Annotated in this window: 51 protein-coding genes, 1 tRNA gene and 1 other RNA gene (1 of these 53 running past the window's edge); 27 read left to right on the top strand and 26 right to left on the bottom strand. The window is 37.4% G+C overall.

The features are described 5' to 3' along the window. Positions 1-294: 294 nt before the first annotated feature. From CXF71_RS00415 to fabB, 3 genes are all read right to left on the bottom strand, one after another. Positions 295-1,314: an aspartate-semialdehyde dehydrogenase gene (locus CXF71_RS00415; protein WP_101231024.1), complete on the bottom strand. Its 1,020-nt coding sequence runs from the start codon at positions 1,312-1,314 to the stop codon at positions 295-297. 13 nt (positions 1,315-1,327) lie between these two features. Next, positions 1,328-2,524: a 4-phosphoerythronate dehydrogenase gene (locus CXF71_RS00420; protein ID WP_101231025.1), complete on the bottom strand. Its 1,197-nt coding sequence runs from the start codon at positions 2,522-2,524 to the stop codon at positions 1,328-1,330. Between the two features lie 222 nt (positions 2,525-2,746). Next, positions 2,747-3,958, bottom strand: a complete 1,212-nt coding sequence (fabB, locus tag CXF71_RS00425; protein ID WP_101231026.1) for a beta-ketoacyl-ACP synthase I — start codon at positions 3,956-3,958, stop codon at positions 2,747-2,749. 258 nt (positions 3,959-4,216) lie between these two features. On the opposite strand from fabB, the gene mnmC reads away from it, so the two are divergent. Both mnmC and CXF71_RS00435 read left to right on the top strand, forming a co-directional pair. Further along, complete coding sequence (gene mnmC / locus CXF71_RS00430) at positions 4,217-6,265, top strand: FAD-dependent 5-carboxymethylaminomethyl-2-thiouridine(34) oxidoreductase MnmC (protein WP_101231027.1); 2,049 nt, start codon at positions 4,217-4,219, stop codon at positions 6,263-6,265. 307 nt (positions 6,266-6,572) lie between these two features. Further along, entirely contained in the window at positions 6,573-7,400 is an 828-nt protein-coding gene (locus CXF71_RS00435; RefSeq protein ID WP_198559793.1) for a type IV pili methyl-accepting chemotaxis transducer N-terminal domain-containing protein, read from the top strand. 93 nt (positions 7,401-7,493) lie between these two features. Here CXF71_RS00435 and CXF71_RS00440 read toward each other — a convergent pair whose 3' ends face one another. From CXF71_RS00440 to CXF71_RS00480, 9 genes are all read right to left on the bottom strand, one after another. Beyond that, on the bottom strand, positions 7,494-7,805 hold the full coding sequence (locus CXF71_RS00440) for a YfcL family protein (protein WP_101231029.1): 312 nt from the start codon (positions 7,803-7,805) through the stop codon (positions 7,494-7,496). Positions 7,806-7,844: 39 nt separating this feature from the next. Continuing rightward, complete coding sequence (locus tag CXF71_RS00445; RefSeq protein ID WP_101231030.1) at positions 7,845-9,008, bottom strand: ATP-NAD kinase family protein; 1,164 nt, start codon at positions 9,006-9,008, stop codon at positions 7,845-7,847. Continuing rightward, positions 8,995-9,576, bottom strand: coding sequence for an elongation factor P hydroxylase (locus tag CXF71_RS00450; RefSeq protein ID WP_101231031.1), 582 nt, complete (start codon positions 9,574-9,576; stop codon positions 8,995-8,997). The genes CXF71_RS00445 and CXF71_RS00450 overlap by 14 nt, the downstream gene beginning before the upstream one ends. A gap of 301 nt (positions 9,577-9,877) precedes the next feature. Continuing rightward, on the bottom strand, positions 9,878-10,210 hold the full coding sequence (locus tag CXF71_RS00455; protein ID WP_101231032.1) for a Na+/H+ antiporter subunit G: 333 nt from the start codon (positions 10,208-10,210) through the stop codon (positions 9,878-9,880). 10 nt (positions 10,211-10,220) lie between these two features. After that, positions 10,221-10,490 (bottom strand): K+/H+ antiporter subunit F, encoded by a 270-nt coding sequence (locus CXF71_RS00460; RefSeq protein ID WP_101231033.1) that lies wholly within the window; start codon positions 10,488-10,490, stop codon positions 10,221-10,223. Then, positions 10,484-11,020: a Na+/H+ antiporter subunit E gene (locus CXF71_RS00465; RefSeq protein ID WP_101231034.1), complete on the bottom strand. Its 537-nt coding sequence runs from the start codon at positions 11,018-11,020 to the stop codon at positions 10,484-10,486. The genes CXF71_RS00460 and CXF71_RS00465 overlap by 7 nt, the downstream gene beginning before the upstream one ends. Next, positions 11,020-12,537 carry a monovalent cation/H+ antiporter subunit D gene (locus tag CXF71_RS00470; protein ID WP_101231035.1) on the bottom strand — a complete coding sequence of 506 codons (1,518 nt, stop codon included), beginning with the start codon at positions 12,535-12,537 and terminating at the stop codon, positions 11,020-11,022. The genes CXF71_RS00465 and CXF71_RS00470 overlap by 1 nt, the downstream gene beginning before the upstream one ends. Next, positions 12,534-12,881 (bottom strand): Na+/H+ antiporter subunit C, encoded by a 348-nt coding sequence (locus CXF71_RS00475; RefSeq protein ID WP_101231036.1) that lies wholly within the window; start codon positions 12,879-12,881, stop codon positions 12,534-12,536. The genes CXF71_RS00470 and CXF71_RS00475 overlap by 4 nt, the downstream gene beginning before the upstream one ends. Next, positions 12,881-15,673 carry a monovalent cation/H+ antiporter subunit A gene (locus CXF71_RS00480; RefSeq protein WP_101231037.1) on the bottom strand — a complete coding sequence of 931 codons (2,793 nt, stop codon included), beginning with the start codon at positions 15,671-15,673 and terminating at the stop codon, positions 12,881-12,883. Before CXF71_RS00480 ends, CXF71_RS00475 begins: the two co-directional genes overlap by 1 nt. Before the next feature lie 325 nt (positions 15,674-15,998). On the opposite strand from CXF71_RS00480, the gene CXF71_RS00485 reads away from it, so the two are divergent. Next, positions 15,999-16,466 (top strand): Lrp/AsnC family transcriptional regulator, encoded by a 468-nt coding sequence (locus CXF71_RS00485; RefSeq protein WP_101231038.1) that lies wholly within the window; start codon positions 15,999-16,001, stop codon positions 16,464-16,466. A gap of 157 nt (positions 16,467-16,623) precedes the next feature. Here the strand turns inward: CXF71_RS00485 and dnaJ are convergent, their stop codons facing one another. The 4 genes from dnaJ to grpE form a co-directional block, all read right to left on the bottom strand. Beyond that, entirely contained in the window at positions 16,624-17,757 is a 1,134-nt protein-coding gene (gene dnaJ, locus CXF71_RS00490) for a molecular chaperone DnaJ (RefSeq protein ID WP_101231039.1), read from the bottom strand. Positions 17,758-18,070: 313 nt separating this feature from the next. Beyond that, positions 18,071-19,990: a molecular chaperone DnaK gene (dnaK, locus tag CXF71_RS00495; protein WP_101231040.1), complete on the bottom strand. Its 1,920-nt coding sequence runs from the start codon at positions 19,988-19,990 to the stop codon at positions 18,071-18,073. Between the two features lie 222 nt (positions 19,991-20,212). Continuing rightward, a complete protein-coding gene (locus CXF71_RS00500) occupies positions 20,213-20,704 on the bottom strand; it encodes a peroxiredoxin family protein (protein ID WP_101231041.1) in 492 nt (163 codons plus the stop codon). A 343-nt stretch (positions 20,705-21,047) separates the two neighbouring features. Then, complete coding sequence (gene grpE / locus CXF71_RS00505; RefSeq protein WP_101231042.1) at positions 21,048-21,677, bottom strand: nucleotide exchange factor GrpE; 630 nt, start codon at positions 21,675-21,677, stop codon at positions 21,048-21,050. Positions 21,678-21,834: 157 nt separating this feature from the next. Here grpE and nadK point away from each other — a divergent pair, with 157 nt between their 5' ends. The 3 genes from nadK (at position 21,835) to CXF71_RS00520 (ending at position 25,175) form a co-directional block, all read left to right on the top strand. Further along, on the top strand, positions 21,835-22,716 hold the full coding sequence (gene nadK / locus CXF71_RS00510; RefSeq protein WP_101231043.1) for an NAD(+) kinase: 882 nt from the start codon (positions 21,835-21,837) through the stop codon (positions 22,714-22,716). A gap of 148 nt (positions 22,717-22,864) precedes the next feature. Next, on the top strand, positions 22,865-24,544 hold the full coding sequence (gene recN, locus CXF71_RS00515; RefSeq protein ID WP_101231044.1) for a DNA repair protein RecN: 1,680 nt from the start codon (positions 22,865-22,867) through the stop codon (positions 24,542-24,544). Between the two features lie 196 nt (positions 24,545-24,740). Beyond that, positions 24,741-25,175, top strand: a complete 435-nt coding sequence (locus tag CXF71_RS00520; RefSeq protein WP_101231045.1) for an outer membrane protein assembly factor BamE — start codon at positions 24,741-24,743, stop codon at positions 25,173-25,175. Between the two features lie 86 nt (positions 25,176-25,261). Here the strand turns inward: CXF71_RS00520 and CXF71_RS00525 are convergent, their stop codons facing one another. Continuing rightward, positions 25,262-25,657, bottom strand: a complete 396-nt coding sequence (locus CXF71_RS00525; RefSeq protein WP_101231098.1) for an RnfH family protein — start codon at positions 25,655-25,657, stop codon at positions 25,262-25,264. Positions 25,658-25,659: 2 nt separating this feature from the next. Next, complete coding sequence (locus tag CXF71_RS00530; RefSeq protein WP_101231046.1) at positions 25,660-26,100, bottom strand: type II toxin-antitoxin system RatA family toxin; 441 nt, start codon at positions 26,098-26,100, stop codon at positions 25,660-25,662. Between the two features lie 174 nt (positions 26,101-26,274). Between CXF71_RS00530 and smpB the strand changes: the two genes are divergently transcribed. From smpB to CXF71_RS00565, 7 genes are all read left to right on the top strand, one after another. After that, a complete protein-coding gene (smpB, locus tag CXF71_RS00535) occupies positions 26,275-26,763 on the top strand; it encodes an SsrA-binding protein SmpB (RefSeq protein ID WP_011044578.1) in 489 nt (162 codons plus the stop codon). Positions 26,764-26,888: 125 nt separating this feature from the next. Beyond that, positions 26,889-27,238: a transfer-messenger RNA gene (gene ssrA, locus CXF71_RS00540) on the top strand. Between the two features lie 206 nt (positions 27,239-27,444). Then, positions 27,445-28,752 carry a tyrosine-type recombinase/integrase gene (locus tag CXF71_RS00545; RefSeq protein ID WP_101231047.1) on the top strand — a complete coding sequence of 436 codons (1,308 nt, stop codon included), beginning with the start codon at positions 27,445-27,447 and terminating at the stop codon, positions 28,750-28,752. Further along, a complete protein-coding gene (locus CXF71_RS00550; RefSeq protein WP_101231048.1) occupies positions 28,753-29,442 on the top strand; it encodes a hypothetical protein in 690 nt (229 codons plus the stop codon). Positions 29,443-29,580: 138 nt separating this feature from the next. Further along, on the top strand, positions 29,581-29,784 hold the full coding sequence (locus CXF71_RS00555) for a helix-turn-helix transcriptional regulator (RefSeq protein ID WP_101231049.1): 204 nt from the start codon (positions 29,581-29,583) through the stop codon (positions 29,782-29,784). Beyond that, entirely contained in the window at positions 29,785-30,213 is a 429-nt protein-coding gene (locus CXF71_RS00560; protein WP_101231050.1) for a hypothetical protein, read from the top strand. Positions 30,214-30,221: 8 nt separating this feature from the next. Then, positions 30,222-30,995 carry a YagK/YfjJ domain-containing protein gene (locus CXF71_RS00565; RefSeq protein ID WP_101231051.1) on the top strand — a complete coding sequence of 258 codons (774 nt, stop codon included), beginning with the start codon at positions 30,222-30,224 and terminating at the stop codon, positions 30,993-30,995. Positions 30,996-31,077: 82 nt separating this feature from the next. Here the strand turns inward: CXF71_RS00565 and CXF71_RS00570 are convergent, their stop codons facing one another. Continuing rightward, a complete protein-coding gene (locus CXF71_RS00570) occupies positions 31,078-32,868 on the bottom strand; it encodes a P-loop NTPase fold protein (RefSeq protein WP_101231052.1) in 1,791 nt (596 codons plus the stop codon). A gap of 348 nt (positions 32,869-33,216) precedes the next feature. On the opposite strand from CXF71_RS00570, the gene CXF71_RS00575 reads away from it, so the two are divergent. The 6 genes from CXF71_RS00575 to cydB all read left to right on the top strand — a co-directional run bounded on the left by CXF71_RS00575 (position 33,217) and on the right by cydB (position 40,878). Further along, positions 33,217-33,555 (top strand): hypothetical protein, encoded by a 339-nt coding sequence (locus tag CXF71_RS00575; RefSeq protein WP_101231053.1) that lies wholly within the window; start codon positions 33,217-33,219, stop codon positions 33,553-33,555. A gap of 392 nt (positions 33,556-33,947) precedes the next feature. Next, on the top strand, positions 33,948-36,173 hold the full coding sequence (locus CXF71_RS00580) for a KAP family P-loop NTPase fold protein (protein WP_101231054.1): 2,226 nt from the start codon (positions 33,948-33,950) through the stop codon (positions 36,171-36,173). A gap of 822 nt (positions 36,174-36,995) precedes the next feature. Then, positions 36,996-37,553 carry a phosphoribosyltransferase gene (locus tag CXF71_RS00585; RefSeq protein ID WP_101231055.1) on the top strand — a complete coding sequence of 186 codons (558 nt, stop codon included), beginning with the start codon at positions 36,996-36,998 and terminating at the stop codon, positions 37,551-37,553. A 320-nt stretch (positions 37,554-37,873) separates the two neighbouring features. Next, on the top strand, positions 37,874-38,419 hold the full coding sequence (locus CXF71_RS00590; RefSeq protein ID WP_101231056.1) for a GbsR/MarR family transcriptional regulator: 546 nt from the start codon (positions 37,874-37,876) through the stop codon (positions 38,417-38,419). 94 nt (positions 38,420-38,513) lie between these two features. Further along, complete coding sequence (locus CXF71_RS00595) at positions 38,514-39,887, top strand: cytochrome ubiquinol oxidase subunit I (RefSeq protein WP_101231057.1); 1,374 nt, start codon at positions 38,514-38,516, stop codon at positions 39,885-39,887. Next, positions 39,880-40,878, top strand: a complete 999-nt coding sequence (gene cydB / locus CXF71_RS00600) for a cytochrome d ubiquinol oxidase subunit II (RefSeq protein WP_101231058.1) — start codon at positions 39,880-39,882, stop codon at positions 40,876-40,878. The genes CXF71_RS00595 and cydB overlap by 8 nt, the downstream gene beginning before the upstream one ends. A gap of 185 nt (positions 40,879-41,063) precedes the next feature. Here the strand turns inward: cydB and CXF71_RS00605 are convergent, their stop codons facing one another. The 5 genes from CXF71_RS00605 to adhP all read right to left on the bottom strand — a co-directional run bounded on the left by CXF71_RS00605 (position 41,064) and on the right by adhP (position 45,487). Next, on the bottom strand, positions 41,064-41,483 hold the full coding sequence (locus tag CXF71_RS00605; protein ID WP_442871908.1) for an FKBP-type peptidyl-prolyl cis-trans isomerase: 420 nt from the start codon (positions 41,481-41,483) through the stop codon (positions 41,064-41,066). 334 nt (positions 41,484-41,817) lie between these two features. Further along, positions 41,818-42,807, bottom strand: a complete 990-nt coding sequence (locus tag CXF71_RS00610; RefSeq protein WP_101231060.1) for a hypothetical protein — start codon at positions 42,805-42,807, stop codon at positions 41,818-41,820. Positions 42,808-42,901: 94 nt separating this feature from the next. Then, positions 42,902-43,606 (bottom strand): hypothetical protein, encoded by a 705-nt coding sequence (locus tag CXF71_RS00615; RefSeq protein ID WP_101231061.1) that lies wholly within the window; start codon positions 43,604-43,606, stop codon positions 42,902-42,904. Then, entirely contained in the window at positions 43,599-44,168 is a 570-nt protein-coding gene (locus CXF71_RS00620; RefSeq protein WP_101231062.1) for an RNA polymerase sigma factor, read from the bottom strand. The genes CXF71_RS00615 and CXF71_RS00620 overlap by 8 nt, the downstream gene beginning before the upstream one ends. Positions 44,169-44,476: 308 nt before the next feature. After that, a complete protein-coding gene (gene adhP / locus CXF71_RS00625) occupies positions 44,477-45,487 on the bottom strand; it encodes an alcohol dehydrogenase AdhP (protein ID WP_101231063.1) in 1,011 nt (336 codons plus the stop codon). 240 nt (positions 45,488-45,727) lie between these two features. On the opposite strand from adhP, the gene CXF71_RS00630 reads away from it, so the two are divergent. Next, positions 45,728-45,803: transfer RNA gene (locus tag CXF71_RS00630), tRNA-Arg, on the top strand. 460 nt (positions 45,804-46,263) lie between these two features. On the opposite strand, the gene CXF71_RS00635 is transcribed toward CXF71_RS00630, so the two are convergent. Further along, complete coding sequence (locus tag CXF71_RS00635) at positions 46,264-48,612, bottom strand: CHASE domain-containing protein (RefSeq protein ID WP_101231064.1); 2,349 nt, start codon at positions 48,610-48,612, stop codon at positions 46,264-46,266. 212 nt (positions 48,613-48,824) lie between these two features. Between CXF71_RS00635 and tkt the strand changes: the two genes are divergently transcribed. The 5 genes from tkt to CXF71_RS00660 all read left to right on the top strand — a co-directional run bounded on the left by tkt (position 48,825) and on the right by CXF71_RS00660 (position 55,748). Beyond that, positions 48,825-50,813, top strand: a complete 1,989-nt coding sequence (gene tkt / locus CXF71_RS00640; RefSeq protein ID WP_101231065.1) for a transketolase — start codon at positions 48,825-48,827, stop codon at positions 50,811-50,813. Positions 50,814-50,926: 113 nt separating this feature from the next. Beyond that, the gene (gene epd, locus CXF71_RS00645) at positions 50,927-51,946 is read left to right on the top strand and encodes an erythrose-4-phosphate dehydrogenase (RefSeq protein WP_101231066.1); all 1,020 of its coding nucleotides are present in this window, start codon (positions 50,927-50,929) and stop codon (positions 51,944-51,946) included. Positions 51,947-52,054: 108 nt separating this feature from the next. Further along, positions 52,055-53,230: a phosphoglycerate kinase gene (locus CXF71_RS00650; protein WP_101231067.1), complete on the top strand. Its 1,176-nt coding sequence runs from the start codon at positions 52,055-52,057 to the stop codon at positions 53,228-53,230. Between the two features lie 436 nt (positions 53,231-53,666). Next, complete coding sequence (gene fba / locus CXF71_RS00655; protein ID WP_101231068.1) at positions 53,667-54,731, top strand: class II fructose-bisphosphate aldolase; 1,065 nt, start codon at positions 53,667-53,669, stop codon at positions 54,729-54,731. A gap of 138 nt (positions 54,732-54,869) precedes the next feature. Next, positions 54,870-55,748, top strand: coding sequence for a DUF481 domain-containing protein (locus CXF71_RS00660; protein WP_101231069.1), 879 nt, complete (start codon positions 54,870-54,872; stop codon positions 55,746-55,748). A gap of 44 nt (positions 55,749-55,792) precedes the next feature. On the opposite strand, the gene CXF71_RS00665 is transcribed toward CXF71_RS00660, so the two are convergent. Then, complete coding sequence (locus CXF71_RS00665) at positions 55,793-56,008, bottom strand: hypothetical protein (RefSeq protein ID WP_198559794.1); 216 nt, start codon at positions 56,006-56,008, stop codon at positions 55,793-55,795. Positions 56,009-56,689: 681 nt separating this feature from the next. Here CXF71_RS00665 and CXF71_RS21390 point away from each other — a divergent pair. Together CXF71_RS21390 and CXF71_RS00670 are read left to right on the top strand one after the other, a co-directional pair. Beyond that, the gene (locus CXF71_RS21390; protein WP_157826671.1) at positions 56,690-56,860 is read left to right on the top strand and encodes a hypothetical protein; all 171 of its coding nucleotides are present in this window, start codon (positions 56,690-56,692) and stop codon (positions 56,858-56,860) included. 259 nt (positions 56,861-57,119) lie between these two features. Then, on the top strand, positions 57,120-57,671 hold the start of the coding sequence (locus CXF71_RS00670; RefSeq protein ID WP_101231070.1) for a GAF domain-containing hybrid sensor histidine kinase/response regulator. 1,056 nt of this gene lie beyond the right edge of the window; only the first 552 of its 1,608 coding nucleotides appear in the window; it begins with the start codon at positions 57,120-57,122; its stop codon lies off the right edge, out of view.

Consider the following 57,671-nt stretch of genomic DNA (forward strand, 5'->3'; position numbering starts at 1 on the left):
GGTTATTTATATTCTTTCATATCGTCTTAGTTTAATACCAATGACATTAACGTTGTGATCTTGGTGTGCACAGGGAGAATAAATGAGCGCAAGGGAATCGATAGAGCAATAGCGGGCGATTGGGATTGAGAGCAGTATTTTAGCCAGCAAAAGTGAACAATAACTTCATGCCCTTGGTAATAAAGAGCATCCAAGATTCGGGCGCATAGAAGGTTGAGAAACGAAAAACCCCGTTGATAACAATATTGCTATTATGATCAACGGGGTTTTGTTTACTATTTATTGTAATAAAAGTTAGCTTAAATGCTCTTTTACCAATAATTCAGCAATTTGCACGCTATTCGTTGCCGCACCCTTGCGGACATTATCAGCAACAATCCACATATTAATGCCACAATTATGGCTAATATCTTCTCGAATACGGCCAACATAAGTGTCATCTTTGCCGCTAGCGTCACCAATTTGAGTCGGGAAGTCTTCATCATTACGACAAACAACCACACCAGGAGCTTTCTCTAATAAGTCTTTAACTTCTTCAGCTGAAATAGGTGAGTTTGTTTCAATGTGCAAAGACTCACCGTGGCCATAGAAGACAGGAACACGCACAGCCGTTGGGTTAACAAGAACATTTTCATCACCCAAAATCTTCTTAGTTTCCCACACCATTTTCATTTCTTCTTTGGTGTAACCGTTTTCTAAGAAAACATCAATTTGTGGAATAACATTGAAAGCGATTTGACGTGAAAAATTCTTACTTTCTACTGGCTTCCCACTTAATAAATCAGCTGTTTGCTTTGCTAATTCGTCCATAGCTTCTTTACCACCACCAGAAACTGATTGGTAAGTACAAACATTTACACGGCTAATACCAACAGCATCATAAATAGGTTTTAACGCTACCATCATTTGAATAGTTGAACAATTAGGGTTAGCAATGATATTTCGATTACGATATTCAGCTAGCGCTTCAGGGTTAACTTCAGGCACAACAAGAGGGATATCAGCTTCATAACGAAACTCAGAGGTATTATCGATAACGATACAACCTGCCTCACCCGCTATAGGAGCAAACTTGGCTGAGGTAGCACCACCGGCTGAAAAGAAACCAATTTGTGCTTGGCTCCAATCAAAGTGTTCAGCATCAAGTACTTCGATACTTTCGCCTTTAAACTCAATGATCTCACCAGCAGAGCGAGCACTCGCTAATGGATAGAGTTTATTAATGGGGAAATCTCTTTCTTCTAAGATTTCCATAATTGTTTTGCCAACTAATCCAGTTGCGCCAAGTATACATACATCAAATTTCTGTGCCATGATCCTCTCTCTTCTAATTGAACGTTTTACTAAAACCTAAACGATGTGGCACATCACTTAGGGTCTTGGATGATAGGGTGACAGTAACAGCTGAGAACTCTCGGCGAACGGGATAATTTTTCCGTAAACTGTCAAAACCGTGTGAAAATAATTGTTGACGAAATATTGCATCGTCTCGTCTGACATCGTAAACCATTTTAACTAACTGGCTTAGTAGTATTTGGCTAAAATCTTGATTAATTTCAACTACAGGGATACTTGCCGACGGTAAAAAGTTTTTCAGCTGATATTTAGGCTTAATGTCTAACTGTTGACATAATGCCTGATAGAGCATTTCACTACCACGAGCTTTTCCTTCTAAGCTATAACCCGCAATGTGTGCAGTAGCTATTTCTGCATAAGGAATTAAGGCTTCAAGCACATCAGGCTCGCCTTGCCACACATCAAGCACAACCTTTACGCCATGACCTGCCTCTTTAAGCGCTAATAAGGCGTGGTTATCTATAACATCACCACGACAAGCACTGATCAATATTTGATCGTCGCGCAGCAAGGCAAGATTATCGGCATTGATTAACTTATCGGTAGGATGTTCACCGCCTACTATTTTAGGCACATGCAAAGAAATAACGTCACAAGCTAATACGTCTGATAGTGATACATAGTTTCTTTTATCCGTTGGCTTACTAGTGCTATCTTGTTTTTGCTTTTCTGCTTGTTTTCTTTCGAGTAAAGGATCACATATTTTATGCTTAATACCCAATGCAGTTAATTTTTCACTTAACCGAGTACCGGTATTACCACCACCAACAATACCCACAGTTAATGAGGACAAATTGAGCAAGTAACGTTCAGCTAAAACGACTAACGCACTTAATACGTATTCAGCCACTGAAATTGCGTTACAACCAGGAGCTGAATGGAAGCTAATATTTCGTTTGGCAAGGTAACTTAAGTCTATATGATCAGTACCGATGGTAGCACTACCAACAAAAGAAATTTTATCGTTAAGGTGAAGTAACTGTTGGTTAACTTGAGTAATTGAACGAACTAAGAGTACATCAGCATCAGCAACTTGTTCAGCGGTTAATGTCCGCCCAGAAAAAGGAACTAACTCCCCTTGAAAATCATTAATACCGTCATTAAAGTGACAGAGTTCGGTAAAAAACTCTTGGGCAAATGGCATGTTTTCATCAAAATATATTTTCATTAATTCTAACTAGTTAACTGAAGGCATTAAAGCAATCGATTATACGCTCATTTAGCTATCAAACGCTATATTAAGCCTGTACGTATGATATAAATTTATCAAACATGTAGGTACAAAAAAACCACGTTAACTATTAATTAACGTGGTTTTATTTATTTATTAATTAAACTTATTACTTAGATGATGTGCCTAAGTTAGGAACAAATCGTCAAGAGTATAAGTTTATTTATATTTTTGCATTACCAGTGTGGCATTAGTACCACCAAAACCGAAGCTATTAGACATAACAAGGTTTAGCTCAACATCACGTTTTTCAGTAACAATATCTAAGCCTTGTGCTTTCTCATCTAAGTTATCAATGTTAATTGATGGTGCAACAAAGTTGTTTTCCATCATTAAGATTGAATAAATAGCTTCGTGAACGCCAGCAGCACCAAGTGCGTGACCTGTCATTGCTTTAGTAGCACTAATTGCTGGTGAATCTTCACCAAATAATTCTTGAATTGCGCCTAATTCTTTTACATCGCCAACCGGTGTAGAAGTTCCATGCGTATTTAAGTAATCAACTTTACCTTCAACACCTTGCATTGCTTGTTGCATACAACGAACTGCGCCTTCACCACTTGGAGCTACCATGTCATAACCATCAGAGGTTGCGCCATAACCAACCAGTTCAGCGTAAATATGTGCGCCACGAGCCAGAGCATGTTCTAATTCTTCAACAACAACCATACCGCCGCCGCCAGAAATAACAAAACCGTCACGGTCTGCATCATAAGTACGTGAAGCCAATTCAGGCGTATCATTACGACCGGCTGATAAAGCTCCCATACCATCAAACATCATCGCAAGTGACCAATGAACTTCTTCACCACCACCAGCAAAAACAATATCTTGTTTGCCTAATTGGATAAGCTCCATCGCATTACCGATACAATGAGCACTAGTTGCACAAGCAGAGCTAATTGAATAGTTAACACCTTTAATTTTAAAAGGTGTTGCTAAACAAGCAGATACTGTACTACCCATCGTTTTTGGTACGGCATAAGGGCCTACACGTCGAATACCACGGTTACGAAGCGTATCTGTTGAAGAAACAATATTCTCTGATGATGCGCCACCTGAGCCGGCAACAATACCTGTACGTACATTTGATACTTGGTCTTCAGTTAATTTTGCATCTTTAACAGCTTGATCCATAGCGATATATGCATAACCTGCAGCATCACCCATAAAGCGGATGGCTTTACGATCAATAAAATCTTTAGTGTCAATATCAGGTTTACCCCAAACTTGACTACGTAGACCTTGCTCTGCAAAACTTTCAGAATGAGAAATACCTGATTTACCAGCTTTTAATGAGGCTAATACTTCATCAGCATTGTTACCAATGCTTGAGACTATACCTAAGCCTGTTATTACGACACGTTTCATTTAACTAACCATCTATAATTGTAAAATTTTGCGCTATTATACAGGTAATAGCCATTGAACTGGTATTACTTGTTGCTTATCACAACGAAAACCAGCGTACACTTGTACACTATAATATGACATCCATTCATATATATCTATGACATTTTTATTAATCTATTGTTATTTTCTGATCAAAATCAATATTTCGGGTAAAATAGCTAAGGTAAACTATCCAAGCTATTCACTAGCACTGTCATTCCACTTAAAGAATTTTTCATGAAAAAACCAGATAAAACAGATGATAGCAGTAAAGTATCCAAGCAAGAAGAGCGTACTTTAGATCGCCAACCTTTTGATGAATTATATTTGGATAGCCAGTCAAGCTACCAGCAGAATGATTTAGTATTTATACACAATAATCAAATAAAACGTCGATTACAAGAGGCTAAGCAAACATTTACTGTGGCTGAAATTGCTTTTGGAACAGGAGTAAATTTTTTATTAACCTTACAGGCGTACCAAAATGCGCAACAAGCTTCATCGACTCAGTTAGCGCCATTACATTTCATCAGTGTTGAAAAAACCCCGCTGACGAAAGCACAGTTAGTTCAATCGTTGTCATTATTGCCGCCACTACAAGAATTGGCCTTAACATTAACGAATAGCTATCCCGAATCTCCTGCTGAACAGTTTGGTAAAGATTTTCAGACAACATTCTTAAATGACCAAGTCCGTTTAACGCTTCTATTTGATGATGCCGATCAAGCCTTATCTTCAATGAACTGTTCAAAGCACGGTTTAGTTGATGCTTGGTACTTAAATGATTTTTCGAAGGGAAATAATGCTGAACTGTGTAGTAAGAATTTATTATCTCAAATTAATAGGCTTTCAAAAGAACAAACAACACTAACCACCTTCACCGTTGATGACTTGCTTAAAACGCAGATGCGCGATATTGGCTTTCGACTTGAACAGCGATCAATGCAAGGCGACGAAAAGGAATTTGTTTATGCGGTAATGCAAAGTAATCCTTTCACAACTAAGGGCTATCGCTTAAAACCTGCCATTATAAAGCCCCAGCACGTCAGTATTATTGGTGGTGGAATAGCTTCGGCTTGTGCAGTTTATGCATTAACTAAGCAAGGAGTTGATGTGACCTTGTATTGTAAGGACAATTCTCTTGCCCAGGGTGGTTCTAGTAATGCTATTGGCGCTTTATATCCTTTATTACATCAACAAAAAGATGATATGAGTTCTTTTTATCAGCAAGCTTTTTGGCGTGCTAGAGAGCTATATACAGAAATTTCACAACAGGGTTTTTCATTTGGGCATGAGTGGTGTGGTTTGTTAGAAGTCTCCTATAAGGAAGCATTAGTTAATAGACAACAAGCATTTGAACAGCTTAATACATGGCCTAAAGATCTCATACATGGAGTCAATGCTAAGCAGGCCAGTGACCATGCAAATATAGACTTACCTTACGGCGGACTTTTCATGCCAAATGCTGGCTGGATATCACCGCAAGAGTTAGTAAAAAGTATTTTTGCAGCAGCCCAAACGACTAAGCGCTTAAAGATAATAACCGATACTCACATTACAAAAATACAACAAATCCCAAATGCTAGCACAACTCAAAACAGTAAATCATGGCGTTTATATAGTAACCAAGGTGAATTTAAGGCGGACGTATTGGTTATCTGTGGTGGTGCTGATGCTATTGAAATTGAACAACTAAAACCTCTACCGCTTACCGCTACACGTGGACAAATAACAAGCATGACGAGTAATAAGCAAATAAATAAGCTATCTACCGTTATTTGCCATAAGGGGTATTTAACGCCTGAAAATAAAGGTATTCATTGTATTGGCGCAACCTTCCAAAAAAATGACACTAATTTAAAAACTGACATAGCGGATGATCACTATAACTTAACGATGTTAAATAAATGTTTACCCGCGTTGTCGTCTACCATTAATTGGCAAGAAGAAGATATTTCCTCGAGTAAAGCGAGACTTCGCTGTATGTCGCAAGACCATCTCCCTCTAGTAGGCGCAGTACCCAACATTAATGCCCATATCCAAACTTACCCTCATTTAGCCAAAGATAAGAATTGGAAATATAGCCAAGCAGCACCGTGTATAGATAACCTCTATATATTGCTAGGACTTGGTGCCAGAGGTTTATGTTCCGCGCCTTTAGCTGCTGATATTTTAACCGCTGAGCTATGTAATATCCCTTATCCCATGGATAACCAAATGTTATTTAACTTAAGCCCGAATCGTTTTATCATCCGAGATATTATCAAACGAAAAATACCTGAATAAATATCCTCTATGACAGAGTAATACTTCACAGTATAAACACCTCGACAACTATGAAATATGGACTATGAGCTATGGACTATGGACTATGGACTATGGGCTATGGGCTATGATTACCAATTAAAAGAATGTTTACCAATCGGGCGCCTCTATGAACCCCATTGGTATTAATCAAGCTAATGTTTAACTGAAAACCCCAATTATTAATCTAATTACACTCAAAATAAGCATGAAAACTTGAGCTAAATCAACGTTCATTTGTCATTATTTCTCTATGGTACTCCTACATCATCCTAAAGGAATCATTGACATGAAAGTCACTTTTTTGACCAGTATTTTAATCGCCTCAACATTACTATTTATTAGTAGTTCAAAAGTAGTAATAGCCCAACAACTAAATATCTCTCAATCGATAAACCAAGCTGGCTTACAGCGTATGTTATCTCAGCGTATGGCTAAAAACTATATCTTACTCAGTCAGGATATTGATGCGCAAGCCGCTGCCGAAGAGCTTGATGAAAGCTCGGCATTATTTGAAGAAAATTTATTTCAACTGAACAATTCAATTACTAATGATGAATCAAAACTAGCATTAAAGAAACTAAAAAATAATTGGTATGCCTTCCGTCAATTTGTCTTAAGTGAGGCAAATAAAGATCAAACAGCACAAGTAGTTGATCGGAGTACTTTGTTATTAACTTCTGCACATGCTTTAGTGTTAAGCCTAGAAAAGGACTCTCGCTCTCATAGTGATCACCTAATTAATATATCTGGTCGACAGCGTATGCTTTCTCAACGCTTAGCCATGCTCTACTATGCGAGTAATTCCGGTGTACAAGAAAAGGTATTCCAACAAGAAATGCACAAGACTTCAAGACAATTTGGCCAAGCATTAACCGAATTGATATCAGCGAAAGAAAACAATGACGAAATTGATGAAGCCTTGCAAGAAGTGAATAATCAATGGAGTTTTTATAAAACTAAATTTAATGGCGTTAACAAGGGTCGATTCTCCCCTAAAACAATTAAAGTAGTCAGCGAGTCATTGCTCAAAGAAATGAATAGTATAACGTCGTTATATGAAGTGCAGAGTATAGCGCAAACTAAATATTCTACTTGGATAAAACCGGCAAATTAAATGAAAAAATAGTGCACTCGCTAAGTTTACTTAGCAGAGTGCTATTGCGCTAACGTATTGATATTAAAATCAACCTAAACAATTACCCTACGGTTAAAGCACAAATTTCTTTTGAATGTCCAGCCAAAAGTTAGTTACTATAGCGTAATCTTGCGGTGATAATTCCACTTTAGCTTGCATGGATTTTTGGGTAACAGCCTTAATTAAATCAGCAGAAACAAGCTGATTCTCATCACCAAATTCAGTCGCAACTAAAGAAAGAAATCCTCGCATGTAGCCGCTGGCAAATAGAGTGTCACTGTCAGTATCATCTAGCTCAAATAAGCCATCTAGATATTGATAAAAATCAGCGACAGTAGTCAGATTTTTGTTGGAATTTTTTGTATTACTTGTGTTAGTCGGCATGTAAATCACTTTAAAAAGGTTAAGTTATAAATTTCGATATTATTGAGGGCTAGCCAATGGATAAAGCACATGGTCTTTATACCCTGTCGTTATGGTCATAAAGCCCGATAGCTGCTGATCAAGCTCACTGTCACCCGTATCACTAATTAATGGTTTATTGGCTAATGCCTCTAATTTAGCCTTAGTCGCCAAAATAATAATATTATCACTGCCACCGGGCTGCGCTAAGATTTTACGTATAATGCGAGGACTTAATTGTTGATTGCCACGACCAAAAACGTGTCCTTGGCCACCTATTAAGGTAATGACGAGCTTACTAATACCCTGATAGTCAATTATTGCGTTATAGAGGTCAGCCTCGGTAACATCTGCAGCAGTCAGTGATTGGTCGCTGACAATATCGACGCCAAGTAAGGTATTATCTAAGGCTAACTCACTCATTAAAAATGCGGTAGTAGAGCCAGAGCCAATAATAAATTGTCTATCTTCATGGTCGTTCATTTCTTCGATAACATTGGCTGCGATATCTTGCAGTACAAGTTCATCACTTTCTTTTCCGCCTGATTTAACCGCTTGCACATAGCGCAATTCACTCGGAATTTTCATCTCGCTATAGCGCTTTGCTTTGACGATACCTTGTCTAAATAAACTTTCGTCTATATCCATGACATCACCCGTAGTTAAGGTTACTAACTCTTTAGTGATCATCAATTCAATAATGCGACCAGCAGCTTTTGGCGTAATAGCATAAACACCAGAGTGAATCTTACAGCCTGCAGGTATACCTAACACAGGTAAAGGTTGATAATCATCGTCACGGGCAACAACATTGGCAATATCTCGAGCAGTACCATCACCACCAGCAAATAAAATAATATCCACGCCATGTGCTAATAAAGCTTCTGCTGCTAACTGACTATCATCACTTTGGGTGTGCTTATTTTTTGCTTGATAAAGTACTTCGACAGTAAAACCTAGTTCACGGGCACATTGCTCTCCCATAAGCGCATTCGCGGTATAGATAACTATGTCATCTTGGTAAGGTAGTAATACCTCCAGGGCCAATTTCGCCCTAGTATTTGCCTGTGGTTTCGCACCTAATGCTAATGCATGCATTACCATGCCATCACTACCTTTGAGCGCAACACTGCCGCCTATACCCGCAATAGGATTAATGATAAAACCGAGTTTAAAGTGCTGCATATTCGTGTTCCTTTTCGTTTTCTTCAATGCTGTATTCATCACTACAACTAAACTGCTCCGCAATTAAAGGAGAATTGGTCTGATAAAACTTGGTCAATGCTTCAATAAACTGTTGCGCGCGAGGTGGGAATCCGTTTTCAATAAATACTAATACTTGCTGATGAACCTTTACTTTGAAGTCGATAATATCACCATCATAACCGTTGAGATTATCTGCAGAAGTATGAAACTTTCGTTGTGCTGCAACATTAAAGGCCCACTCAATAGCTTGCGGGATCACTTCAACTTGCTCAAATTTCTTTTGCTGTTTCTCATTACGACCATCTGGAATATACCAATAACCAAAATCTTCTAACAGACGTCTTTCTTTACCAGCTTGGCACCAATGGGCAATTTCATGAAAAGCACTGGCATAATAACCATGGGCAAAGATGACTTGATGGTAAGGACATTTTTCCCCCGCTGGAGAGTACAATGGCTCATCGTCACCTTTGATTAAGCGTGTATTATATTGCAGGAAAAACACTTGCTCGAATAGAGCAATAAGATCTTGATAAGTATGTTGCATGAACAAAGCAAATTAGCTGAAATTATTAGCTGGTATTGTAACGAAAAATAGCGATTGTTACATCGCCATTTTAAATTATTTACTGGGAATAATATCGATAGCGATAACGTTGTCGCAGCAATATTAATCACGAAGTAACCTAAGTTACCTGAGATAAGTCAGCTAATAACAATATCTAGTCTATCTTTGGAATCAAATATAGCGGTAATTCATACTAAGGCGAGCAAGCTAATAAATAAACTCATAGTAAAAGCAACAACAAATAATTGTTGACTCATTACAATAAATTGGGACGAAAGCATTAAACATCATCTTCAATATTATCTTTGCCTTTAGTGCGCTCTATACTATCAAGCTTATGATGAATGGCCGATTTAATCATCATATACGCGCTGACCGGTGCCGTTAGTAATAAAAATAGCGAGATAAGTATCTCTTTAACGCTCAGCCCTGCTTGTGTGGTGCTAAAAAAGACCATGGCAGCAGTTAACAACGATGCCATTCCTAGTGTTGTTGCTTTAGTTGGTCCATGAAGCCGCATATAAAAATCAGGCATTTTCACTAAACCGATAGAGCCAACGAGTACAAAAGCACCGCCAATTAATAATAGTATTGAAATAATCCATTCAGTCATGATCTAAACCCTATTCTATAATATCGCCACGTAGCAAGTATTTACATACTGCAACAGTACTTACAAAGCCTAACATCGCTATTAACAGTGCTGCTTCAAAATACAATTCGGTCCCTAGACTCATCCCATACAAAATGATCAATGCAATGGTATTGATATACATAGTATCGAGCGCGAGTATCCTATCGGGTACTGAAGGCCCGATTAATAAGCGCCATACATTTAATAATAATGACAAACCTATCATAGCAAAGACAATTAAAATTACCGTTTCTAGCATTGAAATATCTCCTTAAGAGGCGCTTCATAACGCTGCTTAATTGTGTTTATTAAGGCCTGTTCATCTTTCAGATTTAACACATGTATCAGTAAAAATCGTTGTTCCGGCTCTGCACCTTCAGTTAAAGACTCCGCCCAAGGATATACTTCAGCACTCACGGTTCCAGGTGTTAAGGACACCGTACTGGCCAAGATAGTAATTGGCAGACTTTGCGTTAAATCAAGCGGTACCTTAACGAAGCCTGGGGTTAGTTTTTTATTCGGTCCTAATATCAAAATAGCCACCTGAACATTCGCCGTAATGATGTCATATAAAACCAACATTAAATGACGTAACGCTAAACCCGGCTTTAAAATTAATGGCTGCTTAGTTCTAAAGGGGCTAGTCGCTAAAGGGATCACGATAGCTAAAATAACCGCCAAAACAATATGCCCAGCTGATACGCTGTTATTTAACAACAACCATACTAGGAATAATAAAAGGCTTCTTAAAGGCGTCGGTAGCCATTTAAATTTTGCTTCTATGCGCATTAGTTGCCTCCTAACAGGATAATTTTAATAGTGTTATTAAAATCATGTAGCTGGGTCGCTGCACCAATAGCATATTCACTTAATGGTCCGGCAAAAATAGTCATCAATGGCGCACCAGAAACAAGAATAATCAATGCAGTTAACTGCGCCGGATGAACACGTGTTTGCTCAACACTTTCTATGACCTTATCTTGATGATGCCAAAAAATAGTGCTACCGGCTTTAGTCACACCAATCATTATCGCTAGACTTGCCAATAAATAGAGTGGCCAAAACACCATGGTATATTCAGCATTTAATGTAGCTTTAAGCAGCCACACTTTACCTATAAAGCCAGACAGTGGCGGCATACCTATTACAGCTATACCTGCAATCAAAAAACAAACCCCAAGTAATCTCGGCTGAGAGACTGGAGGACCTGCAGTAATACCGTCAGCAACATTACCGCGTTGACGGCCAATTAAATCAGCTAAGATGAATAGTGCCGCTGTGACCAAGGTTGAGTGAACTAAGTAATATATAGCCGCAGAGCTTGCTTCGACGCTCTGTACCGCAACAAGCGCAACTAAAGTCCCGACCGATACAATCACCAAATTAGCCGTTAATTTCCTTAAATCTTTACTTGCTAAAACACCCATTACGCCCAAAGTAATAGTGGCCAGAGCTAACCACCACAACCAACTTTGCGCCATATGACTCAATTCACCCGCTTTATCGCCAAAAATTAGCGTATAAACACGCATCATTGAGTACACGCCTACTTTTGTCATAATCGCAAACAATGCAGCGACAACAGGCATCGCTGACGAATAGGTATTAGGTAACCATAAATGTAACGGTAACAAGGCGCCCTTTAAAGCAAACACGACCAGCAACAATAGCCCACCAATTTTAGCGAGGTAAACATCATCACCTTGTAGAAGTGTTACTTTTTGCGCCATATCAGCCATATTCAGTGTACCTAGCACACCGTATAAAACGCCTAAAGCAATCAAGAAAACAGCTGATCCAACAAGGTTCAAAATCACATAGTGTAAGGCTGCACGGGTATTTTTTTTGTCTCCACCGTGCATTAACAATGAATACGAGGCAATCAACAATACTTCGAAAAATACAAATAGATTAAAAGCATCACCGGTTAAAAATGCGCCGTTGACCCCTAAAATTAAAAAGTGGACCAGTGGGTGAAAAAAGCTACCTTTTTCATCATCTCCCGCACTTGCATATAAAGTACAGACAAAACCAAGTAACGTGGTTAAACAAACCAGTAAAGTTGATAATTGATCGGCGACTAAAACAATACCAAAGGGCGCGCTCCAATCACCAATAGCATAAACTTGAATACCGTCGGCTTGCACTTTCAGTAATAAAACCACTGAAGCTAAAAAGGTAATGGCACTAAGTGCAACAGAAGTAATTCTTCTGCTCGTTATTTTACTGCCTAAAGGTGGCATTAATAAAATAACACCGGCCAACATAGGTAATAAAACAGGTAAAAACGTCAAATTCTGAATCATACTTTGACCTTTTTATTTTCGTCTGGAAGCTCGCCATCTACATGGTCACTGCCTAAATCTGATCGCCCTCTAATAGCTAAAATAACCACAAAAGCAGTCATAGCAAAGCCGATAACAATCGCGGTTAACACCAAAGCTTGCGGCAGTGGATCAGCATATTCTGAACTGTAACCAAGTACTGCTGCCTGATTTAGGCTAAGTCGGCCGGAAGAGAACAAAAATAAATTAACCGCATAAGAAAGCATAGTTAAGCCTAATACCACGGTGAACGTTCTAGCGCGTAGTATTAAAAATACGCCACAAGACACCAAAAGCCCAACGCAGGATGCGTAAAGTAATTCCATTAAACATTCACCTCTTCTTTCTGCGCATTAACGGTTAATCGACCAAGACTTGCCAAAATCATTAATGTCGCACCAACCACTGTAATATAAACACCTACATCAAATATCAAGGCACTGGCGAGTTCAATTTCACCAATAAAAGGAATATCAAAGTAATCAAACCAAGTTGTCATGAAAGGCCTGTCAAAGAACCAACTACCTACCCCAGTAAATAACGCGATAGCAATACCTGAGGCTATAATTTTGCGGTAGTTAATGGTTAATCGCTCAGCAATCCAGTTTGAACCATGGGCTATATACTGCAAAATAAAGGCAACAGCAGTCACTAAACCTGCGATAAATCCGCCGCCGGGCAAGTTATGTCCACGTAAGAAAATATAAAACGACACCATTAATGCCAACGGCAGTAACGACTGAGAAATACTGGCTAATAAGAGAGGATAGCGCTCTTTAGCCCACGGACGCCCGTCACTATCACTAGTAGGCATCAACAATGGCAAGTTGACTAATAACTTATAAATACCTAACGCGGCAATACCCAGTACACAAATTTCACCTAAGGTATCAAAGCCACGAAAATCGACCAAAATAACATTAACAACGTTAGTACCACCACCACCTGTTTTAGCATTAGCTAAGAAAAAGTCTGAGATAGACTCAAGTGGGCGGGTAATTAATGCATAGCAAATACTGGCAACAACAATACCCAAAGCAGCAGAAATTCCTACATCGCGTACCACACGGACAGAGCTCGACTCTTTTGGTGAGTGTTGTGGTAAGAAAAATAATGCCAGCATCAGTAAAATGATGGTGACTACTTCAACGGTTAATTGCGTTAAGGCTAGATCGGGTGCAGAGAATCGAGTAAAGGCAACTGACACCATTAAACCCACAACTGATAGCATCAATAATGATACCACGCGTGAGCGATACCAAATCACAGTACTAATTGCACCAACCATTAACAACGCCGCCCCCATAGCATTATGAACATCAATTGGCGTGAGTTGTTTTTGTCCGCTCAATTGGTTCATTTCAAATAAGGGCCAACCAGCAAAAAGTAGCACAACTACAAATATCAGCATTAAATAGCGTTGTAATGAGCCATTCTCTATAACATTTACTTTAACTTGGCACCACTTTGTAATCGCATCAATGGAGCCATCAAATATTTTTTTCGCGTCCATAGCAGGCAGTGAAGCTTGAAATTGAAATAAATAACGGCGCTGTGTATACAGCAATAAACCACCGGCTACCGCTATACCACTCATCAATAGAGGTAAGTTAAAACCATGCCAAAGGGCAACTTCAAACTCAGGAACATAACCACCAAGCACAGCAAATGAAGCGGATCTTAAAATATCGTCAATAACAAGGCCTGGGAATATCCCCACGGCCAGGCATAAAGCCACAAGTATTTCAATTGGCACTCTCATATAACGAGGCGCCTCACTGGGTTGCTTGGGTAAATCAACCGGCTCACCATTAAAGAAAACGTCATGAATAAAGCGGGCTGAATACGCTACCGCTAAAGCACCTGCAACGGTTGCCAATATAGGAATTAGCCAAGACATTGAGCCAAGCAGTTGTTGATGTAGCGTCTCAGTAAAAAACATTTCTTTGGACAAGAAACCATTTAATAGTGGCACACCTGCCATAGCCGCTGCAGCAACCATTGCAAGCGTTGCCGTATAAGGCATAAATTTCCACATACCATTAAGCTTTCTCATATCACGGGTACCCGTTTCATGGTCGATAATACCCGTCGCCATAAATAAAGACGCTTTAAAGGTTGCATGATTAATAATATGGAAAATAGCAGCTACTGCCGCAAGCTTAGTATCCAAACCGAATAATAAAGTGATCAAACCTAAATGACTGATTGTGGAATAGGCTAATAAACCTTTTAAATCATGTTTAAATAACGCGACGTAAGCGCCGAACAATAAGGTCGATAATCCGGTTAAACTAACAATAATAAACCATATATCAGTACCTGCTAAGGCGGGGTAAAAACGTGCTAATAAGAAGATACCCGCCTTTACCATAGTGGCAGAATGCAAATAAGCACTTACCGGTGTTGGCGCTGCCATTGCATGAGGTAACCAAAAATGAAAAGGAAATTGTGCTGACTTAGTAAACGCACCAAGTAGAATTAATATTAAGGTGACTTCGTACCAATCATGCGCCTGAATAATATCTTTGCTAGCTAAAATAATATCTAAATTATAACTACCAACAATATTACCCAATAACAGCAAACCAGCGAGTAATGCTAAACCACCGCCACCTGTTACGGCTAAGGCCATTATTGCGCCTTTACGTGCTTCAGGTTTATGCCACCAATAGCTAATTAACAAAAACGAGCTAATGCTGGTTAGCTCCCAAAAGAACCACAGCTGGATGATATTGTTTGACATAACAAGACCAAGCATCGCGGTCATAAATAACATCAAATAAGCATAAAGCTTTGGCATAGAGTCATTACTACTGAGGTAATAACGGGCATAAAAGATAACTAATAACCCTATGCCTAAGATCATAAAAACAAACAACAGCGCTAAGCCATCTAAACGAAAGGCGATATCTATACCGAGTAAAGGGATCCAAGAAAAGGTATCACGAATAACGTCGCCAGAGAATACCGCTGGCGCTAAGCTAATCGTCATTAATAATGCGATGATCGGCATTAACATCGTCAAACCAGTCGATTGATTGCGTGATAATTTACCTGTCATTGAAGAAATAATACTGCCTAGTAAGGATAACAAGGGTATCCAAAGCAAAGTCATAGCGTAAACCTTTTTTATTTTTATAAGGAGAAGTAAAGATATTGAGAGATATATTCTCAAGCCACTTCAAACAGATTTTTTAAGTGACGTGGATATAGCCATAATATGTCAAACTAGATAATACTAGCAAACAATATCATTGTGAATATTTGTAACGCTTTTTTAACGATATATCACCGAAACATGAACCAAAATCTAAAAATAATTCGGTTAATCTAGATTTTTACGTCAAAAATTCAAAATAAACGCTATAACACTAGTCTCACTACCTACATTAAGTGTAGTATTTAGCTTAATTAAGCGGTAATTAGTTTACAGGTGACCAATGAAGAAGCTCGATAGCATCGATTTACAAGTATTAACCATACTTTATGATGATGCAGATATTACGAATAAAGAACTGGCAGCCAAAATAGGTATTGCCCCTTCTACCTGTTTAGAGCGTGTAAAACGATTAAAGCAAAGCGGTGTTATTAAAGGGGCCTTTATCGATGTAAACTTAAAAACTATCGGTGGTAATATAGAAGCAATTGCCGCGATCCGTTTACAGCCCTATTCAGAGGAAATTGTAAACAATCTACGCGATGATTTACTGATGTTCCCTGAAATATTAAATTTATACCACATGGGTGGTAGCTATGATTATTATATTCATATGTCAGTAAGAGACAGTGAGCATCTACGTCAATTTGTTTTCAAAAACATCACCTCTCGCGACGAAGTAACCACGGTAGAAACATCACTTATTTTCGAACACAGTCGTAGTGGTATTTTACCCAATTTCGACGAGTAATAATTCACACTGATTACTTTAATGCTAAAGCGTTAAAGTTTCGATAATAAGACATAAAAAATCCCGCATGATTTGTTAATAAAAAAATTAACATAACGCGGGATTTTTTATGACAGCTAATACCTAAAGTATTAGCTAATTTTTCTTGGTAAAGCTATTAGCTTTTAAGGTCATCAAAAAACTTCTTAACACCATCAAAGAAACCTGTTTCTTTTGGGCTATGCTTTTTACTACTACTCGCCATTTTCTCTTCTAATTGACGTAATAGATCAGCTTGATCGCCTGATAAATTTACTGGCGTTTCGATAACGACTTTACACATTAAATCACCCGTAGTAGAACTACGTACTGACTTAACACCTTTACCACGTAAACGGAACATTTTACCTGTTTGAGTTTCTTTAGGCACCTTCAGCTTAACTTTACCACTTAGCGTTGGTACTTCAATATCTCCACCTAAGGCTGCAGTAACAAAGCTGATAGGCACTTCACAATATAAGTGGTTTTCATCACGAACAAAAATTTCGTGATCACGTACGTTTACTTGTACATACAAATCGCCTGCTGGTGCGCCATGTTCACCGGCTTCACCTTCACCTGATAAACGAATTCTATCGCCAGTATCAACGCCCGCAGGAATTTTAACTGATAACGTTTTAGTTTTCTCAACACGTCCTTGACCACGACATGAAGTACACTTATCGCTAATAACTTTGCCTTTACCACTACAGGTAGGACAAGTTTGTTGTACTGCAAATAAACCTTGACGCATTTGAACTTGGCCATGGCCATGACAAGTGCTACAGGTTTTAGCCGAAGTGCCTGGTTTAGCACCTGAGCCGTCACAAGGATCACAGCTTACATAGGTAGGAACTTTAATTTCTAAGCTTTTACCCTTAACCGCATCTTCAAGTGATAACTCTACGTTATAACGTAAATCGCTGCCTCGTTGCTGACGCTGACGTCCTCGACCACCACCGCCGCCACCAAAAATGTCACCAAAAATGTCGCCAAAGTCTTGGCCAAAGCCGCCAGCTCGACCGCCACCACCGCCGTGACCACCTTGTTCAAAAGCAGCATGACCATACTGGTCGTAAGCAGCACGCTTTTGGTCGTCATTAAGGATCTCGTAAGCCTCTTTAACTTCTTTAAACGTTTCTTCTTTAGATTTATCACCTTGAGTACGATCTGGGTGATACTTCATTGCTAACTTTTTATAGGCTTTTTTTACTTCTTTCTCAGAGGCATCTTGGCTAACACCTAAGGTTTCATAATAATCACGTTTTGACATAAATCGGTTTCTTTACTTCAAGTTGATTGAGACTAATTTTCTTCATATTTTGCTAATATACATAGTAAAAAATCAAGAAAATTAGCACCAAATTAAAATTATTTTCAAATGCTTTACACACAAAAAGCGTCGATAAATATCGACGCTTTATATTATGTATCTGCTAAGGATGACATAGTTTAACTCTTTTGAGTGCTAAGATTAAGTTAAATCGCTTTAGTTCAAGAAGAAGGCACGGAGCGTATGACTATACGTGAGTACCTTCGCCACTGAAATTAAGCGATATAACGACAGCTTAACGATTCAAAAACATTTATTTGTCGTCTTTAACTTCTTCAAACTCAGCGTCAACAACATCGTCTGCAGAAGCTGCATCAGCTTCTTGAGCAGCGCCTTCAGGAGCACTTTGTGCTTGTTGTTTAGCTTGAGCAATTTCCATTAACTTAGCAGATGCTTCCATAAGCGCTTGAGTCTTCGTATCAATTGCTTCTTTATCAACACCTTTAACCGCGTCTTCAAGTTCAGTTAATGCTGCTTCAATTTTCTCTTTATCTTCACTAGGTAACTCTTCGCCAGCTTCTTCAACTTGCTTGCGAGTAGCATGAAGCATGCCATCAGCTTGGTTACGCGCAGTGACCAGCTCTTCAAACTTAGCATCTTCATCTGCGTTAGCTTCTGCATCACGTACCATTTTTTCTACTTCTTCATCAGATAAACCAGATGAGGCTTTGATAGTGATTTTTTGTTCTTTACCTGTGTTTTTATCTTTAGCCGTCACGTGCAAGATACCATCAGCATCGATATCGAAAGTCACTTCGATTTGTGGTGTTCCACGTGGCGCAGCATCAATGCCTTCAAGGTTAAATTGACCTAAAGATTTGTTTGCAGAAGCTTGCTTACGCTCACCTTGACAAACATGAACAGTTACCGCTGATTGGTTATCGTCAGCTGTAGAGAACGTTTGAGATTGCTTAGTCGGGATAGTAGTGTTTTTGTCGATAACCTTAGTCATCACACCGCCCATCGTCTCAATACCTAATGATAATGGCGTAACGTCTAATAAAAGAACGTCAGTTACATCACCAGAAAGAACACCCGCTTGAATCGCCGCACCTGCAGCTACTGCTTCATCAGGGTTAACATCTTTACGTGGTTCTTTACCGAAGAAATCAGTAACGGCTTTTTGAACCATTGGCATACGCGATTGACCGCCAACTAAGATAACATCATCAATTTGACTTACTGTTAAGTCTGCATCTTTAAGCGCTTGTTTAAGTGGCTCTAATGTTGCTTTAACCATATCTTCAACTAATGACTCTAATTTGGCACGAGTCACTTTAATGTTCATGTGCTTAGGACCAGAACCATCAGCAGTGATGTAAGGTAAGTTAACATCTGTTTGTTGTGCTGAAGAAAGCTCACATTTAGCTTTTTCTGCTGCTTCTTTTAAACGCTGCATTGCTAAAGGATCAGACGTTAAGTCCATGCCTTGATCTTTTTTGAATTCAGCTACAAGATAGTTGATTAGACGGTTATCAAAATCTTCACCACCTAAGTGAGTATCACCGTTGGTCGCTAGTACTTCAAATGTATGCTCGCCATCCATTTCATCAATTTCAATGATTGAAATATCGAATGTACCACCACCTAAATCGTATACCGCAACAACTTTATCGCCTTCTTGCTTGTCCATGCCGTAAGCAAGTGCTGCAGCAGTCGGTTCGTTGATTATACGTTTAACTTCAAGACCAGCAATACGACCAGCATCTTTCGTTGCTTGACGTTGTGAATCGTTAAAGTAAGCAGGAACAGTAATAACAGCTTCAGTTACTGGTTCACCTAAGAAGTCTTCAGCAGTCTTCTTCATTTTCTTAAGTACTTCAGCTGAAACTTGTGGTGGAGCAATATTTTTATCACGCGCCGTTACCCAAGCATCACCGTTCTCAGCTTTAACAATACCAAATGGCATTATTTTAAGATCGCGTTGAACTTCTTCATCTTCAAAGCGACGACCAATTAAACGCTTGATTGCGTATAACGTGTTTTTAGGGTTTGTTACAGATTGACGTTTAGCAGGTTGACCTACTAATGTTTCGCCTTCTTCTGTATATGCAATAATTGAAGGAGTTGTACGATCGCCTTCTGCATTTTCAATAACACGTGCTTTACCGCCATCTAGTACAGCAACACATGAGTTAGTTGTTCCTAGGTCAATACCAATAATTTTGCCCATCTTGGGAGCTCCTATTCATAAGTCTTTATCTAAGTAGATAAAGTAATTTTGATTAAATTGTTTGTTGAATAATAAGTGGGGTCAGCAAAATGCTTTTCAATAGATAAATTTAAAAAAAATTACCTTTTTGTAAAGAATAAGCAAAAAACACGGGGAAAAGGTAATGTTATTAGGGAACATTACCTTTTGTAAAATTTTGACCTAAGAATAATACATTATAATTTATTTTTTAATCATTTCTTCTAGTGCTAATTCAAAACGAGGATCTGTGTTGTCTGAACTAGATGTTTTCCAAACAATCTCATTTTTTCTATTAATAAAAAATGTTGTTGGCGTGCCTCGAACATCATAAAGCTTAGCAACCTCTTCTCCCATTACCGCCGTGATAAATGAGTAACCTCTTCGGTTGATTTCGTCTTGAGGCAATGTACCTTCATCTTCATTAAAACTAATTGAGATGAGTTCTACCCCTTGGCCTTGATATTTTTTCTGCAGTGCAACTAAGCTCGGTTGTAATTTTTTACAATACGGACACCAAGTCGCCCAAAAATGTAGAATAACAGGCTTGTTTTTATACTGAGCTAAACTAATAACGCCACCGCTTTGAGTTTTTAATTGCCACGGCTTTGCCGTTTCCTTCGCATGAGTGCTAAAACTTACCGCGGTAAAGAAAGTTACAAAAACAAAGAGTATTGTTCTTAAGGTATAATTCATAGGTGATATGGCTTTTAAAAAAAGAGTGATATTGTAAAAGACCTAGTTTCCTCAAATACATTTCATTTATAATAAATTACAGCTAATAAAAAATAAAGTTACAAATAAAAAGCAAAAAAAAAGCAAAGAGATAATCTCTTTGCTTTTTTTCAAACGATAACAATTTTAATTGACTATGCAGTGTACTCAGGCGTTAATCAATAACGTCATCTTCGAAGCATTATATCGAAGAACCATTGAATTTTGTCTTGGATTACAACTCAAAATACAACGGTAATAACGATTTTGACTATTTGAAGCTGTTCCTAAATATGTATAGGCAGCTAATTATGTAAGCTGAGTATTACGCCGTAGCATCAACACTAGGTGCAGCTTTAGATACCATCACCATAGCAGGTCTAATCAAACGACCATTTAATTCATAACCTTTTTGCATTACGGCAATAACTGTATTTGGCGCTACATCAGGAACTTCTTGCATAGACATTGCTTGATGAAGTTCAGGGTTAAAAGGTTGATCTTGTGGGTCGATTGATTTGACACCAAACTTTTCTAATGAAGCAATTAAACCTTGTAAGGTTAATTCGACCCCTTCAATAATACTTTGATTACTTTCATCGTCTTTATCGATATTTTGAAGCGCTCGCTCCAAGTTATCTAAGCTTGTTAGCATTTCACCCGCAAATTTTTCTAACGCAAATTTACGTGCTTTCTCTACATCTTGAGCTGCGCGGCGACGAATATTATCTACTTCTGCTTTAGCACGGATAACAGAGTCTTTTTGATCAACAACAGTAGATTGTGCAGCAACTAAAGCTAACTCTAACTCATTAATTTTTTCTTGCTCTGGACTAATCACTTCATGAGCATGCTCATGTTGTTCCTCTACTTGCTCTTCAGCCTGTTTTACTATGTCATCTGCTAATTGCTCAGCAGTTAACTCTTCTTTGTTATTTGTTGATTCTGTTGTCATGGAAAAACCCTAATTTTATAACTATTGATGACATTATGGGGACTCTCTAAAATGATTCAAGCTTCATTTTAAAACATTTTGTAAAAATGTGAACTTTACAAGTGAACAAAATCCAGCGAAACTGCCCCTAACCCTAGCAAACTAAGTAAATTATCGTATGGCTCAACACTATAAAACTATTGGTCTTATCGGCAAACCTAATCATGATGGCGCCTCTGACACAATACAAACGTTGCATGACTATTTATTAGCGAATGAGTATCAAGTAATTGTTGAACTCTCGGTAGCCCAATCACTCAATGTAAAAAATATGAAAACCGGCTCCCTAACGAATATTGGCGAGCAAGCCGATCTCGCCATTGTTGTGGGCGGTGATGGTTACATGCTCGGCGCTGCTCGGGTACTTGCTTGTTTTGATATTGGCGTCATTGGTGTCAACCGAGGCAACTTAGGTTTTCTAACAGATCTTTCTCCGGCTGAGGTTATCGAGCCTTTAAAGCAAATATTGGCAGGTGAGTCTCGCAGTGAACAGCGCTTTATTATTGAAGCTGAAGTGTATCGTCACGGCAAACTTAAAAGTTCTAATAGTGCGGTTAATGAAGCGGTACTTCATGCGGGTAAAGTTGCTAGCATGATCGAATTTGAAGTCTATATTGATGGTAGTTTTATGTTTAGCCAGCGCTCTGATGGTTTAATTGTTTCAACACCTACCGGCTCAACTGCTTATTCAATGTCTGCTGGTGGACCTATTTTAACGCCTAATTTAAATGCACTAACACTAGTCCCGATGTTTCCGCACACTTTAACGAGTCGACCGATTGTTGTTGATGGCAATAGTGAAATTAAACTGATATTAGCTAATGATAATCAAGAAAACCTGCAAGTGAGCTGTGATGGTCACGTTATTTTATCGGTAATGCCTGGTGATGAAGTTATTATCAAAAAAAGTGAATGCAGCATACGTTTGGTCCACCCGTTAAATCATGATTACTTTAACGTATTACGAAATAAACTGAGTTGGGGTAATAAACTTTATTAACGCCTTCATAGCGCTTTGGGATAACAATGGATAACTTTTCTGACAAAAAATAAGCAAATAGTTTCAAATAAGCTTGAATAAAACCCGGTTACTGTATAAATTAACAGTTACTGGTTTTTTATTCATGCTCATTTCTTAAGGGTTAACTATGCTGCTGCAACTAAACATTCAAAATTTTGCCATCGTCCGTTCATTAGATATTGATTGGCAACCTGGCATGACGACAATTACCGGTGAAACTGGCGCAGGAAAATCAATTGCTATTGATGCGCTAGGCTTATGTTTAGGTGATAGAGCAACAACCAATGTTGTTAGACCAAATTGCAAAAAGGCCGATCTAGCCGCTACTTTTGAAACAAAAAAAAATAAAATGGCACGCGCTTGGTTAAAGCAACATGAACTTGTCTCTGAACATGACAGTGAATGTATACTACGCCGTGTTATCTCTGCTGAAGGGCGCTCTAAGTCCTATATCAATGGCAGCCAAGTTCCGTTAGTACAATTAAAAGAAATTGGTCAGCTATTAATTAATATACATGGACAACATGATCACCAGCTTATTGTTAAGGCCAACCAACAATGTCGCTTACTCGATAACTATGCTAATCACCTGCCACTACTAAGTGCAGTTAAACATTATGCGCAACAATGGAATAAGCTCAACAAAGAGTTAGAAATATTGCAGAAAAGCAAACAACAGCGAGAAGCAGAGCAACAACTCATTCAATACCAAGTCACTGAGCTCGATGAGTTTTCGTTACAACCTGATGAATTTGATACCTTAGAACAAGATTATAAACGACATAGTAATGCCCAAGATTTACTTGATTCTACGCTCAGCTCATTACAAATATTATCGGAAAATGAAAATTTTAATATTTTAGATTCATTAAGAGAGTGTAGCGAAAACATCAATTCAATTGCGCGCGTTGATAACCAATTAAACGATGTTGCGGCTATTTTATCAAATTCACTAATTCAATTAGATGAAGCAAATAACGACCTACAACACTATTACCAGCAATTAGAGTTAGACCCACAAAATTACGCTATTATCGAAGAGCGGTATTCCACCGCGTTACAACTAGCAAAGAAACACCAGCTTTCACCTGAAAACTTAGTTGATTTTCATAGCGAATTAAAACAGAAACTCGCATCAATATCTGGTGATGAAACACGAATTAATACCATTATTGAAGAATTAGAGCAGACTAAACTTCACTATAATGAAAGCGCTGCAGCATTATCAAATTCAAGACAAAAATCAGGAAAAATCCTAAGTAAACTAATCAGTAAAAGCATGCAAGAGTTAAATATGCCTCATGGTCAATTCTTTATTGCCTTTGACAATAGTAAAAAACAAGACAATGACATTATTAATACCCACGGTACAGACACTATCATGTTTCAAGTGAGTATTAACCCAGGTCAAGCCCTCGAGGCAATGCATAAGGTTGCTTCCGGTGGTGAATTATCTCGCATCAGCTTAGCTATGCAGGTTATATTAGCTGATAAAGTCGTTACACCAACGCTGATATTTGATGAGGTCGATGTAGGTATTAGTGGGCCGACAGCGGCAATGGTGGGTAAAAAACTGCAACAGCTGTCTAAAAATACCCAAGTAATTTGTGTTACCCATTTGCCACAAGTGGCTTGTAAGGGACATCAACAGCTGTTTGTTAGTAAAATCACTGATGGCGAACTCACCGAAACGAAAGTAACGGAACTAAGTGAATCGAATCGTGTCAAAGAAATTGCCCGTTTGTTAGCTGGTGATAAAATATCACAGCACAGTTTAGCCAATGCGCAAGAGCTATTAGCCAGCTAAATTAATCTATTTATAGTAAATTTAAGTAAAATTTAGTGCCTAACAACAGGTTAGCTACATACTTTAATTCGAGTGATGTAAATAGAATTTGTTGACTGAAAAAATAAATAGCTTTGAATCCATGCTGGGCTTGGGTATTATCCCTGCTCACACTTTTAGCCTGTTTTTTTGAGCTACTTAAAGGTAAATAAATTTTATGTATTTTCGTGTTGCCATTATTATTACTGCCCTAACCTTATCTGCCTGTTCTAGTTGGGTTTTCCGCTACGATGTTCCCCAAGGAAATTATCTTGAACAGAAGAGTATTGACAAATTACAAGTCGGTATGACCAAAGAACAAGTTAAATTTATTTTGGGTAGTCCTGTAGTTGTAGACGCTTTTAATGATGATACTTGGAGCTATGTCTACAAACTAAAGTCTGGTAGAAGTAAAGATTTTGATATTAAAAAACAATTTATCATTAACTTTTCTGATGATAAGTTAATTTCAGCTGCAGGTAATTTTAAGCTATCAGATAAATTTAATACCCCGTTCAATACAACTGCTGTAACTGAAGAGCTAGACAATACCAATAAGGCCAATCTAGATCAAAACACTTCAGTGAAACATAAAGTGACTAGTGGTAAATAGTTAGTAAATAGACACTGAGATGCAAATAAAAAAACGGCAATTATGCCGTTTTTTTGTATCTGCTTTTTGTCTACACTTTGTAGCGACTATTTTTTCGCATCAACTCTCAAAGGATTTACTCGCCCGCCTGTTGTTTTATCAGCACGACCTTCTAACTTTGCTTTTTCTGCTCGACGCTTTCTAACATCTTTAGGATCCGCAATTAGTGGACGATACACCTCAATTCTATCGAGATCATTTACTTCTTCAGATAGTTTAACTGCACGGTTCCACACACCGACTTTATTAATACTTAGATCAATTTCAGGGAATAAATCGATTATCCCTGAATCCAGAATGGCTTGCTCTACTGAAGTGCCCATAGCAACCAACAAAGTTAATATTTTTTGCTTGTGTGGCACGCCATAAACTACTTCTATGGTTACTTTACTCTCATTCACTGAACTCACAGAGCTATTCAACTCAATATTATCTAAAGTCATCATTAAACATTAACTCCGTAAATTTCTTTTGCTCGCTGGGTAAACACTTGCACTAAGCTATTACTAAAGTGACCAAACACTTTACCAAAAGCTAAAGAAACGAGTTTATTTGAAAATTCATACTCCAGCTCTAAACTAACCTTACAGGCATCATCTGATAATGCCGTGAGTAACCAATAGCCTTCTAATTTTTTAAAAGGACCATCAACCAGCGACAAATGAATTTTTTCATTCGATATTAGCGTGTTCTTAGTAGTGAACCACTTACTTAACCCGCCTTTAGATACCAGTAACGCTGCCGTAACCGATTGTTCATCTTGGCTAATCACCTTACTGTCATTACAATCCGGCAAAAATTTAGGGTACGCTGGAATATCATTTATTAATTGATACATCTGATCAACACTATACATAACTAAAGCACTACGACTTATGGTTGGCATTTTAACTCCGCATGTAGCCCCCATTCAATGGCCGACATCATAACAAAACAACACAAAAAGCGCATCAGTCTGTTAATTTTTATCCAAAAATTGAATTTTTCATGTAAAAGCAATTTATTCTCAGTATAATCACCACGTTTGCTGCTCATTGCGGCAAAGGAATGGATGATAAAGATGGCTAAGAAAAAATCAAAAAGCTCTAACAGTAATACTATCGCTTTAAACAAAAAAGCGAGACACAACTATAGCTTAACAGACAAGTTTGAAGGCGGAATGAGCTTACAAGGTTGGGAAATTAAGAGTATTAGAAGTGGCAAAGTAAATATTTCTGACTGTTACGTACATATTAAAGACCGTGAAGCATATTTATTGGGAGCTGAGATATCACCTCTTAATGCAGCCTCTAGTCACGTTGTATGTGATCCAAACCGTGATAGAAAGTTATTACTTAACCGTAGAGAGTTAGATAAAATTATTGCCGCTGTTGAACGTGACGGTTACTCTTTGATTGCAACAGCTATGTACTGGAAAGCCTGTTGGGTAAAACTCGAATTCTATCTGGGTAAAGGTAAGAAAGATCACGACAAACGTTCCGATATCAAAGACAGAGAGTGGGCTGTTGATAAAGGCCGTTTGATGAAAAATAAAAACTTAGATCGATAATTGTTTGGATAAGTGGTCAAAAAATACCACGTTGTCTATTCGAGCTAAGCGTTGTATAATGCGATTTATAGGTAGATCGAACCTATACTTGAAAAGAGAATAGAAAAAGTAATAAAGTAAACTTTGGGGCGGATCTAGGATTCGACAAGATTCATGAAACCCAAGGTGCATGCCCAGGGGCGGTTTGCCTGGTAAAAAGCCGCAAAACTATAATTGCTAACGACGATACGTTCGCACTAGCCGCTTAGGCTAGCCATCGCCTTGAAATCTCACCTATTGGTTAGAGGATCGATGGTCACCCCAAATAGGTTAGCGAGGGAAGCACGCTTGAGGCTGAACCGCGAAATAGTATCAAGCTCACCATGACGAAGCCTGTCGCTTGGCGTCCAATTGGTTAAATAAATAAGCGACTAAGCATGTAGTACCGAGGATGTAGGCTTTTTGGACGGGGGTTCGATTCCCCCCCGCTCCACCAATTACAAAGATCAAGACGCGTCCTAGCGTCTTTTTTTATGCCTAAAATTCAGTGCAACCCCACATTATCAGGGGCATTCAGTTCCCCCCCCTATACAAACCTAAACAACCCTGTACAATAATAGACCAACTCGACTGTGGGTAAACCTGCGGGTAAAAAGTATTTTACCGCTTTGTTATGTGGGTAAAATTTTATAGGGGCTCAATATGGCTATTACTTTAGAAAAAATAAAGGACGCGAAGCTGGAAGCTAAAAACCTTGGCACGCCCATTAAAATTACTGTCGGCAATGGAATCAGGTTAAATATCACCAAATCTAGTGCTGTATTTCAGTTACGTTACAGAATAAAAGAAGCGGGTAAAAATAAAGAGCGTATTTTAACCTTAGATAAACTTACCGCTAGAACAGATATAACCTTGGCTAAAGCACTCAACAAAGCGATTGATGATGCCGAACAGGCTAAAGCTCTCGTCAAACAAGGTATAGACCCTACGAAAGAAAAACATATAACTAAAAGTCAAAGCACCGAAAAACAATCTTTAACATTAAATAGTTATTTTTCATTGTGGGTAAAAAGAATTTCTATCGCTACACAATGGAGCGACAAACATTATACGGATATGTCTGCAAAATTTAGAATTCATATATCACCTGTTATTGGTGAACTTCCTCTCGATAGAATCACCCGCCAGCATATAGGTAATATTTTAGATAAATTATCTGATAAGCCAGCTACCTATAAAAAAGTACGTATATTAATAAATATGATTCTTGAGGATGCAGTTACCTCGAATAAAATAGAAGTTAACCCAACACCAAGAAAATCTATTGGTGCGGTAACTAAGTACGTAGCAAAAAAATTACCTGCGGTAACTTCACTCCCTGTATTACAAAATATAATTGCCGGTATTAACACTATAAACATTACACCGACTATCCGTACCGCCTCATTGTTACAAGCACAAACCGTTTTACGCTCACAAACAGTAATTAAGGCAAAATGGGATGAATTCGATCTTACTAACCAAATATGGCGTATACCCCGTATTCAAGGCCGTATAAAGCTATCAGACGCAGCTAAATATGGCGATTACTTCAATATCCCCCTATCAGACGAAACGACCAATTTATTAATTCAGTGGCGTGAATCTTTACGCTGGCAACAAAGTGATTACTTATTTCCTAGTACTTCGAAGTCTGGCCATATAACCGTTGAAGCTTTAACTAAAGTTTATAAAGTCAGGCTAAAGCTGGATAACCATTGTGCACATGGTTGGCGTTCTAGTTTTTCAACTCTTGCACATGAAGCTATAGACGATAATGGCAAAGCTTTATTTAGGGATGATGTAATTGAACGCTGTCTTGATCATGTCGTAGGTACTGCTGTTACACAGGCTTATAACCGAGGTGAGTTGTTAGAGCTTAGAAAAACGTTAATGCAATGGTGGGGGAATCAGCTTTGCAACTCCAACGTTATAGACCTTACCCATAATAAAAAAAACAATGGTAACTAAATGCTAAAACTTGATAAAAAAAAATATGTGAAGCAAGTGGTATCAATACCTGATTTTATCCTACTTATAAGTGGCCATGCTCTTTATGAGGATTTATCTAACTCGGATCATATCGGTCATTTAAGCTCGTATATCAAAAATATGCTCACCGAACAGCAATTAAAAGAGTATATGGATATTTTTGAGCAAATAAAAAGCGAAGTTCAATCATTTGCAAACCGTGGTGTAAGTGACTTTCCTGATCAACTGGATACTATCACCATCAAGGATATTAACGTCGAAAAAATAAATCGTTATTGTGTAGGAGATCTACTTGTTTGGTGTAATGAACGTTGGAGTAGCTTTTGTGAGTTGGATTTACCTGTTTGGGTAAAAGAGCATATAACAAGTGAAAAAGAAATCCCCTCAAAAAGTAACGATTCCTATAACATCTCTGACCTCCCCCTTTTGTTGCAATTAGCTATTAATATTCACTTAAAAGTCGATTGGACATCTGAACAACAAAATAATGACATTAAAAGGGTATATGCCGAAGAGGCGACCAGACTTAACCTGAAAGGGGCACCAAAAGTTAATCCAGATAAATACGGAAAAACTCACCTTGAATACCCCCCACAAAACGACAAAACAGTAGGATTGAGTCAAAAACTCGAAAATTCTATATTAAAAATGGTTAAACCTAATACTTAAATCATTACTTTACCGCCCCTAGGCTTACTGAGCCTTTAAATAATAAGGGGGCGGTAAATTATGAACCGCCCCCCTCTATCCGCCCCTTAATATTCATAGTTAACCTGATTGTGCAAATAACAACTATTAGGAAAATTCATGAACAACTCAAACGTAATCGAACAACAAGATTTTTTGATTCAAGCACAAGAAGCCGAACAAGCAACTAATGTACATCGGATTACATTACTTCGTTGGGCTGCTAGAGGTATAGCACCAAATCCACAAAAAATTGGTGGCCGTTGGTTCTGGCGTAACTCTGAAATTCAGCAATTAATTGCTGGTGAATGGGAGGGTAAGTAAATGAACAAACAAACCACTAATCATTTAATGATGTTAAAGCTGTTAATTACCACTCTTGAAAAACAGGGAGTTACTTCAAATATTCATGATGATATTCACTACATTCAATTGCCTAAATACCGCGGGTATTGTCATATAAAGCTAATAGGTGTGACACCGTGCCCTATATTCATAAAAACAGCTTATGCAGAGGACTTTAGTAATAATCAAGCTATTCGCTATTTAGGACAGTTAGATCTAATCCATGATGACGTACTGTTTGTTTATGCTGGTAACGGTTGGAAGAAACAAACACACCGAGAAGTTCTTACAGCTATCAGAAAGCGGCTAGGTAATGAACATGTAATCAATTTAACTGAAGTTGAACACTGGTTGCATCATAGGCTTAGCGGGACAAAGATGGCTAACTTCAATAATACTAATAAATAGGCGGTATTATGGGTTTAACTAAAAAAGGTCGGTTACTCGGCCATTTTTCTTCACGTGCTTTGGGCACTTCACAACATGCTTTTAACACCGAGGTTTTGTCACCTGACAATTCAAGCCAGCAGGCATTAAGTAACGAGAGTTCAGGTAATGAATTATCACAAAAAGAGCGGATATTAATATTAGCTAATGGGAGTAAAGAACCACCTATTAATTCAAAGAGAAGCTGCAAGACTATAACGACAAAAGAATACTATGAATTTGGAGAGTATACATTTGCGATCAACTCGAAAAAGTCAGGATGCTACACACAAATCCTAAAGGCATTAATTGCTCAAACATTAGTTATGCAGTCTATTTATAAACGGGTTTTGTTTATGCGGTTTGACTTGCACCTAGGAGCATCTATGCCTGACAACAAATGCATTACGAAGATGTTAAAGCGACTGCGCAAAAGGTTAATATATCGTTACGGGCAAACTAGTTTTGGTTATGTATGGGTGCGAGAAGAATCTAACAACGAAAACCTGCATTATCACTTTGTTTTTATGATGGATGGTGATGTCATTCGCTACCCTATCAACGTGCATGAGCAAGTAAAAAAAATATGGACTGATATGGGCGGCACATTTCATTTTGCTAACCATCACTTTATTGATAGTGAAGAAAAGCTACATGAGGCGATCCTACATGGTTCGTACTTAGCTAAAACACGTAGTAAGGGTAACCGACCTGCTCAAACAAAAGACTATGGGGCAAGCCGCTTAAAAATAGATGTGCTGTAATAATGAGCTACTAATTATAAAAATTGGCAGAGAACCTTGGAGTAATACAATTCACTGTTGGCTTACTCCAAGTTAGCTAATTTTAGTTATTATTAATACTTTTGTTATTAATAGATACTAAGGCAGCTTTAAATTGTTTTAAGTGATAATGACTTAATGAAGGGGAGCTGTTTTTTAATTTAGTATCAATAAGATCGCTTAACTTCTTTAATGGTTCAACCTCATCTCCAAGGAAATCCATTATATTTGTTGATTGATACCTATTTCTAAAATAACTCATAAAACTAGACTTCATATTATTATCTGCACATATATAGCTTTCAAATAAAATATCTACAAATGGTTCTGTAATAAATGGAAATATTGAATTGTTGTATAAATTTTTAAATGAGTTATCCCCATCTGTACCCTCCAGCCCTTTTATTAAAATATGTTGGCATTCTTCAACGAGATTAATATTGGTTGCATGGGTTGTTTTAGCAGTTATTATCTCTGAGATTTTATTTAGAAAGGGTTCACTATCTCGGGAATTTATAAAGGGGTCATACTCATTTGTACACCCATAATTTTCAATAGAATAATTAACATATTCCGTCACCTCATTTTCAAACATTTCTAACTCATAATTAAATGCACCTGTTTTAATAAAGTAATGAAAATACGAAACTAATTTATATAATTCTCCCGAATTACCTACGATAAATTCTTTATTTATTATTTTATTAAGGGTATTTTCAAGTCCTTCCTGAAATACCTGGTCACGAACATTGATAGGGAAACTTAAGACAAAATTTTCCAGAATTACATCACTTTTATCCCACCGCGTTAAATCTTTTTTAAAAACACTATAATCAAGATGACCTAAACAAACCAGTTTATACACAACTAAAAAATCTATTTGGTTATGCTCTTTAGTAACAACCGTTTCATAAAATATTTTGGCATTAATTGTTTGCTCATCAAGCTCCTCTTTATCTTTTTTACTATACTTCATGTAAAGAGATGTTGTGTCTGTAGTAAACGCCTCAAGCGTGCTTGAGTCTAATCCCATGTCTTTATAACCAATAGCATAAGCAAAGCATGGAAAGATTAAATTAATTAAACACTCTTCCCCTTTTAACTCATGCTTATTTTCTTCAAGGATACGTACTAATCTGGAGTAACAATTAATTGCATAATTAATTGTTCTGAGGTTACTACAGGGAATATTTTTAAGAAGTCTAATCAATTCAATTTTAGATCCTTCTAAAATATCTACCGGTAAATTAAGTTCGTCACTAAAGGCTATTTCAACAATGGACTCTTCTTTTCTAATAAAGTTATTCGTAAATAAAACTGTTTTCTCTTTTTCTTTCTTATATTTAGGTTCGTCAAAAGTATCTTCGGCACAGAGTATTACAACGTTTAGTTTTTGCTGTTCAATAAAACTATTAATATATGCAAGTACATCACTTTTACTGAGTGTAGAACGCTCCAAGTCATCAAATATCAAACAATAATCTTTACTAATACCATTGATAAACCTTGATTTTATTGTCCCGCCTAGAGTCGTAGCAATAGCACCAACAGAGCCGCCATTAGTATCACTTAAAAGGTTCGTAATTCCACCTATAAACTTTCCAACACTAGAAACTTCATCATTAGAAACACCGTCAATAGAGCTTATCGAAGTAAAAACTTTATTTTCAATGTCACTGGTAGAGCTAACGCCATATAAAGAAATATATAAATATTTTTGTTTTTCCTCTTCTAATAACTCTTTAATGAATGTTGTTTTCCCACAGCCCCATGGGCCATTAATCATGGTTGCATACATGGGTTTGGTTATTGAGAGGTAACCTTTTATAACTGTTTTTAACTCATCAGTATTCATATATTCCTTCAGTAATACAGAGCATTATCGATAACTAATTTAAAATGAGAGCATACAATACTATTATTAAAAATAATAAGATAAAGATCCCCCCCCTACTAAGATTTAAAAACACCAGCTCTATTACGTAGGTAAGCCCCCCCTAAAATTTTGCTAATCTATGCTTTTTCGTTGAAAGGCGTATAATTATATTTCGATATTCATTGATATAATTTAGCCAAAAGAAAGGGTTAAGCTTAGTAGTGTATTTAACGAAACAGGGCTACCTTGTGACATTTATTAAGTAAGTCTCTGCATGGTATTAGTCATCATAGGTACATATAAATGTATATTTAGGAATATGAAATTATGGCTGCAGTTAAAAACAATAACGGTTCTTTTAAATCAGGCTATGACTCAAGAAGGTTTACTCAAGATTGTACAGTAATGAGTTACCATCAAAAATTAGGGGAGTTATTTCGCGAACAATCTTTTGAAGCTGTTAAGTTTATTGTATCTGTCATGAGAGATAACCATGCACCAGATAAACTAAGGTTGATAGCCGCAAAAGAAATTTTAGACCGTGGTTGTGGGAAGCCGGTTGACCGCTTAGTCATGGCAACACTAGATAAAGATCGAACACAAGAAGTGGATGTACGCGAATTAAGTACTGCTGAGTTATATGCACTCCTTGATGAATACAGCTGAGTATATGCTTACTTAATCAGTATTTACTCTTATGTGCAGCAACCTGCAGTGTACTGCAGTTAATTAAACATTTGTTTGCCGTAATGCCATACAATTTAACTCTTTGACAAGTAAATTTTTGGTCTATCATCGAGATGTGTTAAAGAATATTTCCGATGTTAAATCTGAAATTAGTATAAATATTATTTCGACTTCATGGTGTATGCTTTGCCTATAATATCTAATTTAGCTAGATATTGGTTTAGTAATGAAAACACAGTCGTAAAATTATCGTTAACTATTGAATAGATTAAAAATATATTTTTTATCGATTACCCTAGTTTAAAAACAATAATTGATGTCTAATAATCAAATTATCTGCCGTAAATAAAACTGTAAATGGATTTAACCTAATGATAGAACAGCGTAATTCAAACCCAGAATCATCAATATCACATCCTAAAGAGTCTAATTTACCCCCTAAGAGCTATCAAAAACCTCATAAAGAAAATAGTATAAAACGCCCTCCAGAGCCAAAAGAATTAGTTGGATCTAGTCCGGTGGGGGTTAATAAAGTTGGGGGGTATGGTAAAACTGGGGGATATAATACAGCTGGTGGGTATAATAAGGTTGGCTATATTCCTGTGGGTGATGAAAATAGTTCAGCGGAGCCAAAAGAGTCCGTAGGAACTATTCTGGGTGACCCAAATAATCCAACAGAACCTAAAGAATCAGTAGGTACTAGTTCGGGGGGGCCTAATCAGTGGGGGAAGATTAATCAGTGGTCTGGAGTACAAAAAATAGATTTAACTTCAACACCTCATACAATAAAGAAAAATATTAAACAGGAAAAATCAATCATTTACTTACCATCTGATTTTCCTGGTATGAGGGATAGCGGCTCTGTTACAAATGGTAGTAGATATTCAATTGCAGAATATGAATATAAGGCTTTTAGATTAAATGAAATAGCAGAAAAAATTTCTAATCTAATTCCCCAGCACTTTGTATTATACGATTACAAAGGGGGTATTTTATCAAATGATCAGGATGTACTAAATATCTTAGAGGGGATTTATGGCTCTGATGTAGAAGTAGACGGGGATGTTTTATACATTAACGACACCATAACAGCTATTACTCCTACTGGTTCAGAGTCAGATTTATTAACGAATGAGCTTAAAGATACTCCTGAATCCATTAAGGCTGAATCAATACCGTTTCCTAAAACTATTAATTACAAAACGTCAAATCCATCATTAAATGTTAATATCATATCAGAAACTCTTTCTTCAATAATTCAAAAAATCCCTGATAAAAGTGGGATGATGATAGGTATATTTGGGAAATGGGGTCGTGGAAAAACTTATTTTGTAAATAAAGTTTGGGAACATATCAGCAAAAACTCTAAGTTTAAACGGGTAAATTTTTCTGCATGGAAGTATCAAGATACAAAAGAATCATGGGCTTATTTATATGAATCTATGATGGCTCAATACCTTTCGGAAAAAACATATAAAGGTCCTGATTTTTGGAATAAATATATAAAACTATTTAGATTAAATATCCAAAAAAACACATGTTACCCGTTAATTTTATACTCAGTAATTTTGATAGCTTCTATCGTTTGGAACTTCGGTGCAGATAAATTAGCTTGGATAATAGCTATTATTGAAACATTCGGGCTTATTTTACTCATCAAATTATTTTTATTTTATGTGAACCAAAAGTCATCCGCTGTTGGGATTTTGAATAAGTATTTCTCTAAAAAAGAGTTTACTGATTATTTAGGGTTACAATCGGAGATCGAGAACGAAATTGAAATATTGCTAAAAACCTGGATCCCTACTGTAAGTGAAGATGAAAAAATCCTGTTGTTTGTTGATGATATTGATAGATGCCATATTGAAAAAATCACGGGGATTATTGATGGGCTTAGAGTTATCTTAGATAACCCTGAAATACATAATAGGCTATTAATAATTACAGCTATTGATGACAATTTACTAAGGGCTTCATTAGATTATAAATATCAGACATGGGAAACAAAAAATATTGATCAGATGTACACAGAGTATTTAGAGAAGATATTTGTCATCGGAATCAAATTAGATCAAATTGAATCAACTGAAATTTCTGAAGTTTTGGAAAATACTATCCCTCCTGCAGATAGTTCAAAAATTAGTAAAAAGATAATATTAGATGAAATAACACCTGTGGAGTCTATTTCACCAGAAGTAGAAGAGGGAAATAAAAAGATAAACCCACAAGCTGAACCACAAGACAGGAAGGCAAATAAAGGTGATAGCACATCATCAAAAAATGAAAATGATTTTGAATTAAGTATGGCAGAACGAGCGTATTTAATTAATTCTATTAAACATTTAAAACAAGCCACACCTAGAAAAATAAAAATATTTTATTATAAGTACTTAATTTTGAAGAAAGTGATTCACGCATTAATTTCGGACAAGGGATTACTTGATAGTTGGAACTCAAGCATTGATGAATTTGTCATTATGGACCTTTTGCTACATATTAGTAATGGTGGCGATATAGAACAATTCAATTTTGAACAAAAATACGCATCAATGGTTAAGACACTAAAATATTCAACTAAATTAGTATCTGGAATATGAGATGCACCTTCATTTTGACTCAACTTACACACTGAGTTAATAATCAAGGAGAATAGCTTTTACGGGTAAAAAAGAGGGTAAAACAAGGATGCAAAATTAAATTTTCAATTTTATATCCTTTAAATAAAGAGACTTAGCACACCAATACATCTCCCCCCCGCTCCACCAAATAAAGACCTTTTTAGTCTTTTAGTTATGCCTAGTAACTTTTAGATTTGGCCATAGACAAGTAATTGTTTATGTTAAAAAAACCGCTTGATTGCGGTTTTTTTATGTCTGAAATTCGTCATCTATTACAACAATTCAATTTTCTCAGACATAAAAAAACAGTTAATAACTTTCAGACTTTAATAAAAGCCTTCAATTATTAACTGCAAAAATAACCAGTGAACTTGAGCTGGTTACACACTAAAAACAAATACAACAGAGGGAGTTTACATTTTATTAACAAAGAACAACATTACAGAGCATTACGTTCGGATGAACATAGGAATTTAATTCTGATGAATACAATTATCCCATTCTATTTATTGTCTTTTTAATAATAAACTGCACCTATTCAGAATCCATGCTTATCTTATTATATTATATTATATTATTACGATTGATAAGCTAGTGTGTTCGTTAACATCAATAAAGTGCTGTCATAGATATCGGGTTTGAATTCTAATGAATGTAAAATCAGCTATTAACTCTGCTTAATAGTGCGTTTCATAATAAACTTAATGCTCGAGCACACAACATTGTAAACAACCAGTACACTATTTTGATTGGTCAGGTTATAATTACCGCTTATCATTTTTTGAAAAGGTTTCCTCGGCAATGGAAAAACGTTTTATTACCGCGCAAGAATTATTAGAAGATTCTTTTCGTGTAGCCGCTAAAGTATTTGAAGATGGCTTCCGCCCTCAGTTTATCGTGGGTATCTGGCGTGGTGGTGCACCTATTGGTATCGCTGTTCAAGAGTACTTCGACTTTAAAAAAGTAGAAACAGATCACATTGCTGTTCGTACGTCGTCTTACTACGGTATTAACCAGCAAAGTAAAGAAATTAAAGTTCACGGTTTACATTACATTATTGAAAATGCTAACTCAGGTGATGGCTTATTAATTGTTGATGATGTTTTTGACTCTGGACGTAGCATTCAAGCATTAATTAAGCAGTTAAAAGAAAACATGCGTAATAATATGCCTGAAGATGTACGTGTAGCTTGTCCTTGGTATAAGCCTCAAAACTCAAAAGTAGATTTTGCACCAGACTACTTTATTCATACTTCTGATGAGTGGTTAGTATTCCCGCATGAATTATCTGGTTTAACACCTGATGAAATCATCAATGGCAAAAAAGATTTAGCAAACATTCAAGACTTATTAGTCTAGCTACTTTGCTTTACCGCTGAAGAGTTATAAAAGGGCATGTTCTTTGGATATGCCTTTTTTTTGCCTGATAATAAAAAATTACTTTCATATTCTGGGTTTAGTGAGGTTATTAATAACGTTATTTTCCTTTCATTTATCTACAACCACGCTACGCTCTTTCTTAATGATTAATTAGTCGCAACTTCAATTCCCTGTGATTCTCCTATGAATGACTCTTACACCCTGAATCGATTTAAAAACCAGTTAAATTTAAATAAAACTTGATCTATATCAATATAGGTTTAAACTTTCAGAAATTACTGAAACATCAGAACACTCATATGATACTTACTACAAAAATAGAATCCTTCGTAATGCATTGCGGCGAAATGGGCAGTCGTTGGGGCTTTAATCGTACTGTTGGTCAAATGTATGGCTTGCTGATTATTCATGAAGATGCTTTAACTGCGATAGAAATTTCTGAAGCTCTTAATATCTCTCGCGGTAATGTCAGCATGGGCATTAAAGAACTACAGTCTTGGCGTTTAGTGCAGGTTCAGCATAAACCAAAAGACAGAAAAGAGTATTACTCGCCAGCGGGATCAATTTGGGAAATGGCTACGCGCGTATTTGAAGAGCGTCGTAAACGCGAAGTAGATCCAACCCTGTCACTGTTACGCGATAATTTATTAGATGAACCGGCTAATCAAAAGGAAGTGTATGCTCAAGAGAAAATGCACGAGATTCATGACTTACTAGAGACAGGCACTCACTGGGCAAGTGAACTACAAAGCATGAGTCCAGACAAACTTAAGACCCTAATGAAATTGGGTTCTGGGGTAAGTAAAGTTATCAATTTTAAAGATAAATTCATTAACAAAAACTAAGTTAACAATTCATTTTTTTTATAAATCACTGAACATTCTCAATTTACAGCCAAGCATTTAACCAATTGTAAGTAGTAGGCTAACGGAGTCCATTATGTTTGAAACACTCATGCTGTCACGCATGCAGTTTGCAGCCAATATCAGTTTTCATATTCTTTTTCCGACAATAACCATAGCGCTAAGTTGGTTTTTGTTTTATTTCAAATTACGTTTTGTTCAAACTGGCGAGCCGGTTTGGATGCGCGCCTATCGATTTTGGGTCAAGATATTCGCTATCACTTTTGCCATCGGCGTAGTTACTGGCATTACCATGTCATTTCAATTTGGCACTAACTGGCCTAAGTTCATGGAAACAGTTGGTAATATTGCTGGGCCGTTATTAGGTTATGAAGTACTTACGGCCTTTTTTCTTGAAGCGGGCTTTCTCGGTATTATGTTATTTGGTATGAACCGGGTTTCAGCAAGAGTACATACTTTAGCTACCCTTATCGTTGCTATTGGCACTACCTTATCTGCCTTTTGGATTCTAGCGCTTAACTCTTGGATGCAAACGCCACAAGGTCATGAAATGCGCGATGGTGTTGCTTTTCCTGTTGATTGGTTAGCGATTATTTTTAACCCATCATTCCCCTATCGTTTATCGCATATGGTTGTTGCATCGGGCTTAACCGCTGCCTTTTTAATCGCAGGCATCAGTGCTTATAGATTACTAAAGGGTGATGATAAAAAAGCGCCTAAATTGACCTTAAAAATAGCCTTAACGGTAGCAATGGTTTTAGCACCACTGCAAATTTTTATTGGTGATATGCATGGCCTAAATACCCTTGAACATCAACCACAAAAAATTGCCGCCATGGAAGGTGTTTGGCATACCGAAAAAGGCGCTCCGCTATTACTTTTTGCCATTCCTGATGAGCAGAACAAAACTAATCATTTTGAATTGGCTATTCCTAAGATGGCAAGTTTCATTTTAACTCATGATCTTGAAGGTGAAATTAAAGGCTTGAATGAATTTGAGGGGAATCACCCTCCGGTAGCACCATTGTTTTTCGCCTTTCGAATTATGGTCGGTGTGGGTATGTTAATGCTCATTATTTCTTGGCTGAGTCGAATACAACTTTGGCGTAATAAGCCTTTGCCAACATGGTTATTAAAAGTATTAGTTGCTATGTCTTTCTCTGGCTGGTTAGCAACGTTAGCTGGCTGGTATGTTACTGAAATTGGCAGGCAGCCTTGGCTAGTTACCGGTATTTTAACCGTTAAAGACGCTGCCACTGATATAGCACCGGGTAATGTGGCTTTATCACTGTCTCTTTATCTTATTTTGTATGTGGTGTTAATGACCGCTTACTTACATACGATATTTACTATGGCAAACCGTGCTGTTGAAATTGAAGAAATCACCGATGATGAAAAAGTTAAACCTGTGGTTCATTCAACGCCAATAAAGGAGAGTAATTATGTTTGAAGCTGATTCACTGGCGGTAATTTTTGTTTCCCTAATGGGCTTTTCATTATTGTTATACGCCATTTTAGATGGTTATGATTTAGGTGTGGGTATTTTACTCCCCCTAAAACAAAAAGATGATAGCGATACTATGATTGCCTCCATTGGCCCTTTTTGGGATGCCAATGAAACCTGGCTTGTCTTAGCGATTGGTTTACTATTAATTGCTTTTCCAGCAGCCCATAGTCATATTTTTAAAGAGCTCTATTTACCCACTGCCGTGTTATTAATTAGTTTGGTATTACGCGGCGTAGCTTTTGACTTTAGAGCAAAAGCCGCATTTAGCCACAAACCTACTTGGAATAAAGTATTTAAAGTGGGTTCGTTACTCGCAGCAATGAGCCAAGGTTATATGTTAGGCATGTATGTAATGGGCTTTGAAGAGACCTTAGCCGCTTATACCTTTAGTCTACTCAGTGCTTTTGGTGTAGCGGCTGCTTATGCGTACATTGGCGCGTGTTGGTTAATTATGAAAACCGAAGGAGCATTGCAAGTACAAGCGGTTAACTGGGCTAAAAAGACCGGTCTTATTTGTTTTGTTGGGGTTATAGCTGTTTCTGCGGTAAACCCCTTAATAAACCCTGATGTTTACGCTAAATGGTTTGCTTGGCCAACGACCTTATATATATTACCTTTACCGGTATTATGCTTTGCCTTATTTGTTTATAGCCAAATTCAGTTGAAACAGTTGCCAGCCATGGATGATAAGGGCTGTTGGCGACCATTTGTTGCTGCTGTCGTTATTTTTGCCTTGTGCTTTTTTGGTTTGGCTTTTAGTTTCTTTCCCTATATTGTGCCAGGAAAATTAACTATTTGGGAATCAGCTGCTGCGCCTGAGTCACTTAGCTTTATTCTATGGGGAGCAATAGTCGTTGTGCCTGTGATTATTAGTTACACCATTTTTTCCTATCGTGTATTTTGGGGCAAGGTACAAGAATTGAGATACCATTAACGGTTATATCTAAGTATATTTTTTAATTATCTTCTCAATTAGCTTTTTCATTAGATAATAAAAAAGCACATTTAGTGATACTAAATGTGCTTTTTTAATTACCACTCTACGGTGACCCGCGCGTTGGGCTATAGTTTATGCCTTATGCCTTATGCTTAAACTTAGACTTAAACTTAAACTTAAACTTAGTTTATCGCCAGTAATTCAACATCAAATATCAATAATGCACCAGGGCCTATTTTTCCTGCAGGCTTATTGCCGTAACCTAACTTTGACGGAATATAAAAACGCGTTTTTTCGCCCACAACCATCAACTGAACACCTTCGGTCCAACCTTTGATAACTTGATTCAAACCAAAGCTAATAGGCTCACCTCTGTCTACTGAACTATCAAAAACAGAGCCATCAAGTAAAGTGCCATGGTAATGTACTTTAACTTTAGAGGAAGCACTTGGGTGCTCAGTGCCATCACCTTGAGTGAGTACTTTATATTGCAAGCCTGAAGCCGTTTCAATAACCCCTTCCTCACTTTTATTAGTCGCTAAAAATTCAAGACCTAATTTAACATTCAACATGGCCGCTTCTTTGTTGCCACTTTGGCGCATGATAAAAAAGATAAAAACAGCTATTATTATGCCTAGTATTAAAATTTTACTCATTCAATCATTACCTTATACTGTTGTTTAACTAGAATACATGCTACTTAATTTCTCACTAATTTACTAGTTCAAAGACCTTCATTTCTATTATTAACTTCGTTGTAAATGGCTATTTTCCATCTATTAGTTCACGAAAATAAACGTTGCTGTATTTATAAATAAGTAACAAAAAAGCCAAACATAACAGATTTAGTATCTGTTATGTTTGGCTTTTAAAGTAACAGTAATTAAATAAATCTAACTAGGCAGGCCTAATTTACCTAAAGATTAACTTATTAAGTTAAAACTGATATTGCTCGGCTTTGGCTAGCAATTTTTTAGCCGTCAATTTACTATTGGCGCAAGCGTTAATATCTTTTTTATTAAATACCAAAATTTGGTCTTTGAATCCTCGGCTTTGCTGGCTGCCTGCACCTTTAATGATTAAGCTAACATATTCCTCACTTGGAACTTCTCGTAAACCATTCCCGTATAAACAGAGGGTTTCCACTAAAGCGCTACTCAGTGCAAAAAAATGTTCCTTTCTTGCTTTGCTTTGAGCAATTTGTTGCGTTTCTCTCACCTTATTTAACTCAGTAACTTTTTGCTCAAGCTTGGTTTTATTATTATTCAAAGCTACTCGTTCTACTTCAAGCTTTTTAAGCTCTGTAGTTAGCTCTTCTTTTACCTTTTTCTCTGCACGTTGTATCTGGTACTCAATATCTTTACGTTGTCGGTCAATATCACGCATTTCATAGGCAATATCACGTTGCTCACTACGCAACTCTCTAGCACCTTCTCGTTGTTGCTCAAATACTTCAATAACGTGTTCAAATTCATCTTCATGCTCTTCAAAATCTATAACAAAATCTTCATTATCTGAAATAACTATTCTTTCATTACCATGAACACGAGCAACAGGAGCTAACGGTGCTACTCGAGCCTGAGGCGATACTGGAGGTAATGGTGCGACCATTTGAAAAAATTGTCGATGCGAGGAGCCACCGTGAGCAGAGTTGATAGTAAAAATGGCTCCCTGCCCTTGCAAATAGACACTATCAATTGAACGAATCAATGACTGACGTGAGTTTTGCGATACTTTAGCCGATGACAACATAATGTCATTCATAATAGTTAATTGCTTGTGCAAATCATCATAGTTTTTATCCGCGCCATGAGCACTAAATGCGAGTAATAATGCAGAGCTTATTAGTGCTATTTTTGCTTTTACTTTTACTTGAGTAATATTACTGCTCGAATTTTGTTTTTTTATTAAGTTTGTTACTTTCATTATAAATTCCCTTGTGTGGATAGTACTAATATTTGTTTTATTTGCTTAAATTGGCCAAGGCTTACTTAGCAGTATTAAGTGGTAACCACCCAACCTAACCTTTATAGTTCAATAACTTAGTTGAGTTAGTGTCGCTGCTTTGCTCTAGCCCAATTTTTTGAAAACTAATCTCTCGTTCAAGTTGCTGGAATTTAATTTTCTGTGTTAATTGTTCATCTTGTCGTTGTGCATTAAAGAAACTAATAAAGTCACTCATATCTTCTTTACGCTCTTTTCTCGAAGCACCAATAACATAGCCTGCTAAGGCAAGGTTATTGCTCTGCTGCTGTGTACTCATATCTACGCGGTAATTGGCTAAAATAACTTGTTGCTCCGCGGCAAATTCACGTAATTTTAAATCCACCAAGGTTTCGATATCTTTATTGTCCTGGTTTGCTAATGAGCTAGTTAATTGGGCAGCTACCTTCTGCTGAACTTGTTGTTCAATTAAGGCTGCTACTTGCTGATCAAATAATTGTTTATCAAAGGGTTTACCCTGCATAAATGTCATTGTTATGGTGATAGCAAAGGCTGAGCACGCCATTGATAATGCGGGAACACCCAACCACACTCTCCAATTAATTGAATGACCTTGAGTTGTGCTTTTTTCAGTTTTAAAATGCTGTTCAAAAGCTTGCGCTCTATGCCAATCAGGCACCTCTTGTTCTATTTCAACGCTAACTTGATGAGCAAGGCTTTCGCTAAATAATGCTCTGTCGTGTTCACTCATTCGAGCATCAACTGATTTTTGTTCAGACATACTCCACCTCTACTTTACTAATTGAATCATCTGTTAATTGCATTTTTAATTTATCGAGTGCGCTATAAAGTTGCGATTTTGCCGTATTAGTAGATATGCCTAACTGCTGACTAATATCTTCAAAAGTACATTGTTGGAAAAACTTGAGCTCCACCACTAACTTTTGTTTTACCGGTAAACTCTGCATTGCTTCTAATAAGGCACTGCTTTGTTGCTGAATGTGTAAATCTTTCTCTAGACACACGGTGTCTGCATCTTCTTGCTCAGGCACATCATCAAGTGATTGCATCGGTCGTTTTCGTCGGTAAAATTCTAGACAACGATAATGAGCAATTTTAAATAACCAATTTTTAAAAGGACATTCTCCTCTAAATTTGTCTAAATTTTTAAATAACGCGATAAAAATTTCTTGCATCAAATCCATGGCATCTGTCGGGTTATTCACCATACGTAATGCGTAGTTATAGAGATTTTTCTCATAACGCTTTACCAGGGTTAACCAGGCAGATTTTTTCCCTTTTAGCGCTTGGGCTATGAGCGTTTCATCGCTTTTTTCAAACACAAAGGCTCCTATTTATAGTTATTATTAGCATTGTGATTATGTCATCATCGTTAACATAAACTTCATTCTTACTTAGGTTCTACTATAAAGTAGTGTTGGTTAGCAAAATAGTTTGGAAATTTTATTTTTATTTTTATATTATTTTCATTGGATATCTACAACATCACTTTACCTGCGCTTTATAACTAAACTATGTACATAAAAAAAGCCCTTTACCGAATAATACGGTAAAGGGCTTTTTCATAACTATGCGTTATACCTGATGCACATAGCTAACAGTGATAACTAACAAACAGAGTGTTCGGGAATTAAAACTTCATCACCACACGACCCGTTATGTCGCCATTAATCATGTCCTCAAAAATGTCATTAATATCTTCGAGTTTCTTTTCAATGGTAATCGCTTTTACTTTCCCCCGAGCGGCAAAGTCCAAACACTCGATTAAGTCTTTACGTGTACCAACAATAGAGCCAATAACACTAACGCCATTAAGCACAGTATCAAAAATAGGTAATGGCATATCTTCAGCAGGTAAACCAACTAAAACAAACTTACCGCCGCGACGAATGACCTTATAACTTTGCTCAAAACCGCTTTTACTCACCGCTGTACATATGCTGGCATGCACACCACCCGTTTCAGCAAGAACCCTCGCGACAACATCATCCTGCTTAAAGTCTAAACAAAGGCTTGCACCAAGTTTTTTGGCAAGCTGTAATTTTTCAGTGCCTGTATCAACGGCAATTACATTTAATCCCATGGCAACGGCATATTGCACTGCCAAATGCCCTAATCCACCAATACCAAAAATTGCGACCCATTGGCCTGGTTTTGCGGTAGAGACTTTAAGTGCTTTATAGGTAGTAACGCCTGCGCAAAACAAAGGTGCGGCATCAACATAGCTAATGCCATCAGGTATTTTAACCACATAATCGCCATCGGCTTTACAGTACTCGGCATAACTGCCATCTACTGAGTAGCCCGCGTTTTGTTGGGATAAGCATAAATTTTCATCTCCCGACAAGCAGTAATCACAATAACCACAAGCACTATACAGCCAAGGAATACCGACACGGTCACCTAGCTTTAAATGTTTAACCTGTTCACCTATTTCAACTATTTCACCAACCCCTTCATGACCCGGCACCAATGGCATTTTCGGTTTAACGGGCCAATCACCGTGGCACGCATGTAAATCGGTATGGCAAACGCCACAAGCATGGACCTTAACTAAAACTTCTTGATTAGTAATGGTCGGCTTATCAAGTTGCTGAATTTCTAGTTTGCCCTTAAATTTATGATTAACTGCTGCTTTCATAGTTGAACTCCTTTTTCATTAATGATTGGGTATAGCAAATAATTCATTGTAAAACCTCTGCTCAATGAAATAACGACATAGATCAATGATTGACTAATAAAAGACCAAGAAAATAACAATTTTTAGCATGTAAGGTGCTTAAATAGAAATAAGAAGAAGTTAAGGTGGGAAAAACACAAAAATATAATAAAAACTTAGTAAATGGTAAAAAGTATGTTTAAAATAGGGGGTTAGTACTATGTCTCCATAGTTTAACTGGATAAAACTGCGGCCTCCTAAGCCGCTGCTCTGGGTTCGAGTCCCGGTGGAGACGCCAACAACAACAACAACAACAACAACAACAACAACAACAACAACAACGCTCTAATAGCCAATATATTTTTTCTTTAAACGCCTAAAAAGAAAAAGCCCCAGTACCGAATATTAATTCAGTAGTGGAGCTTAAAATTTCCATGGCAATTAAATCAACAGCTATTTAGCTATTCCTCTGATTGCGTTATTTCTACATCCATGTCATCTGCGACTGAGTTACCACTCAGCATCGCGCTCACAGCCATGATAATTACTGCAAATATCACGCTTGTTAATTTGAACCCTCGCGAGGATGAATTATTCATTGTTTTACCTATGTCACGCCTGTTTGATTTATTATTAATTTGTACTATTTGTGAACAGGCACAGCGACACTAAACTATTAACTTTATTTTTACAAGTTTTTTATATAAGTTTTTCTTATAAGCTTTGTTAACAATATTTTTAATTCCTTTAAAACTAAATTAACTCATTAAATCAAATGTTAATCCTTGCTGAGCCTCTTGCTGATCGCTGGATGATACTGTCACTCGAATAGAAGAATTTAATACTCCAATCCCTGAGCTCAAAACACCTAAGTTAGTGTCACCATGTAACAATTGACTATATTTAATAGCCATAGCCAATGCGGTACTGTCAGCAGTCAACTTATCATGACTCTGCTGGCTGAACGCTGGAATATTGGGTTCTGTGCTAACAGGACTTTGTGATACAAGGGTAAAAAATAAACTAGCCTCTGCTAACTTGTGTTTATGAAGCTTTATCGTTAAACGCAGCGCATCGGCTTGCAATAAGTGATGAGCACTTTCAATCAAGGTGTTAAGTAACTTTTGTATGTACAATTCATCGCTGTTTATATAGTGAGGTACACTTTCGTCAATAAGAAAGACAATGGATTTACCTTCATAGACATTACTTGCTTTAAGTATCGATTCACTACGCTGTAAAAAACCATAAAAATCAAAGCAATCTTCTTTAGCGGTAATTTTACCTGATTCGATATCAGATAAATCCATCATAGTATCTAACAGCAAAGCAACATTGTTTCCCGCATGGCTTATGCCGGTGACTTCTTTATTGTTAATGCCTTTTTTCTTTAATTGCTCAACAAACGCTTTGACTGCTAATAAAGGCACACGTAACTCTTTATTTAGCGTTTGTAAAAAATTACTTTTAGCGAGACTTTTTTGCTCTGAACTTTCTTTAGCTAAAATAAGGGCTCTAGTTTTAATATTCACTTGCTGGCTAAGTTCACTTGAGTAGGCTGCCATCATCAGGACCAACATTTGAAAGAGTACAGCACCAAATGTCCCACCAATAAGTACTGCCCATGCTTGCCAACTTTTAGCCTGACTAAACCAAGGTTGATTCTCTACTATATTAATCTGCCAAAGTCGAGAAAACACCTCTATGGTTAGGGTATCAGCATGTCTATTTTTGGTAGGTAGCGTCTGTCCAAACAGAATGTAGGGCTCGCCACTTGAAACATCCTGAATAAAAAAACTAACCTCTTGCTCTTTTTGCTGTGCAAGGCGCAGAAAGAAACGGTCAAGTTGCACTACTGCAACAACAAACCCTAATAACTTACCTTTTTTAATTAACGATAACTTCTGTTGCCCTGACCCATTAGATGATGCTCGTTCCGTATGCGGTGAAAAAATAGCCTTACCAAAGAGCATGCCTGGCATGGCTAACTCGTCTTGTACTAAAGTAATTGGGGCACTGGCAATCACCTCTTCGCTATCAACAATGTCTTGCATAGACAAAATATGCTTAGGGTTGCTATAAACATCTAAACCTAAAGCAGCCTGATTACCGTATTGTGGATAGATATAATGCAACGGAGCATATTGATTACGAGGCTGAGCTAGCCCCATATGCCCATCAGATAAAATCTCTTTAATTTGAAAGTTTTTCTGCAGGCCCTCTGAACTTTTTTTCTCAAATATTTCTCTCTGGTCAAAAGGAACAATCGGTGCCCACTCTAATGCTCTTAAGCTTGAATCATGATTAAAGATACTTTGACTAAATAAGTTAAACTCAACTAATGACACATATTCACTGGCTTTAAACAACGCTGAAAGGCTATTTACGTTATTAACTACAGAGTCCACTTCAGCAAGAATTAATCGCTCTATTTCTACTTTCGACTGGTTGAATAAGACTTGTCTATACTGTTGCTGCTCGTATTGGGACGTTTTCAGTAATAAAAAAATAGCCAAGCCACCTAATAGGGAAGTAAAGCCAACAAAAAGTCGCTTAGCTAATTTAAGTTGTTCGGCATTTTTAACTAACAAGAATAGCGGAATAAAAAATACCGCCACCAACATACTGGTCGACCAAGTATGAATAAAAGTATAGAAAAATGTACCTTGTATTACCTGATTATCCAGCATGGAAATAATTAACACTGAGCTGGCAGACACTAAACTTGCAACCGGGCCAATTCTCAATAAAAAGAAGAAAAGGTGCTTTCTTGAGGTTAACCATTTTTTATATTCGATAAATCGAAAAACTAGCTGCTTAGTCCAATACCCTTGTAAAATTATCGCCAACACGGCAATAGTCATCACCGCCAAATTCGCATCTAGGTGAAAGTAATGCCTGAGACTAACTGCGAGTATGGGGCTAATCAGCAAGACCGCAATAAGTGGTGTAACGCCCCAGATAAGCAGTAAACCACTCATCAGTGCCGCCGAAGGCCCGACAAAATTAACCAGTGATTGTGGGTTTATCAGCCATATTGAGCTGTAACACATGGCAATATATAAAATGGCAGAAATAAAAAATCGTACTACATGCAGTTTTTTCATAGGTATTATTTAAGATCGGCAGAGTGATACTGTTAATTTATTGTAAAAACCTACGTAAGGTTTTAATCGATACTAGCATTATATTATCTGAATAATTAACCACCATACAAAATAATATAAGAAATTGTACAATTTAGTTTGCGCTACGTGCTTTGGTAAGCGAAAATACGCGCAATTTTTATTCTTTCAAGACTATCAGATCTGGAGCTATTATGTCATCGCGTCAAGAGCTAGCAAATGCTATCCGTGTATTAAGTATGGATGCCGTACAAAAAGCAAAATCAGGACACCCTGGTGCCCCTATGGGCATGGCAGATATTGCCGAAGTATTATGGCGTGACTTTTTAAAACATAATCCAACCGACCCTAACTGGGCTGACCGCGATCGCTTTGTTTTATCAAACGGCCATGGCTCAATGCTTATTTATTCTTTATTGCATTTATCCGGTTACGATTTATCTATCGAAGATTTGAAAGAATTTCGACAATTGCATTCAAAAACACCAGGTCACCCTGAATACGGTTACACGCCGGGTGTTGAAACAACGACTGGCCCACTAGGCGCTGGTATTGCTAATGCTGTTGGTATGGCAATTGCTGAAAAAACATTAGCAGCACAGTTTAACCGTGAAGATCACGCAATTGTTGACCATTTCACTTATTGCTTCTTAGGCGATGGCTGTTTAATGGAAGGTCTCTCTCATGAGTCTTGTTCACTTGCGGGTACTTTAGAGTTAGGTAAACTTATTGCCTTTTGGGATGACAATGGCATTTCAATCGATGGTCACGTTGAAGGTTGGTTTACTGATAACACGCCAGCGCGTTTCGAGTCTTATGGTTGGCATGTTATTTGTGTTGATGGTCACGACTCTCAAGCAATTACCCACGCAATTGAAGCGGCTAAGTTAGTGACTGATAAGCCTAGCATGATTTGTTGTAAAACTATCATTGGTTTTGGCTCACCAAATAAGTCAGGTACTCATAACTGTCACGGCGCACCGTTAGGTGATGACGAAATTGCAGCAACACGTGAATTCTTAAACTGGCCACATGCACCTTTTGAAATTCCAAGTGACGTTTATGCACAATGGGATAGAAAAGAAAAAGGCCAAGCGAGCCAAGTTAGCTGGAATGAAAAATTTGCCGCATACCAAGTCGCACATCCAGCACTTGCCAGCGAATATGAACGTCGTGTAATCAAAGGTGAGTTACCTAGCGATTTTGAAGAAAAAGCTAACGCCTTTATTCAACAGTGTCACGAAAGCAGTGAAAATATTGCCTCACGTAAAGCATCACAAAATACTATTGAAGCTTTTGGTGCTGTATTACCAGAAATGTTAGGTGGCTCTGCCGATTTAGCCGGTTCAAACTTAACGTTATGGTCTGGCTCTAAAGGTATTGAAACTGATCCTGCAGGAAACTATATATTCTACGGCGTGCGTGAATTTGGCATGAGCAGTATTATGAACGGTATTTCTTTGCACGGCGGTTTTGTAAACTACGGCGCTACTTTCATGATGTTTATGGAATATGCACGTAATGCAATTCGTATGTCTGCCTTAATGGGTATTCAAAATATCTTTGTTTACACCCATGACTCTATTGGTCAAGGTGAAGATGGTCCAACGCATCAACCTATTGAGCAGTTAACCAACTTAAGAACAACACCAAACTTAACAACATGGCGTCCATGTGATGCAACTGAGTCTGCTGTTGCATGGAAAGCTGCAGTGCAAAGTCAAAAAGCACCTACTGCTTTAGTCTTTTCTCGCCAAGGTTTACCGGCTATGGCTCGTACTCAAACGCAAGTAAGCGACATTGAAAAAGGTGCTTATACCTTAGTTGATTGTGCTGGTACACCTGATGTTATTTTAATGGCTACAGGCTCTGAAGTGGCATTAGCTGTTGATGCAGCAAAAGCATTAACAGAGCAAGGTAAACTGGTACGTGTAGTTTCTATGCCTTCAACGAATGTTTTCGATAAGCAAAGCAGTGACTATAAAGAAGCGGTATTACCGCTAAGCGTAACTAAGCGTGTCGCGATTGAAGCAGCACATGTTGATTTCTGGGCTAAGTATGTTGGTCTAGGTGGTGCGGTTGTTGGTATGACAACATTTGGTGAGTCGGCTCCGGGTAATGTTTTACTTGAGCACTTTGGCTTCACTGTAGACAATGTTGTAAACACAGTAAACAAGCTATAAGTAAATGAATTAAGCGGACTACAACGTCTAATAAATAGTCGTTATAGTCCGCATTGTTTTTATAAGTTAGCACTAACTTATCGATTAAAACCATCCGTAAATGCAGTAGAATTATGACAATTAGAATTGCCATTAATGGCTTTGGCCGTATCGGTCGCAGCGTTGTTAGAGCGCTATATGAAAGTGGCAAGACAGATTTATTCACCTTAGTTTCAATCAATGAGTTAGCGCCAGCTTCAGGCATCGCTCATCTATTAAAATATGATAGTACTCATGGCCGATTTCCTTTCAGTGTTAGCCAAAAAGAAGATCAATTAGTTATCAATGGTGACGAAATAGCGTTAACGCATATTGGCAACTTAAATAGCCTACCTTGGCAACAACAAAATATTGATATTGTACTTGATTGTACCGGTAAATATGGCAATCGAGCTGATGGTTTAAGCCATATTAATCGAGGTGCTAAGAAAGTATTATTCTCGCATCCTGGTAGCCAAGACATTGATGCAACCATCATCTATGGCATTAATCATCACATATTAACGCCAGAAGATCGTATTGTCTCAAATGGCTCTTGTACAACGAACTGCATAGTACCTGTGATCAAAGTAATCGATGAAGCATTCGACGTAGAAAGTGGTAGTATCACCACCATTCATTCATCAATGCATGACCAACAAGTCATTGATGCTTATCATAAAGATCTACGTCTATCTCGTGCAGCTAGCCAATCAATCATTCCAGTAGATACTAAACTTGCTGCGGGTATTGAACGAATATTACCTAAGTTTAAAGGTCGCTTTGAAGCGATAGCAGTCCGTGTACCGACAATTAATGTTACCGCAATGGATTTAAGCCTGACGGTAAATAATGATGTCTGCATTTGCGACATCAATCAAGCGATACAAGCCGCGACCAGTAACCATGACTTGTATGGCGTATTAGGCTATACCGAAGAGCCTTTAGTTTCGGTCGATTTTAATCATGACCCTCACTCTTGTATCGTCGACGGTAACCAAACCCGTGTCAGCCATAAGCGCTTAATTAAAATGCTTATTTGGTGTGACAATGAATGGGGCTTTGCCAACCGCATGTTAGATACTGCCATGGCAATGCATCAAGCTGAACGTTAAAACAATTAGTAATGTACTTTTAAAGACGAATATTTATTAAGTAATCTTCTTAATAGATATTTAAAAATATTGCACATAATTCACCAACAGTGAAAATAGGAGACAACAATGTCTATTATCAAAATGGCTGATTTAACATTAGCTAACCAACGCGTGTTAATTCGTGAAGATTTAAATGTACCTGTAGCCGATGGTAAAATCACCTCAGATGCCCGTTTACGCGCTGCATTACCGACCTTAAAACTTGCGTTAGAAGCTGGCGCAAAAGTAATGGTTATGTCTCACTTAGGCCGCCCAACAGAAGGCAAGCCGGAAGAGGAATTTTCACTTAAGCCTGTTACCGATTATCTCAGTGCCGCATTAAACTACCCTGTGCGCTTGGTAACTGATTACCTAAACGGTGTTGACGTTGCTGCTGGTGAATTAGTGGTATTTGAAAATATTCGTTTTAATGTTGGTGAAAAGAAAAACGATGATGCTTTAGCTAAAAAATTAGCCGCGCTGTGTGATGTATTTGTTATGGATGCTTTTGGCACCGCTCATCGTGCCCATGCAAGTACCCATGGCGTAGCAAAATTTGCTGCTACAGCCTGTGCTGGTCCATTATTAACAGGTGAACTTGATGCATTAGCTAAAGCAATTGAAAACCCTGCTCGTCCATTAGTTGCTATTGTTGGTGGTTCTAAAGTATCGACTAAATTAACGGTATTAGATTCTCTTGCTAAAATTGCCGACACCATTGTTGTTGGTGGTGGTATTTCAAATACTTTTGTTGCTGCTGCAGGTAATGAGGTAGGAAAATCATTATATGAAGCGGACTTAATTCCAGAAGCACAACGTTTATGTGCACAAACTGACATTATTTTTGCTGATGACGTTACCGTTACTCGTGATGGTTTTAGTGATTGGAAGCATGACTCAGTGACTGAAATTAAAGCAGCTGCTGATGTTGATCCTCAAGATGACATCATAGATTACGGCCCTGAAACTTCAGCGAAAGTAGCAGAAATAATTAAAACTGCCGGTACTATTTTGTGGAATGGCCCTGTCGGCGTTTTTGAAATGGATGCCTTTGCTAAAGGTACAGAAATTATCTCACACGCTATTGCCGATAGTTCAGCTTTCTCAATTGCTGGTGGCGGCGATACGCTAGCTGCGGTTGATAAATATAATATCGCCGATAAAATATCTTATATTTCTACCGGCGGCGGTGCTTTCTTAGAGTTCTTAGAAGGTAAGAAATTACCTGCTGTAGAAATATTAGAGCTACGCGCTAAGTTATAATATAACTCATACTAAATTCGCTCACTAGCCGATAACCGCTGTGAGCGGTAAAAAAAACGAGTGCCTTACTAAAGTCACTCGTTTTTTAATGCTTAAAATATCAAAAACCAAAGAAACTGAACGTTAAAGAAAGAATAACGAAACCACAAAGCCAACAACAACCATCACAACGAAACAAAGTCGAAATAAAAACGAAACATCTTGCAATGTTATTGTAGTAAACTTACAATCACAATCTCAAATAATGTACTGAAACAACCTGTAAAACATAATTATCTTGTAATATTCGTACAAAATTCAGTATTTATTAATTTTTCTGTTTTAAAGGCAACTTTAATCAAATTAACCTGTCAGACAAGGGTGCTATTTGCTATAATTTTGTTGTCTAAATAAAAACTTCCAACCTCAGCAACAAAACTTATCTAGGAGTAAGTAAATGGCTTTAATTTCAATGCGCCAAATGCTCGACCATGCGGCAGAATTTGAATACGGTATTCCAGCATTTAATGTAAATAACTTAGAGCAAGTACGCGCAATTATGCTCGCTGCTAGTGATACTGATAGCCCTGTCATCATGCAAGCATCTGCAGGTGCCAGAAAATACGCCGGCGCACCTTTTTTACGCCATTTAATTTTAGCCGCGATTGAAGAGTTTCCACATATCCCAGTGGTTATGCATCAAGACCACGGTACTTCTCCTACAGTTTGTCAACGCTCAATCCAATTAGGTTTTTCATCAGTAATGATGGATGGCTCTTTAATGGATGATGGTAAAACACCAAGCAGTTATGAATACAATGTAGATGTAACGCGTCGTACTGTTGAAATGGCACACGCTTGTGGTGTTTCTGTTGAAGGTGAGTTGGGTTGTTTAGGCTCTCTTGAAACTGGTATGGCTGGTGAAGAAGACGGCGTTGGCGCTGAAGGTATATTAACAAAAGAACAAATGTTAACAGACCCTGAAGAAGCGGCTGACTTTGTTAATAAAACTCAAGTAGATGCACTAGCAATTGCGTGTGGTACTTCTCACGGTGCATACAAATTTACCCGTCCACCTACTGGCGATATTTTAGCGATAGATCGTATTAAAGCAATTCATCAACGTATTCCACAAACTCACTTAGTAATGCATGGCTCTTCATCTGTACCACAAGATTGGTTAGCGGTTATCAATGAATTTGGTGGAAAAATCCCTGAAACTTATGGTGTACCTGTTGAGCAGATTCAGCAAGGTATTAAACATGGCGTACGTAAAATCAATATAGATACAGATTTACGTTTAGCGGCTACCGGTTCTATTCGTCGCTTTTTAGCTGAAAATCCAAGTGAGTTTGATCCGCGTAAATTTTTACAAGTATCAACTAACGCTATGTACGATATTTGTAAAGCACGCTATGAAGCATTCAACACTGTTGGTAATGCGAGTAAAATCAAACCTATAAGTCTTGATAATATGTTTGACCGTTACCAAAGTGGTCAGTTAAAAGCTATCATCAAGTAAAATTATTGTACAAAGTAGTTACAATGACTATTCATTAAAAGGGCTTCGGCCCTTTTTTTATGCTCGAAAAAAATAAAGTAGTTAGGTATAATCACCTTAATATAATAACCGTTCATTTCTATTAAGTAATTTCCCAAAATGTTTTCTCGCTTTATCCTACTCCCTATTCTTGCAATTTATTGCGCTTTACCTCAATTGTCTTATGCCCAAGAAACAGAAAATAGCTCTGCTGATGCATCAGACATATTATTTAGCCTTAAAAAAGCTGATAAATCACAACAGCCAGCATCTGGCACCTTGTTTACCGCCTCAGCACAATTTGGCTTTCTTTATTTAACAGGTAATACTCGTAGTGCCGATATTAAAACTGGCTTAGATCTACGTTTTGAAAGAGGTCTTTGGCGCAGTTTCTTTGTTTTTGATTTATTAATAAAAAAGACAGAAACAGAAAACGAAATTAGCACCGATGAAATTCGCAAAGATTTTGAGACTACCGATAACAAATGGAGCATTGCTTCGCAAACTAACTACACGCTTAATGCAGCTAAAAAAAACTATATTTATGGTAGTTTATTCTATGAAGAAAACCGCTTTTCTGGTTTTGATTCGCAAGCTTCAATGTCAGCTGGGTGGGGTCGTCGTTGGTTTGAAACGAAAGAAGCCAGTTTTGATGCGGATGTTGGTCCCGGTTTTAAAAGAGACGTTACTCAAGTTACCCCTGAACAAATAGCAACAGGTATGATAAGTAAAACGCAAGACACCCTTATTTTACAGGCACAAGCGCTTTATATTAGAAAAATGAATGAACACATTGAGTTTAAACAACTCTTCGTTGTAAAACACGCAATAGAAAAAGGGCAAAACAGTATTTACAAAGCTGAAAGCTCAATCACCAGTAAATTAATTGATTCGCTGCAACTGAAACTTAACTTTATTATCGATTACAACTCGAAAGTCGATGATGATAAAGAAAATTTAAATACCGAAACATCTGCGGTACTTATTTATAGTTTTTAGTTTTTAGTTTTTAGTTATATTAGAGCTAAGCAGCAAACATCAAGTTAGCTGCCTAGCTCAAACGAATGCCGTTTAAACTTATTTAAATCTTCAGCCAAAAGCTCAACGCTCTGTTCATCAATCAAATAAGTGCAAGTACCTGATGCGTTAAATTCATAACAAACACTCATAAATTGCTTACCTTGCTCCGTACTATACAAACCAAACTTAAACGTAACACCATTCATCCACTCTGATACATACTCATTAATATGCTGCACTGTTAAGTGTTTTCTAGGAATAACTGCTGCACGCCAGTGACGATATTTATTCTAATACCAAGTTGAGTAAGTTCTTTCCCACTCAGCCAGAATTAAAAGGTTTAGAGGCAAGGCATTGATTGAAGAGAATGGTTATTCAGGAGAATATGCTCCTGCATTCTCTAAGAAGCTACATATATGTAGCGTCCTTATCAAAATCAATAACGCTGTATGTAAACCTTTTAAACTCGCCCTCTGGGAGCTTTCTCGATGTTCGCTAACATCGTTAAGTTTATTTGATTTAGAATGACTAAACCGAAACAAATTTGCCTTGTTAATGAACATCGAGCAGATCTCTGAGTTGGGAAGAAATTTAATCAAATTGGTATAAGTAACGCTTAACAAACAGCCCTTGGTGTTTTTATATATTATAAAAGCCTCCATTTACTGTGGTTAATAATCCCAATATCAGTACATTTACACCCTAAATTGGGATTTAATTAACACTGAATTACGACGAAACTGATTAAAACCCACTAACAAGCTGTTATTTAACATAAAAAACATAACTAAAAAGATGGCATAGAATTGGCATTACATAAAGTAGAACGGGATGATTAGAAAGTTAGCTTAATAAATAAGTTCTTAATTAAATTAAAAATCCTAAACAACAATGAATGATGAAACAATAAAGGAATTATTATGAAATCGATCACTACACCTTTTAGTAAAATGGCACTAGCATTATTTCTTTCGGTAAGTGGCATGTTACTTAGTTTATCAGCGCTAGCCATTGCAACTGATAGTGTTAAACATGAAGTACATACTGTGGAAGTAGAAACAAAAGCCCAATCAGTGCTCATATCACAATAAGTATTGGTGTCTATTGAATGAGCATTACGGTATCAACTGTTGCGCTAAATAACTTACAATAATTTTCAGCCATAGCGTGGTATAAAAGTAAGAGCAGGTCAGATATTTTTTATAATATGGGAGGCACTATTTTCTTCCTCCCTATAAATATGATATTAGTTTGCAAATAAATGAATCCAATAACTAAAGGCATTGCAGGTTTATATGATTATTACTATTCTTACGTCTAAACAACAAATTGAATTAAATTAAATTAATCATGATGATTTCACCTGTAACGATTGATGAAAAAAAACGAATTAAAGCACTTTATGACTATGCAATCCTTGATACTGAGGCTGAAAAAGCATTTGATGACTTAACGTTACTTGCCTCTGAAATTTGTGAAACACCTATTGCCTTAATTAGTTTAGTCGACCCTACACGTCAGTGGTTTAAATCAACCGTAGGACTTGATGCATTTGAAACTGAACGAGATATTGCTTTTTGTGCCCATGCGATACACGAACATAATATTTTCGAAATCCCCAATGCTTTAGAAGACGAAAGATTTGCAGATAATCCTCTAGTAACTGGAGCCCCCAATATTAGATTTTACGCAGGAGCACCTCTAGTCACTCCTGATGGTTTTGCCATTGGCACTTTGTGCGCGATTAGTGATAAACCTAAAAAACTTAATAGTCACCAATTAAAATCACTCGAAATTCTAAGCCGAGAAGTTATCACTCAAATGGAACTTAGAAAAAAAGTGTCTGAACTTAAAAAAGCGAATGACTTTACTAACGACTTTTTATCAAATATGAGTCACGAA

This window comes from Colwellia sp. 12G3 (assembly GCF_002836775.1).
Classification (GTDB): Bacteria; Pseudomonadota; Gammaproteobacteria; order Enterobacterales; family Alteromonadaceae; genus Colwellia.

Excerpts from the sequence above, each read along its gene's own strand:
- CXF71_RS00650 (WP_101231067.1), top strand. The coding sequence starts at position 52,055 with ATGTCTATTATCAAAATGGCTGATTTAACATTAGCTAACCAACGCGTG.
- CXF71_RS00575 (WP_101231053.1), top strand. The coding sequence starts at position 33,217 with ATGGCTGCAGTTAAAAACAATAACGGTTCTTTTAAATCAGGCTATGAC.
- CXF71_RS00480 (WP_101231037.1), bottom strand. The coding sequence starts at position 15,673 with ATGACTTTGCTTTGGATACCCTTGTTATCCTTACTAGGCAGTATTATT.
- CXF71_RS00455 (WP_101231032.1), bottom strand. The coding sequence starts at position 10,210 with ATGACTGAATGGATTATTTCAATACTATTATTAATTGGCGGTGCTTTT.
- dnaJ (WP_101231039.1), bottom strand. The coding sequence starts at position 17,757 with ATGTCAAAACGTGATTATTATGAAACCTTAGGTGTTAGCCAAGATGCC.
- CXF71_RS00485 (WP_101231038.1), top strand. The coding sequence starts at position 15,999 with ATGAAGAAGCTCGATAGCATCGATTTACAAGTATTAACCATACTTTAT.
- CXF71_RS00555 (WP_101231049.1), top strand. The coding sequence starts at position 29,581 with ATGAACAACTCAAACGTAATCGAACAACAAGATTTTTTGATTCAAGCA.
- CXF71_RS00610 (WP_101231060.1), bottom strand. The coding sequence starts at position 42,807 with ATGAAAGTAACAAACTTAATAAAAAAACAAAATTCGAGCAGTAATATT.
- tkt (WP_101231065.1), top strand. The coding sequence starts at position 48,825 with ATGTCATCGCGTCAAGAGCTAGCAAATGCTATCCGTGTATTAAGTATG.
- CXF71_RS00435 (WP_198559793.1), top strand. The coding sequence starts at position 6,573 with ATGAAAGTCACTTTTTTGACCAGTATTTTAATCGCCTCAACATTACTA.
- epd (WP_101231066.1), top strand. The coding sequence starts at position 50,927 with ATGACAATTAGAATTGCCATTAATGGCTTTGGCCGTATCGGTCGCAGC.
- CXF71_RS00465 (WP_101231034.1), bottom strand. The coding sequence starts at position 11,020 with ATGCGCATAGAAGCAAAATTTAAATGGCTACCGACGCCTTTAAGAAGC.
- grpE (WP_101231042.1), bottom strand. The coding sequence starts at position 21,677 with ATGACAACAGAATCAACAAATAACAAAGAAGAGTTAACTGCTGAGCAA.
- CXF71_RS00550 (WP_101231048.1), top strand. The coding sequence starts at position 28,753 with ATGCTAAAACTTGATAAAAAAAAATATGTGAAGCAAGTGGTATCAATA.
- adhP (WP_101231063.1), bottom strand. The coding sequence starts at position 45,487 with ATGAAAGCAGCAGTTAATCATAAATTTAAGGGCAAACTAGAAATTCAG.
- CXF71_RS00595 (WP_101231057.1), top strand. The coding sequence starts at position 38,514 with ATGTTTGAAACACTCATGCTGTCACGCATGCAGTTTGCAGCCAATATC.
- CXF71_RS00440 (WP_101231029.1), bottom strand. The coding sequence starts at position 7,805 with ATGCCGACTAACACAAGTAATACAAAAAATTCCAACAAAAATCTGACT.
- CXF71_RS00545 (WP_101231047.1), top strand. The coding sequence starts at position 27,445 with ATGGCTATTACTTTAGAAAAAATAAAGGACGCGAAGCTGGAAGCTAAA.
- CXF71_RS00500 (WP_101231041.1), bottom strand. The coding sequence starts at position 20,704 with ATGAATTATACCTTAAGAACAATACTCTTTGTTTTTGTAACTTTCTTT.
- CXF71_RS00470 (WP_101231035.1), bottom strand. The coding sequence starts at position 12,537 with ATGATTCAGAATTTGACGTTTTTACCTGTTTTATTACCTATGTTGGCC.
- smpB (WP_011044578.1), top strand. The coding sequence starts at position 26,275 with ATGGCTAAGAAAAAATCAAAAAGCTCTAACAGTAATACTATCGCTTTA.
- recN (WP_101231044.1), top strand. The coding sequence starts at position 22,865 with ATGCTGCTGCAACTAAACATTCAAAATTTTGCCATCGTCCGTTCATTA.
- CXF71_RS00585 (WP_101231055.1), top strand. The coding sequence starts at position 36,996 with ATGGAAAAACGTTTTATTACCGCGCAAGAATTATTAGAAGATTCTTTT.
- CXF71_RS00450 (WP_101231031.1), bottom strand. The coding sequence starts at position 9,576 with ATGCAACATACTTATCAAGATCTTATTGCTCTATTCGAGCAAGTGTTT.
- dnaK (WP_101231040.1), bottom strand. The coding sequence starts at position 19,990 with ATGGGCAAAATTATTGGTATTGACCTAGGAACAACTAACTCATGTGTT.
- CXF71_RS00420 (WP_101231025.1), bottom strand. The coding sequence starts at position 2,524 with ATGAAAATATATTTTGATGAAAACATGCCATTTGCCCAAGAGTTTTTT.
- CXF71_RS00520 (WP_101231045.1), top strand. The coding sequence starts at position 24,741 with ATGTATTTTCGTGTTGCCATTATTATTACTGCCCTAACCTTATCTGCC.
- CXF71_RS00460 (WP_101231033.1), bottom strand. The coding sequence starts at position 10,490 with ATGCTAGAAACGGTAATTTTAATTGTCTTTGCTATGATAGGTTTGTCA.
- CXF71_RS00605 (WP_442871908.1), bottom strand. The coding sequence starts at position 41,483 with ATGCGCCAAAGTGGCAACAAAGAAGCGGCCATGTTGAATGTTAAATTA.
- cydB (WP_101231058.1), top strand. The coding sequence starts at position 39,880 with ATGTTTGAAGCTGATTCACTGGCGGTAATTTTTGTTTCCCTAATGGGC.
- mnmC (WP_101231027.1), top strand. The coding sequence starts at position 4,217 with ATGAAAAAACCAGATAAAACAGATGATAGCAGTAAAGTATCCAAGCAA.
- CXF71_RS21390 (WP_157826671.1), top strand. The coding sequence starts at position 56,690 with ATGAAATCGATCACTACACCTTTTAGTAAAATGGCACTAGCATTATTT.
- CXF71_RS00415 (WP_101231024.1), bottom strand. The coding sequence starts at position 1,314 with ATGGCACAGAAATTTGATGTATGTATACTTGGCGCAACTGGATTAGTT.
- CXF71_RS00565 (WP_101231051.1), top strand. The coding sequence starts at position 30,222 with ATGGGTTTAACTAAAAAAGGTCGGTTACTCGGCCATTTTTCTTCACGT.
- CXF71_RS00635 (WP_101231064.1), bottom strand. The coding sequence starts at position 48,612 with ATGAAAAAACTGCATGTAGTACGATTTTTTATTTCTGCCATTTTATAT.
- CXF71_RS00580 (WP_101231054.1), top strand. The coding sequence starts at position 33,948 with ATGATAGAACAGCGTAATTCAAACCCAGAATCATCAATATCACATCCT.
- CXF71_RS00475 (WP_101231036.1), bottom strand. The coding sequence starts at position 12,881 with ATGGAATTACTTTACGCATCCTGCGTTGGGCTTTTGGTGTCTTGTGGC.
- nadK (WP_101231043.1), top strand. The coding sequence starts at position 21,835 with ATGGCTCAACACTATAAAACTATTGGTCTTATCGGCAAACCTAATCAT.
- CXF71_RS00525 (WP_101231098.1), bottom strand. The coding sequence starts at position 25,657 with ATGACTTTAGATAATATTGAGTTGAATAGCTCTGTGAGTTCAGTGAAT.
- CXF71_RS00570 (WP_101231052.1), bottom strand. The coding sequence starts at position 32,868 with ATGAATACTGATGAGTTAAAAACAGTTATAAAAGGTTACCTCTCAATA.
- CXF71_RS00660 (WP_101231069.1), top strand. The coding sequence starts at position 54,870 with ATGTTTTCTCGCTTTATCCTACTCCCTATTCTTGCAATTTATTGCGCT.
- fabB (WP_101231026.1), bottom strand. The coding sequence starts at position 3,958 with ATGAAACGTGTCGTAATAACAGGCTTAGGTATAGTCTCAAGCATTGGT.
- CXF71_RS00560 (WP_101231050.1), top strand. The coding sequence starts at position 29,785 with ATGAACAAACAAACCACTAATCATTTAATGATGTTAAAGCTGTTAATT.
- CXF71_RS00530 (WP_101231046.1), bottom strand. The coding sequence starts at position 26,100 with ATGCCAACCATAAGTCGTAGTGCTTTAGTTATGTATAGTGTTGATCAG.
- CXF71_RS00615 (WP_101231061.1), bottom strand. The coding sequence starts at position 43,606 with ATGTCTGAACAAAAATCAGTTGATGCTCGAATGAGTGAACACGACAGA.
- CXF71_RS00590 (WP_101231056.1), top strand. The coding sequence starts at position 37,874 with ATGATACTTACTACAAAAATAGAATCCTTCGTAATGCATTGCGGCGAA.
- fba (WP_101231068.1), top strand. The coding sequence starts at position 53,667 with ATGGCTTTAATTTCAATGCGCCAAATGCTCGACCATGCGGCAGAATTT.
- CXF71_RS00445 (WP_101231030.1), bottom strand. The coding sequence starts at position 9,008 with ATGCAGCACTTTAAACTCGGTTTTATCATTAATCCTATTGCGGGTATA.